General features: G+C 32.8%; 54 protein-coding genes (1 of these 54 running past the window's edge). 22 read left to right on the top strand and 32 right to left on the bottom strand.

All coding sequences use genetic code 11. From position 1 onward, the window contains the following. Positions 1 to 24, top strand: the 3' portion of a protein-coding gene (locus E0Y80_RS16805; RefSeq protein ID WP_156308840.1) for a glycoside hydrolase family 172 protein. Its footprint begins 1,932 nt before the window's first position; the window shows 24 of its 1,956 coding nt (coding positions 1,933–1,956); its start codon lies beyond the left edge, outside the window; its stop codon occupies positions 22 to 24. A gap of 19 nt (positions 25 to 43) precedes the next feature. Here E0Y80_RS16805 and E0Y80_RS16800 read toward each other — a convergent pair whose 3' ends face one another. The 7 genes from E0Y80_RS16800 to E0Y80_RS16775 form a co-directional block, all read right to left on the bottom strand. After that, positions 44 to 1,765 (bottom strand): hypothetical protein, encoded by a 1,722-nt coding sequence (locus E0Y80_RS16800; protein WP_156308839.1) that lies wholly within the window; start codon positions 1,763 to 1,765, stop codon positions 44 to 46. A 63-nt stretch (positions 1,766 to 1,828) separates the two neighbouring features. After that, positions 1,829 to 2,005, bottom strand: a complete 177-nt coding sequence (locus tag E0Y80_RS20655; RefSeq protein ID WP_197091639.1) for a hypothetical protein — start codon at positions 2,003 to 2,005, stop codon at positions 1,829 to 1,831. Positions 2,006 to 2,366: 361 nt separating this feature from the next. Then, on the bottom strand, positions 2,367 to 2,816 hold the full coding sequence (locus tag E0Y80_RS16795; protein ID WP_156308838.1) for a hypothetical protein: 450 nt from the start codon (positions 2,814 to 2,816) through the stop codon (positions 2,367 to 2,369). A gap of 70 nt (positions 2,817 to 2,886) precedes the next feature. Continuing rightward, positions 2,887 to 4,485 carry a Na+/H+ antiporter gene (locus tag E0Y80_RS16790; RefSeq protein WP_156308837.1) on the bottom strand — a complete coding sequence of 533 codons (1,599 nt, stop codon included), beginning with the start codon at positions 4,483 to 4,485 and terminating at the stop codon, positions 2,887 to 2,889. Between the two features lie 200 nt (positions 4,486 to 4,685). Then, positions 4,686 to 5,420: a bifunctional demethylmenaquinone methyltransferase/2-methoxy-6-polyprenyl-1,4-benzoquinol methylase UbiE gene (ubiE, locus tag E0Y80_RS16785; RefSeq protein ID WP_156308836.1), complete on the bottom strand. Its 735-nt coding sequence runs from the start codon at positions 5,418 to 5,420 to the stop codon at positions 4,686 to 4,688. 128 nt (positions 5,421 to 5,548) lie between these two features. Continuing rightward, the gene (locus E0Y80_RS16780; RefSeq protein WP_156308835.1) at positions 5,549 to 7,048 is read right to left on the bottom strand and encodes a SusD/RagB family nutrient-binding outer membrane lipoprotein; all 1,500 of its coding nucleotides are present in this window, start codon (positions 7,046 to 7,048) and stop codon (positions 5,549 to 5,551) included. 17 nt (positions 7,049 to 7,065) lie between these two features. Next, positions 7,066 to 10,197, bottom strand: a complete 3,132-nt coding sequence (locus E0Y80_RS16775; RefSeq protein ID WP_156308834.1) for a SusC/RagA family TonB-linked outer membrane protein — start codon at positions 10,195 to 10,197, stop codon at positions 7,066 to 7,068. Positions 10,198 to 10,896: 699 nt separating this feature from the next. Between E0Y80_RS16775 and E0Y80_RS16765 the strand changes: the two genes are divergently transcribed. Then, a complete protein-coding gene (locus E0Y80_RS16765) occupies positions 10,897 to 13,278 on the top strand; it encodes a PDZ domain-containing protein (RefSeq protein WP_156308833.1) in 2,382 nt (793 codons plus the stop codon). 76 nt (positions 13,279 to 13,354) lie between these two features. Further along, positions 13,355 to 14,419, top strand: coding sequence for a class I fructose-bisphosphate aldolase (locus tag E0Y80_RS16760; RefSeq protein ID WP_156308832.1), 1,065 nt, complete (start codon positions 13,355 to 13,357; stop codon positions 14,417 to 14,419). Between the two features lie 44 nt (positions 14,420 to 14,463). Here the strand turns inward: E0Y80_RS16760 and E0Y80_RS16755 are convergent, their stop codons facing one another. Together E0Y80_RS16755 and E0Y80_RS16750 are read right to left on the bottom strand one after the other, a co-directional pair. Next, the gene (locus E0Y80_RS16755; protein WP_156308831.1) at positions 14,464 to 15,384 is read right to left on the bottom strand and encodes a hypothetical protein; all 921 of its coding nucleotides are present in this window, start codon (positions 15,382 to 15,384) and stop codon (positions 14,464 to 14,466) included. A gap of 63 nt (positions 15,385 to 15,447) precedes the next feature. Beyond that, a complete protein-coding gene (locus E0Y80_RS16750; RefSeq protein WP_156308830.1) occupies positions 15,448 to 15,696 on the bottom strand; it encodes a hypothetical protein in 249 nt (82 codons plus the stop codon). Positions 15,697 to 15,746: 50 nt separating this feature from the next. Between E0Y80_RS16750 and E0Y80_RS16745 the strand changes: the two genes are divergently transcribed. The 7 genes from E0Y80_RS16745 (at position 15,747) to E0Y80_RS16715 (ending at position 22,731) form a co-directional block, all read left to right on the top strand. Beyond that, a complete protein-coding gene (locus tag E0Y80_RS16745; protein ID WP_156308829.1) occupies positions 15,747 to 15,899 on the top strand; it encodes a hypothetical protein in 153 nt (50 codons plus the stop codon). A 67-nt stretch (positions 15,900 to 15,966) separates the two neighbouring features. Beyond that, positions 15,967 to 16,674, top strand: coding sequence for an outer membrane beta-barrel protein (locus E0Y80_RS16740; protein WP_156308828.1), 708 nt, complete (start codon positions 15,967 to 15,969; stop codon positions 16,672 to 16,674). 116 nt (positions 16,675 to 16,790) lie between these two features. Continuing rightward, entirely contained in the window at positions 16,791 to 18,251 is a 1,461-nt protein-coding gene (locus E0Y80_RS16735) for a glycoside hydrolase family 76 protein (RefSeq protein ID WP_156308827.1), read from the top strand. A 135-nt stretch (positions 18,252 to 18,386) separates the two neighbouring features. Beyond that, a complete protein-coding gene (gene msrA / locus E0Y80_RS16730; RefSeq protein WP_156308826.1) occupies positions 18,387 to 19,028 on the top strand; it encodes a peptide-methionine (S)-S-oxide reductase MsrA in 642 nt (213 codons plus the stop codon). Positions 19,029 to 19,204: 176 nt separating this feature from the next. After that, a complete protein-coding gene (locus E0Y80_RS21020) occupies positions 19,205 to 19,948 on the top strand; it encodes a sterol desaturase family protein (RefSeq protein ID WP_156308825.1) in 744 nt (247 codons plus the stop codon). Further along, entirely contained in the window at positions 19,949 to 21,832 is a 1,884-nt protein-coding gene (locus E0Y80_RS16720; protein WP_156308824.1) for a beta-ketoacyl-ACP synthase III, read from the top strand. 8 nt (positions 21,833 to 21,840) lie between these two features. After that, entirely contained in the window at positions 21,841 to 22,731 is an 891-nt protein-coding gene (locus E0Y80_RS16715) for a DUF6999 family protein (RefSeq protein WP_156308823.1), read from the top strand. A 50-nt stretch (positions 22,732 to 22,781) separates the two neighbouring features. Here the strand turns inward: E0Y80_RS16715 and E0Y80_RS16710 are convergent, their stop codons facing one another. Both E0Y80_RS16710 and E0Y80_RS16705 read right to left on the bottom strand, forming a co-directional pair. Next, on the bottom strand, positions 22,782 to 23,762 hold the full coding sequence (locus tag E0Y80_RS16710) for an alpha/beta hydrolase (RefSeq protein WP_156308822.1): 981 nt from the start codon (positions 23,760 to 23,762) through the stop codon (positions 22,782 to 22,784). Positions 23,763 to 23,904: 142 nt separating this feature from the next. Beyond that, positions 23,905 to 25,536, bottom strand: a complete 1,632-nt coding sequence (locus E0Y80_RS16705) for an ABC-F family ATP-binding cassette domain-containing protein (RefSeq protein ID WP_156308821.1) — start codon at positions 25,534 to 25,536, stop codon at positions 23,905 to 23,907. 235 nt (positions 25,537 to 25,771) lie between these two features. Here E0Y80_RS16705 and E0Y80_RS16700 point away from each other — a divergent pair, with 235 nt between their 5' ends. Both E0Y80_RS16700 and E0Y80_RS16695 read left to right on the top strand, forming a co-directional pair. Continuing rightward, positions 25,772 to 27,421, top strand: coding sequence for a glycoside hydrolase family 32 protein (locus E0Y80_RS16700; protein WP_156308820.1), 1,650 nt, complete (start codon positions 25,772 to 25,774; stop codon positions 27,419 to 27,421). Between the two features lie 60 nt (positions 27,422 to 27,481). Then, positions 27,482 to 28,522, top strand: a complete 1,041-nt coding sequence (locus E0Y80_RS16695; protein WP_156308819.1) for an OmpA family protein — start codon at positions 27,482 to 27,484, stop codon at positions 28,520 to 28,522. Between the two features lie 100 nt (positions 28,523 to 28,622). Here E0Y80_RS16695 and E0Y80_RS16690 read toward each other — a convergent pair whose 3' ends face one another. Both E0Y80_RS16690 and E0Y80_RS16685 read right to left on the bottom strand, forming a co-directional pair. Further along, positions 28,623 to 29,150, bottom strand: a complete 528-nt coding sequence (locus tag E0Y80_RS16690; RefSeq protein ID WP_156308818.1) for a hypothetical protein — start codon at positions 29,148 to 29,150, stop codon at positions 28,623 to 28,625. 184 nt (positions 29,151 to 29,334) lie between these two features. Further along, a complete protein-coding gene (locus E0Y80_RS16685) occupies positions 29,335 to 29,649 on the bottom strand; it encodes a hypothetical protein (protein ID WP_156308817.1) in 315 nt (104 codons plus the stop codon). Positions 29,650 to 29,915: 266 nt separating this feature from the next. Between E0Y80_RS16685 and E0Y80_RS16680 the strand changes: the two genes are divergently transcribed. Together E0Y80_RS16680 and E0Y80_RS20800 are read left to right on the top strand one after the other, a co-directional pair. Then, on the top strand, positions 29,916 to 30,125 hold the full coding sequence (locus E0Y80_RS16680) for a hypothetical protein (protein WP_156308816.1): 210 nt from the start codon (positions 29,916 to 29,918) through the stop codon (positions 30,123 to 30,125). Between the two features lie 7 nt (positions 30,126 to 30,132). Next, entirely contained in the window at positions 30,133 to 30,309 is a 177-nt protein-coding gene (locus tag E0Y80_RS20800; protein WP_156308815.1) for a hypothetical protein, read from the top strand. A gap of 17 nt (positions 30,310 to 30,326) precedes the next feature. Here the strand turns inward: E0Y80_RS20800 and E0Y80_RS16670 are convergent, their stop codons facing one another. Continuing rightward, on the bottom strand, positions 30,327 to 31,928 hold the full coding sequence (locus E0Y80_RS16670; protein WP_156308814.1) for a TlpA family protein disulfide reductase: 1,602 nt from the start codon (positions 31,926 to 31,928) through the stop codon (positions 30,327 to 30,329). A gap of 127 nt (positions 31,929 to 32,055) precedes the next feature. Here E0Y80_RS16670 and E0Y80_RS16665 point away from each other — a divergent pair, with 127 nt between their 5' ends. Then, a complete protein-coding gene (locus tag E0Y80_RS16665) occupies positions 32,056 to 33,051 on the top strand; it encodes an SMP-30/gluconolactonase/LRE family protein (protein ID WP_156308813.1) in 996 nt (331 codons plus the stop codon). A gap of 126 nt (positions 33,052 to 33,177) precedes the next feature. Then, on the top strand, positions 33,178 to 33,549 hold the full coding sequence (locus E0Y80_RS16660; protein ID WP_156308812.1) for a DUF4440 domain-containing protein: 372 nt from the start codon (positions 33,178 to 33,180) through the stop codon (positions 33,547 to 33,549). Between the two features lie 660 nt (positions 33,550 to 34,209). On the opposite strand, the gene E0Y80_RS16655 is transcribed toward E0Y80_RS16660, so the two are convergent. Genes E0Y80_RS16655 through E0Y80_RS16645 form a run of 3 tightly spaced genes read right to left on the bottom strand, consistent with a single transcriptional unit; the run spans position 34,210 to position 36,831 of the window. Continuing rightward, positions 34,210 to 35,760, bottom strand: a complete 1,551-nt coding sequence (locus E0Y80_RS16655; RefSeq protein WP_197091636.1) for an ArnT family glycosyltransferase — start codon at positions 35,758 to 35,760, stop codon at positions 34,210 to 34,212. A 25-nt stretch (positions 35,761 to 35,785) separates the two neighbouring features. Next, positions 35,786 to 36,172, bottom strand: a complete 387-nt coding sequence (locus E0Y80_RS16650) for a GtrA family protein (protein ID WP_197091635.1) — start codon at positions 36,170 to 36,172, stop codon at positions 35,786 to 35,788. A gap of 2 nt (positions 36,173 to 36,174) precedes the next feature. Next, positions 36,175 to 36,831: a phosphatase PAP2 family protein gene (locus tag E0Y80_RS16645; protein WP_156308810.1), complete on the bottom strand. Its 657-nt coding sequence runs from the start codon at positions 36,829 to 36,831 to the stop codon at positions 36,175 to 36,177. A gap of 311 nt (positions 36,832 to 37,142) precedes the next feature. Here E0Y80_RS16645 and E0Y80_RS16640 point away from each other — a divergent pair, with 311 nt between their 5' ends. After that, positions 37,143 to 38,054, top strand: coding sequence for a hypothetical protein (locus E0Y80_RS16640; RefSeq protein WP_156308809.1), 912 nt, complete (start codon positions 37,143 to 37,145; stop codon positions 38,052 to 38,054). Position 38,055: 1 nt separating this feature from the next. On the opposite strand, the gene E0Y80_RS16635 is transcribed toward E0Y80_RS16640, so the two are convergent. The 5 genes from E0Y80_RS16635 to E0Y80_RS16615 are packed head-to-tail and all read right to left on the bottom strand — an operon-like array spanning position 38,056 to position 43,152. Then, positions 38,056 to 39,669 carry an NAD(P)/FAD-dependent oxidoreductase gene (locus E0Y80_RS16635; RefSeq protein WP_156308808.1) on the bottom strand — a complete coding sequence of 538 codons (1,614 nt, stop codon included), beginning with the start codon at positions 39,667 to 39,669 and terminating at the stop codon, positions 38,056 to 38,058. Beyond that, positions 39,647 to 41,161 carry a polyamine aminopropyltransferase gene (locus tag E0Y80_RS16630; protein ID WP_156308807.1) on the bottom strand — a complete coding sequence of 505 codons (1,515 nt, stop codon included), beginning with the start codon at positions 41,159 to 41,161 and terminating at the stop codon, positions 39,647 to 39,649. Before E0Y80_RS16630 ends, E0Y80_RS16635 begins: the two co-directional genes overlap by 23 nt. Further along, entirely contained in the window at positions 41,154 to 41,372 is a 219-nt protein-coding gene (locus E0Y80_RS16625; RefSeq protein ID WP_156308806.1) for a DUF350 domain-containing protein, read from the bottom strand. Before E0Y80_RS16625 ends, E0Y80_RS16630 begins: the two co-directional genes overlap by 8 nt. A gap of 7 nt (positions 41,373 to 41,379) precedes the next feature. After that, complete coding sequence (locus E0Y80_RS16620) at positions 41,380 to 42,789, bottom strand: hypothetical protein (RefSeq protein WP_156308805.1); 1,410 nt, start codon at positions 42,787 to 42,789, stop codon at positions 41,380 to 41,382. A gap of 3 nt (positions 42,790 to 42,792) precedes the next feature. Next, positions 42,793 to 43,152 (bottom strand): S-adenosylmethionine decarboxylase family protein, encoded by a 360-nt coding sequence (locus tag E0Y80_RS16615; RefSeq protein ID WP_156308804.1) that lies wholly within the window; start codon positions 43,150 to 43,152, stop codon positions 42,793 to 42,795. Positions 43,153 to 43,196: 44 nt separating this feature from the next. On the opposite strand from E0Y80_RS16615, the gene E0Y80_RS16610 reads away from it, so the two are divergent. Next, positions 43,197 to 43,730 carry a 5' nucleotidase, NT5C type gene (locus tag E0Y80_RS16610; protein WP_156308803.1) on the top strand — a complete coding sequence of 178 codons (534 nt, stop codon included), beginning with the start codon at positions 43,197 to 43,199 and terminating at the stop codon, positions 43,728 to 43,730. A gap of 23 nt (positions 43,731 to 43,753) precedes the next feature. Here the strand turns inward: E0Y80_RS16610 and E0Y80_RS16605 are convergent, their stop codons facing one another. The 7 genes from E0Y80_RS16605 to E0Y80_RS16575 form a co-directional block, all read right to left on the bottom strand. Beyond that, positions 43,754 to 44,152: a hypothetical protein gene (locus E0Y80_RS16605; RefSeq protein ID WP_156308802.1), complete on the bottom strand. Its 399-nt coding sequence runs from the start codon at positions 44,150 to 44,152 to the stop codon at positions 43,754 to 43,756. A 92-nt stretch (positions 44,153 to 44,244) separates the two neighbouring features. Beyond that, positions 44,245 to 44,682, bottom strand: a complete 438-nt coding sequence (locus E0Y80_RS16600) for an Hsp20/alpha crystallin family protein (protein ID WP_156308801.1) — start codon at positions 44,680 to 44,682, stop codon at positions 44,245 to 44,247. A gap of 18 nt (positions 44,683 to 44,700) precedes the next feature. Continuing rightward, the gene (locus E0Y80_RS16595; protein ID WP_156308800.1) at positions 44,701 to 44,991 is read right to left on the bottom strand and encodes a hypothetical protein; all 291 of its coding nucleotides are present in this window, start codon (positions 44,989 to 44,991) and stop codon (positions 44,701 to 44,703) included. A gap of 106 nt (positions 44,992 to 45,097) precedes the next feature. Continuing rightward, positions 45,098 to 45,436, bottom strand: coding sequence for a hypothetical protein (locus E0Y80_RS16590; RefSeq protein WP_156308799.1), 339 nt, complete (start codon positions 45,434 to 45,436; stop codon positions 45,098 to 45,100). A gap of 12 nt (positions 45,437 to 45,448) precedes the next feature. Then, positions 45,449 to 46,024 (bottom strand): RNA polymerase sigma factor, encoded by a 576-nt coding sequence (locus E0Y80_RS16585; RefSeq protein ID WP_231596081.1) that lies wholly within the window; start codon positions 46,022 to 46,024, stop codon positions 45,449 to 45,451. A gap of 71 nt (positions 46,025 to 46,095) precedes the next feature. Next, entirely contained in the window at positions 46,096 to 46,323 is a 228-nt protein-coding gene (locus tag E0Y80_RS16580) for a hypothetical protein (protein ID WP_156308798.1), read from the bottom strand. 112 nt (positions 46,324 to 46,435) lie between these two features. Then, positions 46,436 to 48,625 (bottom strand): sensor histidine kinase, encoded by a 2,190-nt coding sequence (locus tag E0Y80_RS16575; protein ID WP_156308797.1) that lies wholly within the window; start codon positions 48,623 to 48,625, stop codon positions 46,436 to 46,438. A gap of 246 nt (positions 48,626 to 48,871) precedes the next feature. Here E0Y80_RS16575 and E0Y80_RS16570 point away from each other — a divergent pair, with 246 nt between their 5' ends. Continuing rightward, positions 48,872 to 49,426 (top strand): lipocalin family protein, encoded by a 555-nt coding sequence (locus tag E0Y80_RS16570; RefSeq protein WP_156308796.1) that lies wholly within the window; start codon positions 48,872 to 48,874, stop codon positions 49,424 to 49,426. A 57-nt stretch (positions 49,427 to 49,483) separates the two neighbouring features. On the opposite strand, the gene E0Y80_RS16565 is transcribed toward E0Y80_RS16570, so the two are convergent. Beyond that, a complete protein-coding gene (locus E0Y80_RS16565; protein ID WP_156308795.1) occupies positions 49,484 to 49,990 on the bottom strand; it encodes a pyridoxamine 5'-phosphate oxidase family protein in 507 nt (168 codons plus the stop codon). Between the two features lie 153 nt (positions 49,991 to 50,143). Here E0Y80_RS16565 and E0Y80_RS16560 point away from each other — a divergent pair, with 153 nt between their 5' ends. Continuing rightward, the gene (locus E0Y80_RS16560) at positions 50,144 to 52,258 is read left to right on the top strand and encodes a catalase (RefSeq protein ID WP_156308794.1); all 2,115 of its coding nucleotides are present in this window, start codon (positions 50,144 to 50,146) and stop codon (positions 52,256 to 52,258) included. A 41-nt stretch (positions 52,259 to 52,299) separates the two neighbouring features. On the opposite strand, the gene E0Y80_RS16555 is transcribed toward E0Y80_RS16560, so the two are convergent. Further along, positions 52,300 to 53,883 (bottom strand): ATP-dependent DNA ligase, encoded by a 1,584-nt coding sequence (locus E0Y80_RS16555; protein ID WP_156308793.1) that lies wholly within the window; start codon positions 53,881 to 53,883, stop codon positions 52,300 to 52,302. Further along, on the bottom strand, positions 53,880 to 54,890 hold the full coding sequence (locus E0Y80_RS16550) for a ligase-associated DNA damage response exonuclease (protein ID WP_231596080.1): 1,011 nt from the start codon (positions 54,888 to 54,890) through the stop codon (positions 53,880 to 53,882). Before E0Y80_RS16550 ends, E0Y80_RS16555 begins: the two co-directional genes overlap by 4 nt. A 229-nt stretch (positions 54,891 to 55,119) precedes the next feature. Here E0Y80_RS16550 and E0Y80_RS16545 point away from each other — a divergent pair, with 229 nt between their 5' ends. After that, positions 55,120 to 56,373, top strand: a complete 1,254-nt coding sequence (locus E0Y80_RS16545) for a putative DNA modification/repair radical SAM protein (RefSeq protein WP_156308874.1) — start codon at positions 55,120 to 55,122, stop codon at positions 56,371 to 56,373. Then, positions 56,373 to 57,128 carry a TIGR03915 family putative DNA repair protein gene (locus E0Y80_RS16540; RefSeq protein WP_156308792.1) on the top strand — a complete coding sequence of 252 codons (756 nt, stop codon included), beginning with the start codon at positions 56,373 to 56,375 and terminating at the stop codon, positions 57,126 to 57,128. The genes E0Y80_RS16545 and E0Y80_RS16540 overlap by 1 nt, the downstream gene beginning before the upstream one ends. Positions 57,129 to 57,671: the final 543 nt, after the last annotated feature.

The raw sequence follows: 57,671 nt of genomic DNA, 5'->3' as shown, positions 1-57,671 counted from the left end.
TTGGAAAAAATTTCTGATTTGTAATAATTGATTTCCATAGCTGCTATATTTTTTTTCTGATGCAACGTATACAAGCATTTCGACTTGAAGGATAGGTTTGCATTTCAATCATGGTCCCTTGTGATCTGGAGAAATTGATTTGAGCAAATGTGGATTGGGCCTTAGTTCTCCAATACCCTTTTGTGGAACGATAGTTAGAGTTGTTGGGATAATATTCTAAGATAGCAGAATTAGGATTTAATTTATAGCCATTTGGAGCGAATACTAAGTAGGAATGTGGATAGGATGGAGCTCCAATAGGAGGAATTGGGGGAGTGATCCATAAACTCCAGCCATTGTTTTTGATAATGATACCCTTGTCTTTAAAATTATCTAATTGTTCAAAATCGGAAACGGTAGGCAGGTCCCATACACCTTCTGGGTAAATTCTTTCGTAAATATTTTTCCCATTTAAAACATAGATATCATTTTGGAAGAAATCCGTTTGACTGGGTACTGCAGACATCAATTCATAAACTGGATTATCATACCGAAATCTGTAATTCCAGAATCTATCGGAAGATAGCGGAGTATCGGAAACTCTGTAAACATTTGACCTTGCCCATTGTGTTCCTCCAATAGTTATAGCGGATTCTACTAGTTTTATTGAGATAAAATAGCTTTTTCCAGGTTCAGGGGAGAACTTAGGGATTGTAAAAGTTTTATTTAGGAATTCTCTATTTCTAAAATCTTTTGGTCCACCTCTTTCTTGAAGTCGTTCACTCATAATCCAAAGGGTATCAAGAGTAACCTGAAGTTGTGTTTCATTTTTTGTAGATGTGGTATAGAAGGTGTATCTTCTTTTCCAGTTCTCTTCAGGAACAGAATCAATTCCTACGGGAACAGAATAACCCGAATTATGTGAGTTAAATACATGATCGGTATTTGAAATAGGAGAGTAATTTTCAAAAGAGGCCGTTTTAATATTAAATTCTGCTTTATATAAACCAGATTTATCCTTGAATTTTGGGCTGGCATATTCAACAGCAGCAAACATTCCTATTGAATTGACTTCAACGATAATTCTAGAAGATTTTCTGGACATGACTATATTATTTATTGAATTTGTCCCTCCAATTTCATTAGAAGTCTTAATTAGCCCCGTTGCATAGGCAAAGTCTTGTCGGTTTAAATCATTGTTTCCTGATGGTAGTACAAAAATTTTAGATTCATTAGCATTCAGTTCCTTGATTCTGTTAGTGTTATTGAAAGTATATGCATACCATCTATAATTTGTATTTCTCAACGCAGAGAGGGCTATGGCATTATTCCCAATTATTCCTTCTTGTTGATCAACTAATTCAATTGGGTTTCCTGTTTGATCTGTTTTATAGAGGACAATTCTGTAGTGACTTCCATGATTTAGCGGATTAACCTGTTTTGTTTTATTTTCGGATTTGTTTATAGCATAACTTTCACGTTCAAATTTCCCATTAGAATAATGATGATTGGATAAGGTGTTCATTTCAGAAATGGATATTATTGCGTCCAATTCTTTTAAATCAATGATTTTACTTGAAATTTCAGTTGATTTGGAGTTTGTATTAATAGTTTTGGTATTTGCAACCATTTTACTCTCAACATTATCTTCAAGCCCTTTTATAAAGAAATGAATTTTATTATTCTTTAATGCATGGGGATTTTCAGGAATTACATTTGGTTTATTACAGGCAGTAAAGGTCAATAGAAAAAAGAGGAATACAAGATATTCAGTGAAATTTCTCATAGATTTATATAAAGAAGGAATTTACGATAATTAGAAGGATACTTTTGTTTTGGATTAGACAAGCTATAAGTCGAAATTATTATATTTATTATTAGCTGAATTCTCCCATTCCTCTATTTTTGGTTCATTATTTACACCTCCAGTTTTCAATATGTAGGAACTAGCTGAAATACCATCTTCCATATCGATATTGAGTAATTTAATAGTAGGACTGATGTAAACTTTTTTCTTCTTTTTCATCTTCCTAATCTGATTTTGATTTGGAAGAAAATTAAAAGCTGTGTGAAATAGCATATTAATTAAATATTTATACAAAAGTAATTATAGAGTATAAATATTTACAATAAAATTGTTTTAACTTATTTTTTTATTTAAATAAATTAATCCACATAAGTTAAAATTTAATTGATTAAAAAGGTTTTAATGTGGTATTGTGTAAATTTAGGTGGGATTGAAAAAAAATAATTAATAATCAGATTTGTAACAATCCTCAATTTTTTCTGTATATCAGGTAATATTATTATTGAAATTTTTTTGACAATAATGGGAACCTCAAAACAGCAATAAATATTTTAGGAGGAAACTATTTCTGATTTAATAATTACTTTAATAACCAAATTTCGCTTTTGCCTTCCAATGCTTCGTAAGGCTTTGAATTTCCATTTAGTAAATCAGATTCATGTCCCTCCAAATGCCAATTTAAATCCTCTTCATTTATTTTTTTCATTTGAAAGATTGCATCAGGGTCTTTGTAACTGATATCACTTTTAAGCATATTTATTTTATTGTCGGCAAACAATTGTTCAGCCTCCTCTTTGCTCACTTGTACCAGAGTATTCGCTTTATTGTCAAAATCTCTCATTTCCCTTTCCATTTCCCTAGGATAATTATCAGCAAGGTATTCATTGTATAGGTCCCTGTTTTTAGTTCTTAGAGCTTCATTTTTATAGGCGATTCGTTCTGGATTTAGTTCAAAGTTAAAATCTTCAGGATTTTCTTTAAATCCAAATTGTCTATTTAATTCGTCTATTCTTTGTTCCAATGTTGGCATAATATTTTCTTTTGGTATTACTAATAAACGGATGAGGATATTTTTTGTTGTTAAAAAAAGTAATGTGCTATTAATGTTTTCCAAATACTAAAAGGATTCTTTCTTCCTCAAGGTCAATTTGATAGATCTGTTTACGGATTAATTCTTCATCAAATTCTTCATCTTTGTTTAATGTAGTTAAATAAATTCTTTGTTCAGCGAAGATATCTAGTAATATCTGTTTGCTTACCCCATTCATCCAACTATTGTCCTGAACTTTTGTTTGATCTTCCCAATATTTTAGGATACGTTCCATTGCTTCATCAGCAGAGGATTGCGTTTCATATCTTCCTTTAACATAGTTGTAGACATGAGATTTTAAACCTAGTTTCATTTTCAATTTTGTGTTGTTGTGGATTTCATCTTCGTTTTCAAGACCTCTAAACCAATTTGTTTTTTCTATCAAATAGGGTAGAGTAAGGCCTTGAATGACTAATGTTAATAGGATTGCGATGAAAGTAATAAATAAGATAAGATTTCTATGCGGGAATACTTCTCCATTAGGTAAGGTTAAAGGGATGGCTAAAGCTGCGGCCAACGAAACCACTCCACGCATTCCGGTCCAACCCATTAAGAGTGGGGTGTACCATCTTCTACTGCTGAGTTGTTGTTGATGTGCAACTTGAGGTCGAAAAATGATTGTTGCAAACATTGCAGCATATGCAGAAATCATTCTCGCAGCAATTAGAACCAATGTAATAATTACACCATATCCAATTGCTGTACTTAGTGGTGTACCATGTGCTCTTATGCCATCAACGATCACAGGTAGGTCTAATCCAATTAATAGGAAAACCATTCCATTGAGGAGAAAGACGAAGCTCTCCCAAACGGATGCACCTTTTAATCGACTTGTAGCTGCAAGAAATGTCAGCCTTTTATTGGACATATAAAGCCCTCCAGCAACTACAGCTAAGACACCCGAACAATGTATCTGCTCTGCAATAAAATACATAAAATACGGAGTGATCAAAGTAAGGGCGATATCAGAAGCAGGTTCAGTAGGCAGATGTCGATGTATCCATATAAAGATTTGACCAATTAACAGGCCTAATCCTACACCGCCAAAGAGCATCCAAAGAAAATCAAGACCAGCCTCATACCAAATAAATTGTCCTGTACCCACTGCGACCAACGCAAATCGAAAGATTATAAGTGAAGAAGCGTCATTCAATAAACTTTCACCTTCTAAGATTGCAGAGGTTGATTTAGGGATTTTCACAAATTTTGTAATTGCTCCAGTACTTACTGCGTCAGGAGGAGAGACAATTCCGCCAAGCACAAATCCTAGTGCTATACTAAAACCTGGGATAATTTGATTGGATATAATAGCTACTAAGAAAGCCGTAAAAAACACGACAAGAAATGCAAAACTTCCAATAATGCGCCACCACTTTTTCATTTCCTTGAAAGAGACTCCCCAAGCAGCTTCAAAAAGCAATGGAGGAAGGAAGATAAGAAATATTAAATCTGGATCGATTTCTATTACAGGTAATCCAGGAATAAAACTAATACCTAAACCTGCAAGAACCAATAAGATTGGGTAGGCAATTTTAAGTTGATTTGCCCAAATGGTCAAAAATACAATCAACAAGACCAATACCAGAATAAACGGCAATAAAGTGTGCATAGTCGTGGGTATATATCAGAATGTGATTAAGTTAGTTGTGATTTTATTGTATAGAAACAACATTTTTAAAATATTGTTTTATAGCAAAATCAGGATATAATTATACGAAAAACATAAATATGTTCTTTATAGAAAATGTTTGTAGGGTTATTTACATTTCTATAAATAGGAGGGCTTAAGCTTATGGGTTAAGGGATTGCTTATTTAATAGCTTGATATATGGTCGAAGCGCCAAAGAATTGGGGCATAATCTTTACATCTTTAAATCCTGCAAGTTCAAAACGTTTTTTTAACGCTTCCCCATAAGGAAAATTAAGAGCCGATTCAGAAAGGTATTTATAAGCAGATTTATCATCACTAAATAATCTGCTTAATGCTGGCATTACCCATTTTGTGTACATCCAGTGCCCTGATTTAAGCAGGAAGTTCGTAGGTACAGAAGTTTCTAGAACGATAAATTGACCACCTGGAGCGGTAACTCGATAAATTTCTTCTAAACATTTATCTAGATTTTCGAAATTACGGATTCCATAGGTAATGCTAATTGCATCGTAGTGGTTGTCTGGAAGACTTAGGTTTTCTGCGTCCTGTTGGTCTAATTTGATACGGTCATTCAAACCTAATTCTTTAACTTTTTCTTCCGCCACTGCTAGCATTCCTTCAGAAATATCTGTTCCTAATATTTCGGTTGCATTAGAATTTGCGAATAGGATAAGCATATCACCCGTACCGGTAGCAATATCTAGGATTCGATTTGGATTTTTTGAAGCAATAAGATTAAAAACATTTTTTTTCCAACCTTTTTCCATTCCAAAAGTGATGACCTTATTTAACTTATCATAGTTTCCGGAGATAGAATTAAACATTTTTCTAACTTGAACATGCTTTTGTTCTTGGGATTTTTGATTAGGAAGGATTACTTTGTTCTCGCTCATTTTGCCTTATTGTTCTCTGCCAAAGGTAAGGTAAATCAAGGATAATTAAAATCATAAAAAAACAGTAACACTCGTTTTGAGTGTTACTGTCTTAAATTGTATTATTCCTGAGTAATCAGGAGTATTTATTAATTAACATCCCAGAAGATTCTGCTAGTTTGAGCATTGATTTCTCCCTGAGCCATTACATTGTCATTGTTGTAACTGTATTCATTTTGAGGATACAATAAACGCAATGGAATTTTTCGGCTTCCAATGTTAGGATTCTTTGAAAGAGGAACATCTTTAGGAAATCCAAGTCTTCTATAATCTACGTAGGCTTCAAAGTTATTGATACTAGGAAGAGCTAAGTATTTTTGGTTGATAATCAATTCTAATTTATTAGCAGCAGTTTCCCAGCTTGCAGAAGCTGCCAATAATTTACCTGCTTCAGTTGCAGCTGAAGGTACACCTAACCATTCGAAAGATTCCTTAACAGCATTTTCATAAACTGTTTTTGCATCACCAGTCAACCAGCCACGTTGTGTAGCCTCTGCTTGTAAAAACAGACTTTCCATGGAAGTGAAGAACCATAAAGGTTGAGTTCCATCTTTTAATATTCCTGTACCAACAACAATTGATTCATTGGAAGAAGAATTTCCTAATACGTTTGGAGCCCCGAAATCTTTACCCACCCATCTTACATTTGGATCTTTAGGATTAATTGCAGGTAAGAAAAGATACTGATAACGGATATCATCATTTGCAACATAACGATTCAATAAATACTTGCTCACACGGTTAAATCCGTCAGTCAATATTCCACTTTGATCAGCAACATAGGTACTGTAAACAGGGTTGACCTGATCCACATTATTTGAAAAAGTAAGCGATAAAGTAGCTGATTCTCCAGCTTCAATAAATCCACTACCATCCGCTTTAATTTTAGCAATTTCAGCAGTAGGGTTTTTAACAAATTCTGATTGATGGATTAATAATTTTAAAGCTTGAGTATTCGCTAATTTTCTCCATTGGGTCATATCCCCACCGAATAATACATCTGATGAAGCAACTTCTTCAGAAATTGATGGATTTGATTTAAAGATTAACCTCGCTGAATCTAATTGTAATAAAAGATCTTTGTAGATATCCTCACCTTTATCATAAGCAGGCGCTACATTGTCAGATCCTTTTAGAGCTTCTTTGTAAGGAACATTATTATACATATCCACCAAGTACATAAATCCAATCGCTTTGACAACTTTTGACACTCCAATAAAGAATTTCTCATCCGTTTCAGCGGCTTTTTTAGCCATTAAATCTGCATCGGTCAATACATCGTACCAACTTGTTGTACTATTAGCCCATTGTCCTTGTTGATAAGTTGGGGTAATGTTATAGTTTTCTAAAGGTAAACTTTGTCCGAAATCGGAACCACGTCCATAATATCCAGACCAAGATGCTGCCCAAGAATATTGAGTTCCCATTCTGGTAGCCGTTTGTTTCAATACCATTGGTAAGAGATATTGCGGTTTTACCAATGGATTGGTCGGTTGATTGGGGTTCGTGTTTATATCGAAGAAGCTGTCTTTACAGCCTGACAGTACTAAAGTAACTGCTAGTATTGCCAATAATATTTTGTGTTTCATTTTTTCTCGCTTTTAAATTAGAACTTAGCATTTATTGTAAAACCAAAATTCCTTACTGGAGGGTTTGCAGTGGAGTTAATATTACCAAATGCATTGTCATTATCTGTAGACATACTGTCAAAATCAGGATCCATGAATTTATTTTCTTTTGGTAACCATAATGCAAGATTACGTCCTACAAAAGCAATAGAAAGACCTTTAAAAGCTTTTTGTCTAGAAGTTAACCATTCTTGAGGAACGTCGTATGATAAAGACAATTCTCTAAGTCTCCATTGATTAGCACTCACTACGAAATTAGATGCAGCATCACCAAATTCACCTGTATAATAGTTGTAAATGGATTCATTTGCACCGATTTTTGCATCCGTGTTAGGGATGTATTTTCCTGGATTATTAGGGTCTTCAATAACAGAATTTGGAAGGATAAAAGGCTGTCTATCATTATAAGCAGTTGCGATTGAAACACCTGTCCAAGCCATATCACCACCTAGTCCAAAGAATGAAGCAACGTGTCCTCCTTTGTATTCAAATAAAGCGGATAAGTTGAAGTTTTTATAATTTACTGAAGGGTTTAATCCGATAATCCATTTTGGTAAGGTTCTACCCAAATTTACTGGAGTACCCGAAACTGAAGGGCGACCATCTTCAGCACTTACAATAACACGTCCCTGATCATCTCTTGCATAATCCGTACCACGCATAATAAAAGCTGGTTGACCAACAATTGCATAGTTACCAGCAGCTACATAGCCACCTAAAGAAAGTTCTTTTAATTTTTGTGCTTCATAGATACTTGTTACTTCCGAATCATTCCATAAGAAATTACCTCTGAAATTAATACCGCCATCATTGAACTTGATTAAAGGTGACAAGTTGAAATCAAAGTCAACACCTTTACTGTTGAAGGAAGCAGCATTTCTATAACTTCTTGAGAAGCCAGATGCTTCGGAGATGTTTACACTAATGATCTGATCTGTGTTTTTAGAGAAGAAATAAGTAGCTTCAACAGTTAATCGATTGTTCCAGAATCCCGCTTCAAAACCAGCCTCAGTTGTATTAATACGTTCTGGTTTCAAGTTATAGTCATAAGTTGTATTATTAGCAGTTAAACCAGTAACAGCACCTAAAGGAAACCCATTTGCTTGAGAATAAGTAGCTTCTAAGAAATACGGGCTAATATCAGAGTTTGCTGTTTTAGTCCATGCACCTCTAACTTTTAAATAGTTAAAAAAATCGGATGACATATCTAATGCGTCGCTCAATACAATTGCACCATTTACACCAGGATAGAAATAGGAGTTATTTCCAGGAGCAAGGGTAGATGATTTGTCCCAACGGCCAGTGAATTCTACGTTTGCCCAGTTCTTATAATTAAATCCTGCACTTCCGTACACAGAAAATAATCTGGTTTTATATCCATTTGATTCTCCTGTAAGATTTCCTACACGTATGCCGATATTTTGTAGTTCAGGAATAACTAAGTTGCCGGCACCTACGCTTGTATTTCTGTATTCATTTTGTCTTACGAAAGTTCCTAAGATACCGCTGAATTTTAAATCGTCGTTGATTTGTTTGTTTACACTACCAAATAATTCAGAAGTTAAAATTGTTTGGTTGTAATTGTATTCTTCAAGAGCTGGAGTGATACTAGTTTTACCGCGGTTTTCTCCCCATTGAGAAGTTTTAACACCTTCAGTAATATACCTTTCAGCAATATTTCTTGAATTGATACTAGCACGGTAAGTGAAATCTAACCAATCGGCAGGTTTTAATCCTAATTCGATATTACTAATCAAATCTTGTTTCTTGCCATTTTTTCTCCAATTTCCTACCGAGAAATAAGGATTTAATCCATAGTTCGTAAACCAATTTTCATAAGTTGAAAATTTGTCAGTTTTGTAATTTTTATATTTTGTTAAGAGGATGTGTGCAGGAGTATTGATTAATTGGTTGAATAAACCATCATTACCACCAGTTCCTTGTGCAGTGAAATAATCTTGTTGGCCAATTTGATCATACACATTGTAATTCTGCTGAGAGTAATTGAAGTTTGCACCAGCTCTTAGCATACCGAATTCTCGTTGTGAATTTAAGCGGATGCTATTTCTTCTGTTTTTATCACCCGGTACAATACCTTTGATATCGGCATTTTCCAAGCTTAAGAAGAAATCTTTCGCATTTAAAGAAACGTTTGTTTGGTTAGTGACACCGGTGTTATAGAATTTTTGACGTTCATCCGTTCCGGTGTATGGTGTGGTTTGTTGTGAGCCATCCGGAAGTTTTGGGCCAATGTCTACTATTTTTCCGTCATAAGCTGGTCCCCATGACCAGTTTTCAATTGGATCAATTTGGTCATCATAACCCTGTCCGAATTGTTTTTGTAGTTCCGGGAAGAAGGAGATGTTTTGCCATTGTGTTGAGTGGCTTACATTGATGCTAGTTACATCAGAACCTTTTTTAGTCGTTACTAAGATAACCCCGTTACGAGCATCAGGTCCATAGATGGCAGCTGCTGCTGCACCTTTCAAAACCGATACATTTTCAACATCATTAGGATTTAAGGAAGATAGATATTTAATATCCATCTGCACACCATCTAATACTAATAGGGGGTTGTTGTTACCGGTAAGAGATCGGATACCACGCAGGTTGATTTTAACATCTTCGAAAACTCCTGAATTGTTGGTTGTTACGTTTAAGCCGGAGACTTTACCTTGTAAACCATTCGCGATGTTTACGGCGCTTGCTTTGTTTACGGTTTTGCTGTCGACTTGGTCTGCGGAATAACCTAATTCTCTTTTTTCCCTTTTGACCCCAAGAGCAGTAACAATAACTTCTTCAAGTTCATTGTCAGATGAGGTAAGTTGGACATTAACGGTGGACTGCGTTCCTACTGCGGTCCTTTGGGTTGCGTATCCAATGTAAGAAAATACAAGGGTTGCATTTTGGTTGGATACTGAAATGGTGTAGTTACCACTTCCATCGGTCTGGGTAGCTGTATTGGTGCCATCAACACGAACGGACACTCCACCTAAAGAGGATCCATCTGCTGCCGAAGTCACTTTACCGCTTACCTGCCTTTCTTGTGCATTTGCTACTCCTATGAATAGCACACACAGCAGAATAACGCTGAGTAATCTTTGTTTCATAATACTTCGTTGTTCGTAAATAAATGTTAGTAAATACTATTGTTAAACAAGTTCAATAAGTGAAGGCTTATTGAATCATAATTAATTATTGTTGAGTCAAATATAGAAAAACTTTAACATTAAATAACACTTCGCTAAATTTTTGAGAAAAAGTTTATGTCTTTTTTAAATAACTGAATTATCTAGAAATTAATGTTGACAATATTGGTATAGTAAAATAAAATCAATGTTTAAACTGGTTAAATCATTATCTTATGGAGAATAATCTGTTTTGAGAGAAAATTTTTGATTATTTGGGGGGCATATTGAAATCAATCGGAATTAAAAGGATAATTTGATTTAATTTACTGAAATACAATATATTATATGGTGGTTATCTTTTTTTTGTAACAAGTTTGTATAATCAAGTTGTTATTGTATGTAATAATCTAGTTTATTAAAAATTTATTTAATTGCTAATACTATGGTTCCAGCGATTATTAGTATTGCTCCAATAGCAGTTTTTAATGTTAGAGTCTCTTTTCAATAATTAGAATTTTCATCGCTTATTATTATTTAGCAAAGTTAAATATATAAATTAGAAGAAATTTTGAAGGAATTTATTTAGAAAAGCACTCTTTATTTGAATTACTTTAATTTTTTATAAACCTAAGAAAACTATCTTATAGTTTTTATCAACTCTAAACCCAAATTATTCATATGTATATGTTTTATCGGCATTATTCAATCTTTTCATTAGGCTTCTTCTTGTATATTCTAATGATCAATTTCTCAGTAGCACAACAGCATACAATAAGGCTTTATGTTTCAAAAAATGGTAATCAAAAGAACCCTGGAACTAAATCACAGCCTTATTCATCTCCTGAATTTGCCTTAAAGAGGATTAAAGAAATACAAAGAGAAACTGCCAAAAATAGTTATGAACTTATTTTTGAAAAGGGTATCTATTATTTTGATTCAACATTATTAATAGACCAATTGTTTCTGTCAGATAATCAACGATTGACTATAAAATCTGAGGATGGATCCGGGGTTACCTTTAGTGCAGCAAAACCCTTGAAATTAAATTGGGTAAAGAATAAAAGTGGAATTTGGACTTCCAAAATACCTTCTCAAATTATTTTTCAGCAATTATATGCAGATGGCAAGCATTTAATACGAGCTCGGTATCCAAATTTTGATCCTAATATTCTTCCCTTTAATGGATATGCTGAAGATGCAATAAGTCCAGAACGTGTTATGAAATGGAAAGATCCTCAGGGAGCAATTGTACATGCATTACATATAGGCAGATGGGGAGGTTTTCATTATAGAGTGCTTGGTAAAAATGAGAGTTCTGAATTGCAACTCGAAGGAGGGCTTCAAAATAATCGGCCAAGTAAAATGCATGAGACTTACCGTTTTGTAGAAAACGTTTTTGAAGAATTGGATGCTGAGAATGAATGGTATCTTGATGAGAAAGGTTTGACACTCTTTTTAAAAATGGATAGTCAGGATCCAAATAAGTTAAATTTTGAAGCTCCAGTTTTAGAATCGTTGATTTCAATTAAAGGTAGTTTAGATAAACCAGTAAAAAACATTGATGTAGAAGGAATTAAATTTGTTCATACTTCAGCTACCTTTATGAAAACTGATGAGCCCTTACTGAGGAGTGATTGGACGATTTACCGTCAAGGTGCTGTTCGAATTGAGGGAGCTGAAAATTGTACGGTAACTAATTCTGATTTTATTGATTTGGGTGGAAATGCCATATTTGTCAGTAATTATAATAGGGGGATTAAAATAGCAGGGAACTTAATTGAACGGGTAGGAGCGGGAGGAATTAATTTTGTCGGGGATCCAGATGCTGTTCGCAGTCCGTCTTTTCGATATGAAGAATTTGTAAAAGAAGATGAGATTGATATTGCTCCAGGTCCCAAGACTGAAAATTTTCCATCCGAATGTGAGGCATCAGATAATTTAATCCGTCAGATTGGATTAATTGAAAAACAGGTGGCAGGAGTTCAGATTTCAATGTCATCAAAGATTTCGGTCTTGCACAATACCATATATAATGTACCCCGTTCAGGAATTAATGTTGGAGATGGAACCTGGGGTGGTCATGTTATTTCCTTTAATGATGTATTTAAAACTGTTTTAGAGACTAGTGATCATGGAGCTTTTAATTCTTGGGGGAGGGACAGGTTTTGGCATCCAGACCGAAAAGAGATGGACCGTATTACGGAATTACATCCTGAATGGGTTAAATTGGATGCAATTTATCCTACTATAATTTCTGATAATCGATTTAGATGTGATCATGGTTGGGATATTGATTTGGATGACGGTTCAAGTAATTATAATATTTTTAATAACCTGTGCTTAAGTGGAGGGTTAAAACTTAGGGAAGGATTCTATCGAACAGTAAGTAATAATCTGATAATCAATAATGGCTTCCATCCCCACGTTTGGTTTAAAGATAGCCATGATGTCTTTAAAAATAATATTGTGATGCATGCCCATCAGGATATTCAAGTTAAATATTGGGGAGATGAGGTTGATTATAATTTTTATACCAATAAAAATGATTTATTAACAGACCAAGCTAAAGGCGTGGATCAAAATTCCAAGGTTATTGTAATTGATTTTGAGGATGTTGGAACTGGTAAGTTTAATTTGATTTCAGGTTCTTTGAATGGATACAAGCCAGTTGATTTTCAAAATGTTGGTGTCACAAGTATCAGATTGAAAGAACGAAAGGAATTGCCTGAGATACCGGTTATTCAAACAAACGCTACAGATAAGATTGGGGAAACATTTAACTGGAAAGGAGCGGTATTGAAATCTATTGAAACCCTCGGGGAGCAATCTGCAGCCGGTTTACCTAAAATGGAGGGGGTTCTAATTATGGAGTTGACAGAACCTTCGGCATTATTGAAAGCAGGTATTCAGAAGTCGGATGTAATTATTTCTTGTCAAGGTGAAGTAGTCAAGGATCTGAATGATTTGAAAAGAATCATTAAAAGGGATCAGTACATGTCTAGTTTTAGTATTGAATACTTTCGAAATCAAGAAAGAAAGACCGTTAATGTGACTATGTAAATAGATTAAAACATTTAAAGTTTGATACTGTTGATAATTATGAAAATAGAGTTCTATTCAAATAATTTCAACTAAAATGAAAGTAGATCAATTAGTGAGTTTATTGGGGAGTGAAGATTTATTAAAATTTAAATCGGAAACTGTTTCAAAAGATTTGTTACATATCCCATCCCCAAATTTTATTGATGAAATATATGGCATATCAGATCGAAACCCGCAGGTATTGAGAAGTATTGGTAGTTTATTTGGAACTGGCAGATTAAAGGGTTCGGGTTACCTATCTATTTTGCCTGTTGATCAAGGGATTGAGCATAGTGCAGGTGCTTCATTTGCGGCAAATCCAATTTATTTTGATCCGGAGAATATTGTAAAATTGGCAATTGAAGGAGGCTGTAATGCTGTAGCATCTACCTTTGGGGTATTAGGAGCAGTCTCTAGAAAGTATGCACATAAAATCCCATTGATTGTTAAATTTAACCACAATGAATTACTCACTTATCCAAATAAAAGTGATCAAATTTTATACGGTACAGTTCGAGAAGCGTGGAATATGGGAGCAGCAGCAGTTGGAGCAACGATTTATTTTGGTTCATCCGAATCTGGCAGGCAAATCATTGAAGTGAGCAAAGCATTTCAGGAAGCACATTCCTTAGGTATGGCTACAATTTTATGGTGTTATTTAAGGAATGATGCTTTTGTCAAAGAAAAAGTTGATTATCATCTAGCTGCAGATCTGACAGGTCAGGCTAATCATTTAGGAGTTACGATTGAAGCAGATATCATTAAACAAAAATTACCGGAGCGAAATGGCGGTTATAAGGCTTTAAATCTAGGGAATAGTAGCTACGGAAAATTAGATGAAAGGATGTATTCGGAACTTGCATCAGAACATCCAATTGATCTTTGTAGATATCAGGTATTGAATTGTTTTTCTGGACGAGCTGGCTTAATTAATTCAGGGGGAGCATCGGGAAAGAATGATTTAAAAGATGCAGTAACGACTGCTGTAATCAATAAAAGGGCAGGAGGAACAGGTTTAATTAGTGGTAGAAAAGCATTTCAGAAATCAATGAAAGATGGTGTCGAACTGTTAAATGCTATTCAAGATGTATATCTAATGAATGAAGTTACTATTGTCTAATTTAGGATTTGATTAAAGAATTTAATCATATAAAATGCCCGATTTTATTCGGGCATTTCTGTATTGTTAAGGTCTTGATCTTCTTCTTGAATATCACCTATAGCATATTTTTGAATGATATGAGAGGTTGCTAATTTTAATCCTCTTTCACTGTGTTCGGGGTGAATTCCAGAACTGGTAAAAAATTCAACTTCGTTATTCACTTTTGAGTACCAGATTTTATTGACATCTTTTAAAGTTAGTGTATCTAAACGTGTTATCTTTCTAAAATTCTCAAACTTACTTTTGTCCATTGGGATAACCTGATTATTTCTCAAGGTATTATCCATACAGTCTACACTGATATATCGATCTTTAAACCAAACCATACATTCTTTTTTTTCTTTTAGATTTATGTAGCCAATACTTCCTAGCAATAGTGCAAAGGATCCGATTACCAAAATAGTTGGAATATTGAATCGAGTTTTTGTTTTGCTATTATTATTTGCTGAAGGATGTACATGACTTGAAGCTTCTATTTCGGAAGAATGAGCAGGTTGAATAGTTTCTCCAAAAGGAATTTTATTGAAAGTTTTTATTTTTTGTTTATGATCTTCTTCGATTTCTAACCAATCATCGAGACGAAAAGGTCTTGGATGAAAATCAATTAATACAGCCAAAAGTTTAACAATTGTTTCATCTGGATTAGTAGTCTTCCCATTAATAAAATATTTTATGGGTTTTAATTTATCAATATCAATCCCGGATATTGTTTTTTCTAAATCTGCAAGATCGTCTTTGGATGCATAAAAATCTCTGATTGTTTTTTTGTCATCGGCAGATAACTCCCCATTTATAAGAAATAAGGAATAGTCTCTAATATTAGCAGGTGTTGGATTAGCTAACTTATCATGTAATTCATTGTTACTAAGCTTCTTCCTGTAAGAATTTAATACTTCTTCTTTAAATTTATTGAATGCTGACATTCTTATAAAATAATTTTCCTCCCCAATTTTTTCATCGATTTCCGTAGATAATAATTCAATTTTCTATTCTACAAAAATCATAATACCTCCAAATGCATGGAATTTCCGGAATTCCAATGGAATTAACGGAAATGCCGGAAATGGTTGATTATAAGCTGTTTTAGTTGCTTTAAGTTTGCTTTTGAAATCAGCGGTTAATACTGTTTGTACTTTCGAGGAAAGATACAAAAAGATTTCAAAATTGGGGAATTCATGGACCTCAATTCCAAAAAATTCAGAAGGCCTTCTGGAAAATAATTCTAGCAATCCCACACATGGAGTGTGCGGACCTAGCAGGCTTTTACATTTTAATTTTTTGAGAAATGTGGTACATTATTTTTTCGTATCTATTGAATTCGGGCAATCCTACATTGCCCATTGAACCAACTAACCCAGATATCGTGATTGTACAATCTGTTGATGATGGTGAAATCGGAGATAACGGTCATGTTCGACCGCCAAGACCTAAGAAATAGTAGTTTAGAAAAGGAAGCTTGATCACCTTCCTTTTTTATTTACATGGTTCTGAGGAATAAATTTTAATTGAAAAAAAAATGTTCTTTCATAATTGTAGCATTTTTTTGCCGCCTTGCGTATATTATGAACATGATTAACCAATTCAAAATGAAAACGAATACAAGCCAATTTCTTTTATTTCTAATTTTAGGGTTATTTTTATTTCCTGGTAATTTAAAATCTCAAGAGCGTAAATTTGAGAAAGTAAGAATAGGTGTTTCAGTTATACCACTAGCGGCCAATTCAGTTGGCCCTTATGAGCGTCTAGATGGAGCAGGGAGTTTGACAAGTAGTAAGTTTTTTTCAGGAATGCTTTCTTTGGACTATCCAATTAATCAAAGATTTTTTATCACTTCGGCTGTTGGTTATTCCAGACAGCAAATAATTTCAGAGGGGGCACCAAATCCTCCCAATAAACCTTCAAAAGATACTCTTTCATTAAAAATATTTGAGGTTCCTGTTTTGGCTGGCTTCCATTTGGGGAGATTTTTTTATGCTAATTTGGGTCCCATGGTTCACTTTGACTTATCAAAGAAACAGCAAATTATGGATAAACAAAACGGTCTTGGATTGCAATTTGGGATTGGCTTTGATTGGGATATTTCATCTTCATTTTCGTTGCAATTAGAACCTGGCCTAAAAGCATATTCTTTGATTCCATTTGAATCAGGAAATTACCCTGATCGCATTCTGTCAGCTGGAATTAAGATAGGTGCAAAATATGTCATTTGGTAACAAACATTTTAGATTTGAGTAAATGCTAAAACCTTTTTAATCTTTATATTGCTTATTCATTAGACTTAAGAATTTAAAAATATTTCTAGGTTATAAGTCTATATTAATAAGTAATTATGCAATCTAAAAATCCTTTCCTATTATTCTTTCTGATTCTATTAATTATGGTCATTCAATGTACGTCAAATAATTTGTTTGGTTTTGAACGTAGGCACGATTCTTTTCCAGAAAGCGCAGCTTTGTCAGAATCAAATTTAAGGCGATCAATGGCTTTAATCGATCTAAGCATTTTGCATTTTTTTGACCCTGAAACATTTGAAATGCGTAGGTACTACAATCCATTTACCAATCAAAAATCAGATGAAAAGGCAAGTGTATGGATGTATACTTCTGGAATTGAAGCGGTAAACTCTGTACTGCATGCATTGCAAGTCAATATGAAAAAATCAAATTCGGCGTCCTTAAAAAAGGATTATTTGAAATACACAAAGATTTTAGAAAAATTTTATAATAATCTAGACTATTATTTAGGCACGTTTGAGTTGACTTCTTATACTCAAACTAAAATGTGGTCGGTTTATGCTGTGGATCGAGTTGGAGAAAAGGGAATGGCAAATGTTACTGGGGTGTTAAATGTTTATGATGATCAAATGTGGCTTGTTCGTGAATTATTAGACTCTTATAAAATTACTGGTAAGAAAGAATATTTAGAAAAGGCTGAATACTTGACATCATATATATTAGATGGTTGGGATACGACCTTAGATGGAAATGGAAATGAAAACGGTGGGATTCCTTGGGGACCTGGATATACAACAAAACATGCTTGTAGCAATTCTCCAATGATCACGCCATTGGTTTGGCTTTCAGAGATTTATAAAGGCAAAAGGGATGAAATAGAACATAGGTTTATAGATAGACAGGATTTAAAATCTCGTCGTTCAAAATTGGTAAATAAAGAAAAGTATTATTTAGGATTTGCAAAGTCAATTTATGATTGGCAGAAAAGGAATTTGCTAAATCAAGAGGGTATTTATTCAGATATGCTAGGAGGATGTTCGCCAGATTGTAGTATTAAATATGATTTAATAAATGGTATAAAATATAGATCAAATACAAAATTAACAAAAGCTGTTGGTGAATCTTTCTCATACAATACAGGGACTATGATTTCAGGAGCTGTAGAATTATATATGGTTTCGAAGGAAAAGGAATATTTTGACGATGCAGAACGATTAGGGAAAAACAGTTTTTCATATTTTGGCACCTTGAATAAGGAAGTTCCTAGTTATGTTAGTTTTGAAACAAATGGTTTTAAGAACTGGTTTAATGGAATACTTATGCGTAGTTATAGAGATTTACTTAAACTGGACAAAAATGCTTCTAATTATTTACAGGCTTATCAAAAAAATCTTGATTATGGCTATGATCACTTTAACTATGAAGGATTCTTACCAACGAATCTTTTGAAGGGCTGGAGTTCTGATAACAATGAAAATTTTGTAGAAGGGATGTTTATGTTTACCTATGCTGCAGAATATGCTATCTTATCTGAATATTATACAATTCTAAAATAATTAACATCCATGAATGATTATGTACTTGAAGAATATGCTTTTCGTATTTAAGTCAATTTAATATCAAATAAGAGGTTTATATAAAATGTTAACTTTCAAATTTCTTAACTTTATACTTATTATAAAAAGTTGAATATGAAAAATGTAATAATTATAGGAACGGTAATCCTCACCGGGATAATTATCCTTAGTATGGGATTTTCATTTCAAAAGAATAAAGAAACAGAATCAAAAGAAATAGGGAAAACAATGAATACTACAGGAAAAGAGAAGGAAATATATTTTGCAGGCGGATGTTTTTGGGGAACTGAGCATTTTTTTAAACTTGTTAGGGGCGTGGTAGGTACCGAGGTAGGTTATGCTAATGCAACGAAAGAGAATCCTACCTATGAAGAGGTTTGTACCGGTAATACAGGTGCAACAGAAACAGTTAAGGTTATTTATGATCCAGAAGTAATCGATTTAAGTCTTTTAATAGATCTTTATATTCAATCAATTGATCCTACAAGTTTAAATAAACAAGGAAATGACCGTGGTACTCAGTACCGCACGGGTATCTATTACACTGATAATCAAGATGCACCTTTAGTTACTCAAAAATTACATGAATTGTCTTTGAGTATTAATTCTCCAGTAGTTGTTGAAAATGAACCTTTAAAAAATTTTTTTGATGCAGAAACTTATCATCAAGATTATTTAGATAAAAACCCAGGTGGATATTGTCATATCGGTCCTGGCTTATTTGAGATTGCAAAGAAAGCAAATCCAGCTAAGTAAATATTATTCAGCAAAATATAAAGGAGAGTGAATTGGTTTACTCTCCTTTTTTTTGACTTTTTATTAGATTATTATAGTGCTTTTAAATTATTTGCTTCTAATTGTTTAGTTTTATAGTAAACATCAATCTATTGAATGGTATTGAAAATATTATTTTTTGAAAGCAAAAAACCGTAATGCTTATGAACGAATATGTTGAATATATTTTCAATTTTATGCTTTCAAAATGGTATTATACCAGTGTATTCTTCTTTCTTTTTTTTAGCATTCTTTATTTCTTAGGAACCTTCGTTACTGAGAAGGTTATCCATTTAAAACTTAAAAAATCGAGAATTCGACAAATTGTTTTTGCTAAAAAACCTGGACAAACGAATCAAGAGATCAAGAATTCTTTGTTATCGATTTTTGTTTTTTCTATCCAAGCAATATTGTTTCAATATCTTTTTTCCATAGGAGTGTTTAAAATTGGATTTGACAATCCATGGAATTGCTTATGGGAGATTCCAATTCTTTTTTTATGGAATGAACTTCATTTTTATTGTATGCATTGGTTATTGCACAGGAGATGGTTTTTTAAAAATGTTCATAAGGTTCATCATTGGTCCAAGGAACCTACATCCTATTCTATATTTAGTTTTCATTGGATTGAGGCATTTTTATTAGGTACTGTTATTTTTTTTCCACTCTTTATTCATGCTTTTCAAGTATATTCATTATTAAGTCTTCCGATTATGAGTTTAGTTATCAATTTACTTGGACATTGTAATCATGAAGTACCGATAGCTCGAGCAAATAGTTCTTTTAGGAAATATATTTTTAGGCATAGCATGCACCATAAATGGAGTACCGGAAATTTCGGATTTATGCTTAATATTTTTGATAGGATTTTTAAAACACAAGTTTCTGATAATAAGAATTAAATGAAAGAATTCAATAAAGTATATATAAATTCCATTGGGAAGCACCTTCCTAATTCTCCGGTTACGAATGATGAAATGGAAGAATATTTAGGTGAAATTGCTGGAAAGCCTTCTCGTACCAAAGAGCGCATGCTGAAGCAGAATGGTATTCTTACTAGGTATTATGCTTTGGACAAGGCCCAAAATTCCACTGATTCTGTTTCAGGGATGGCCAGTAAAGCGATTCAGGACTGCTTGATAAAAGCTAAAGTAAATCCTGATGAAATTGAATTATTAGCTGCAGGAACGACTCAGGGAGATTTACCTGTACCTGGATTTGCTAGTATGGTCCATGCTGAATCTGATCTGCCAATATGTAATTTAGTGTCGCACCAAAGTGTATGTGCATCTGGAATTATGGCACTTAAGAGTGCGTTTTTACATGTTCAGTCAAATGAAAATCAAAATGCAATCGCTTGTGCGTCGGATATGCCTAGTCGAATGTTTAAAGCTTCAAGGTTTGCGAAGCAACCTAAAATTCAGGAGAAAGGTTTACCTCTGGATACTGACTTTCTAAGATGGATGTTATCAGATGGAGCAGGAGCTATCTATATTTCTAATAAACCTAATCAAAATGGATTAAGCCTTGAAATCGAATGGATAGATGTAAAATCATATGCGAATAGCTTTGATGTATGCATGTATGCTGGAACAAATAAAAAAAGGGATGGTTCAATAGAAAAATATTGGCTTGATTATGAGGATTTTTCAAGTGCAGATGCTGATTCAGCCATTAATTTAAAACAAGATATTAAATTAGTAAACCATACTGTGAACCTTGGGGTTCAACATTTGTTCAAATTGATTGATGCTGGAAAGATCAATCCAAAAAGTATGGATTGGTTGGTCTGCCATTATTCATCTGAATATTTCAAACAACCAATTGTAGATTTACTGCAAAAAGGAGGCTTGACGATTTCAGAAGATAAATGGTTTACAAATTTACATAATAAAGGGAATACGGGTTCAGCATCAATTTATATTATGTTGGAGGAATTGTTATATAGTAAGCAATTGAAACCCAATCAGGAAATAATATGTATGGTTCCTGAAAGCGGAAGGTTTATTACTACATTTATGAAATTGAAAGTGATTGGTTCAAGTGAAGAAATTAAAGTTCCATTGATATCAAAACAAGATGAAATATTGGCCCCTGAAATACATATTGACCATAAGCCAATCCAGGAAAAGTTGGTTAGAGACCTAACGCAAATATGGGTAGATTTTGAACTTTCATTACGGAATACTCCAATTATTGAAAGAATCTATAATGGAACAATTAGTTTAGCGGATTATAAGTTATTATTATTAAATCTGAGACAACAAGTTATTGATGGTTCTCAGTGGATTGCAAGGGCAGCATCGAATGTAAGTATGGATTATTTCGACATTCGATCTTCATTTATTTCACATTCCAGGGATGAACATAAAGATTATCAGATTCTAGAAAAAAACTATATTAATTGTGGTGGGAGTAAAGAAGATCTTTACCAAGGGGAAAAAAATATAGGTTCAGAGGCATTGAGTGCTTACATGTTTCATAAAGCTAGTCAACCGAACCCTTTTGATCTACTTGGTGGAATGTTTATCATTGAGGGATTAGGAAACAGATTAGCGGGAAAATGGGGTAGGGCAATTCAACATCAATTAGATCTCAAAGAAGATCAAGTATCATTTTTCATTTATCATGAGACTTCAGATTCTAATGATAATCACTTTGAAAGGTTTGAAAATGCCTTGAACTCAGAATTATTAACGGAAGATATGGCAAAAAGAGTTTCAAAAACTGCTAAGGTAGTCGCAAAACTTTATCAATTACAATTGGCGGAAATCGGTAATTACTAACTATTCTTATGCTACATACAAGTGAATATTTTGAACACAAAAAAAACAATCCAAGAGATCCAAGCCATTGGCATGCCCTCTTTCTAGATAATAGTGTTCCATTTAATAAAGATGCTAAAGCAGCATTTCTGTTCGATTCAAATAGGAAGAGCAAGCAATTCTTACTACCATTTCTAAGAGTATTCGGAAGATTAACTATTATTTTGCTTCAGGTATTTAAAGCAATTGCTCCAAATGTAATCAATGCTCCAAAGACGTTGCACCGATTTTTATATTGGGGGATGAAATACTGGGTTTCGCCAGAGGCTAATTTTCTGATTTTAAGGCATTTTTATTTAGGTTCTGAAGTTCTGCGATTTATCAAAGACAATGTTAAAGGGGCAGAGGAGATTCCGATGAATCCTTTAAAACCTTTAAACTTAGATGCGGTTAAGGACAATTTATTTTTAGAGCATGACCTTAATCTTTATAACTTTATTATAAACTTGAATACAGCTATTCAAGAAAAAGGATTGAAAATAGAGCCTATTTCCACTCCAGATTTCACTGCAATATCGGCTTCAGCAATTCCATTTGAAGATTTTCCTAATCGATGGTCAAATGTTATGGATCTTTCGTCTGCTATAGAGGTTTTTACTCCGGTTTATCAGTTTTTTCTTACAGATAATGATTTTTGGAGAGCATCAAATTCTTTACAGCTAGATGAAGTAATTGGTGTATATGCTGCTACTATTATGAGTTGTCCGGAGAAGTTAATTGCATTGAATAATAAACATCCAATGATTCCTTTACCGACTTATGGAGCGGGATTTAGATTGACTTTACATGGTTTATCAACAGAGGTATTACACCATCTCATTTCCCAACAGAAGCTGAAAGTAAATCAAGAAATTGCTTAGAAAGTTTAAAAAGGAAATGGATCAATATAGGATCCATTTCCTTTTTAGTATTATTTATTTAATGCTTCTTTGAGAGCAAATGCAGCTTGATTTACGGATTCCTTTACTGCTGGAATATGGTTTAATGGATTCAATAAACCAAAGTCATGAATAAATCCATTATATGTTTGGATCGTTGTTGGTACTCCAGCCGTATCTAATTTTCTAGCATAAGCTAAACCTTCATCATATAATATATCATTTTCTGCTAACTGTACTAAAGCTGGGGGAAGTCCTTTTAGCTCCTGCAATGTTGCCTGAAGGGGAGAGGCATATTTTTCTTTGCGTATAGATTTTTCTGGAGCATATAAATCCCACATCCATTTCATCATTTCTGTTGTTAGGAATCTTCCCTCGGCATAATTTTTATAAGACTCACGTGAGAAGTCAGCATCAGTAACTGGCCATAAAAGTAGCTGAAATTTTATTTTTGGTCCTTTTTTATCTTTAGCCATTAAACTAACCGCAGCTGCCATATTTCCACCTACTGAATTACCTGCAATAGCCAGATTCTTACCATCAACTCCAATTTCATCTCCATTTTCAGCTACCCATTTTGTAGCAGCATAAATCTGGTTTATGGCAACTGGATAGTGGGTTTCAGGAGAAGGGGAATAATCAACGAAAATAGCAGCAGCAGAACTTCCTATCACCAAGTCTCTTAACAATCTTTTATGCGTAGGATAATCACCGAGAACCCATCCGCCTCCATGGATGAAGATAAAAACAGGCAGCTTGTTGTCTTTTAAATCTTTGGGCTTTATAATGTGGATATTTACCTTTTCTCCATCTTGGGTAATTTCTTTTTGTGATTCAACTATTCCTGATGTATCAACTTTAACAGAACTTTGAGCTCCTTCCAAGACCTTTCGGGCTTCTTCAGGTTTCATGGTCTCCATTGGTTTTCCTCCACTGTTATTTAATTCATCTAAAAACTCTCTTATCTGAACGATAATATTTGGGTCTTTTTCACCTGCAATTTGCTTTGACATAGTATTTTGTTTTTGATTCATCTACTTTTAATAACAGATAAGGTTAGTAATCGTTTGAATTAAGAATTATGAAGTAAATACCAATAAAAAAGGTTAGGGATTTTCCCTAACCTTTAATACACATTAAATAATATTTTAAGCTCTATTTTTCAATTTCTTTAAGACTATTCATTTTTTTATATTCTAGGAATCCTTTAATATCTTCAAAATGTTCTCGGACACGTTTATTTCCAAATTCAAATACTTTGGTCGCCAATCCATCTAAGAAATCACGGTCGTGAGAAACTAATATTAAAGTCCCATCAAAGTCCTGTAGAGCGTCTTTTATGATATCCTTGGTTTTCATGTCCAAATGGTTGGTCGGTTCATCCAAGATTAGGACATTTACAGGTTCTAGCAGTAATTTTATCATGGCCAAACGAGTTTTCTCACCTCCTGATAATACTTTTACTTTTTTAGTTGTATCATCTCCGCTAAACATAAAAGCGCCTAAAAGGTCTTTAATTTTAACTCGTACATCACCAATTGCTATTTGATCAATGGTTTCAAATACTGTTAATTCCTCATCCAATAAGGCAGCCTGATTTTGTGCAAAATAACCGATTTTGGCATTGTGTCCTACTTTGAGAGTACCTTCAAAATCTATTTCACCCATTATAGCTTTAATCATAGTGGATTTACCTTCACCATTTTTACCAACAAATGCAACTTTTTGCCCCCTTTCAATGACCATATTTGCTTTCTGAAAGACTAAATGATCACCATATGATTTTGTTAGATCCTCAACAATTACTGGATAGGTTCCTGAACGAGGTGAAGGTGGAAATTTTAATCGTAATGCGGAATTATCCACTTCATCGATTTCAATAATTTCCAGTTTTTCAAGCATTTTTACTCTAGATTGAACTTGTAGAGTTTTGGAGTAAGTACCTTTAAATCGGTCGATAAATTCTTGGTTATCAGCAATAAATCTTTGTTGTTCTTCGTATGCTTTTAACTGGTGTAAGCGTCTATCTTTTCGTAATTCTAAATAATGACTATACTTAGCTTTATAATCATAAATCTTACCCATTGTAACTTCAATGGTTCTATTTGTAATATTATCAACAAAGGCTCGGTCATGGGAAATTACAATTACAGCTTTTGCTTGATTTATTAAAAAATCTTCTAACCATTCGATACTTTCAATATCCATATGGTTTGTGGGCTCATCTAGTAGGATTAAGTCAGGCTTTTTTAATAAGATTTTTGCTAATTCAATTCGCATTCTCCAACCTCCAGAGAATTCTGAAGTTTGGCGGTTAAAATCAGAGCGTTCAAACCCTAAGCCTTTTAATACTTTTTCGACTTCTGCATCATAATTGGTTTCTTCAATCGAATAAAATTTCTCACTTAATTCTGAAACTCGTTCGATTAATTTCATATAGTCATCAGATTCGTAATCCGTACGAATATTGAGCTGTTCATTTAATCCTTCCAGCTCATCGCGCATATTATAGACTTCTTCAAATGCTTTAGAAGTTTCCTCAAAAACAGTCATATTGTCTTTGGTCAATAAATGCTGAGGTAAATATGCAATAACTGCATCTTTGGGTCCAGAAACATTTCCAGTAGTTGGCTTACCAACACCAGCGATAATTTTTAATAAAGTAGATTTACCGGCTCCGTTTTTACCCATTAAAGCGATTTTGTCATTTTCATTTATAGAAAATGTTACGTCGGAAAAAAGAGTAGTCCCTCCAAAGGAAACTGAAATGTTATTTACATTAATCACAATGTGCTTGATTTTATATGAGTTGCAAAAATAGGATTTAGTAACAAGTATTTAGAATGTAAATTCTACAATTTATAATTATCTGGAATAATTGTTTTTTTATATTCATATAAGCAATAGATATAGTATTAATTTAGCATGTTTTGTCTTAATTTTCGCTTCTATTTCTTAACTTAAGTATCACAAATCAAGATTCTTATAAAGAGATTAATTTTATCAATCTATTAAACCAGCTATGAAAAAAATATTATTTGTCATTTTGTTATTGTCGACCTATTTGAATTTATTATCTGCAGAAATCACCATGCTGATAAATAAGGACTATCTCAATTTTCCAATATCAAATACGCAAGAAAGAGAAAAGATGGATTTTTTTCCAGCGGAAGATCAACCATGGTCTGTTGTTATTCGATTAGCAAAAGAGAAAGCAGATTATTGGGTATTTTATAATGTCTCTCATTTAAAAGGGAAAAAAATTACTATTAAATATGATGGTGATGATTCCGCGTTGAAGCAGATATACCAATCAGATGAACCCAAGGAATCAGAATCCTTTTATAAAGAATCAAATCGGCCTCAATTTCATTTTACGACAAAAAGAGGGTGGATTAATGATCCAAATGGACTAATATATTATGATGGAGAATACCACTTATTCTACCAGCACAATCCTATGGAAAGGGAATGGGAAAATATGCATTGGGGACATGCTGTAAGTAAAGATTTAATTCATTGGGATGAATTACCCACGGCATTATTTCCAGATAGTTTGGGAACTATGTTCTCTGGTTCTGCGATAATTGATTATAATAATTCGGCAGGTTACAATAAAGGTAAAAAACCGGCAATGCTTGCCTTTTATACTGCAGCAAGTTCGGATAGGCAGGTTCAGTGTATGGCATATAGCTTAGATAAGGGGAGAACTTGGACAAAATATGATAAGAATCCATTAATCGATTCAAAGGAAAAATGGATTAGTCAGGATACAAGAGACCCAAAGGTAATTTGGTATGAACCATCAAAACATTGGGTTATGGTATTAAATGAACGCGATGGGCATTCAATTTACACCTCAAATAATTTAAAAGACTGGCAATATCAAAGTCATGTGTCTGGATTTTGGGAATGTCCAGAGTTATTTGAACTTGCTGTAGATGGGGATCAGAATAATAAAAAATGGGTGATGTATGGAGCTACAGGAACATACATGATTGGATCTTTCGATGGTAAGAAATTCTCTCCAGAAGCGGGGAAATACTTTTACAATTCGGGACATCTTTATGCAGCACAAACTTTTAGTAATATTCCGCAAAATGACGGTCGGAGAATTCAAATTGGTTGGGGGAGAATTCCTCAAGGTGATATGCCGTTTAATGGAATGATGATGCTTCCAACTGAATTAACTTTGAGAACAACGAAAGATGGACCGAGGCTTTTTAGTCAACCAGTTGAGGAGACTAATATTTTGTTTGAAAAGAAAGATAGTTGGGAAAACTTGAGTTCTTCAAAAGCAAATGAATTGCTTCAGAAATATAAGGATAAGGACCGATTGAGAATAAGAACCAAAATAAAATTATCTCATGCTACTGATGCTGGTTTCAATCTGTTTGGTCAGAGGATGATAAGTTATGATATGAACGGTAACATGCTAAATAATATGTTTTATTCACCTCAAAATCCAACGAGTATGGAATTAAGTGCAGATCTTTTTATTGATCGTACATCAATTGAAGTGTTTTTTGATGAAGGAATATATACCAGTTATTTGGGAAGAAATCCTGATAAAAATAATTCAGAGGGATTTCACTTTTGGGGAAATAATATTGAAGTGTTAAAACTAGAAGTATATGAGGTGAAGTCAATTTGGATTGATAAAATACCCTAATTATTGGAGGTAATTACTTTTACATTTATTCATATTTTTACATACACTAATTTTATTAATATGAACAAAGGGATCATTTTATTTGGGATTGTGCCAGCATTTTTATTCACTGTTTCGTGCAATAACGCAGAAAAAAAAATTGATTCGACTGCTAAAGACAGTTTAAATACTTCGGTTACAGATTCTAACTCAAATATTGTCAAAACGGAATCATCATCTACATTTAATCCAGAAAGTTTGCCAGAGGCATCTTCTGAAATTGGACAATTTCCATATTTTTCTGTTCCTGATTGGGTAAATGCAAAAAATGGATACGGATTTGATAGGGAGTCAGATTTCGGAAAAATTGAATTTTATACAGGGAATAACTTTTATCCATTAGAAGGCAAAGTGTTTGTTAAAGGCTATGGTATGTCGGATCCAAATGATGCTGGGAAAGGTGTTTGGGATGAATATAAATTTGTTCAATCTTACGCCAGGCATTTTGAAAGTTTAGGAGCCAAGAAAATTTTTGAGGGACAAATTCCAAAAGAAAAGATCGATGAGCTTAATAAGTCAAAAAATAAAGACAACTATTTTTATGATTTTGGCACATCTAGTATGGAAAATGTTCTCACATATGGTATGAAAAACGGAGGGAAACTCATATTATTTTCAATTGTTTCAAATTCAGCTTACGGAGCATTATACGTAGGAGAAAGCGAAGCATTTAAACAAACTGTAGGAATAATAAAAGCGGATCAAATTGAAAAGGATTTGAAAGAAAAAGGAAAATCAATTCTTCAAATAAATTTCGATACAGATAAAGCATCATTGAAGCCGGATGGGAGAGAGGTAGTTTTAGAGATTGCTAAAGTATTAAAATCTGATGCTAACTTAAAATTAGATATTAATGGTTATACTGATAATGTTGGAAATTCTGATCATAATTTGCAATTGTCAAAAGATAGGGCAAACACTGTTTTAAGCACATTATTAGATGAGGGTATCGATAAATCAAGGTTAGTAGCAAATGGGTTTGGTGCTACTAATTTTATTGCAGATAATAGTACGGTATCAGGAAAAGAATTAAATCGCAGAGTAGAATTAATAAAAAAATAAGTAACCCCAGCTTCGAATAAATTGAATTGTCGATCACAATTCAGATAAAAAAAAGCGGAATTCATTTACGAATTCCGCTTTTAATATTAAGCAATTCTGCTTATTTCAATACGAATTTAAATCCTAAAGAGAATCTAGAAGGTTCGAAATGAGATCCATGAGATAGGTTCCACCAAGGTTTCCAATCAAAATGCATTGCTAATGGAGTAGAAGGGATTCTGAATTCCAATCCTACAGCTGGACGAATTGCAAAATCAGTATGGGTATCTCCGTCTTTCCAATGATCATCGTCATCGTCCCAATCATAATGCCATTTTCCATGGTCAATAAAGGATAATTGAGGACCTACTCCAATATACCAAGATAGTCCATTAGTTCCTGAAATCCTTTGGTTGTGAGACCAATCTGCACCAATTACAGTGATATTGTCACCAAATAATACTTGGGCATTTCCAGCATTCGTTCCTCCAAAACTATGCTTAATTTGAGGGCCGAATAATGTTTGGCCATCGCCTAGATCAATTCCTAAACCAATAGCTGTACGGTAAGGAGTTTGTGCGCTTGCATGCTCATTTGCTGCAATTAATAAAATAAAAAGGGTTAGAATAGGTAAAAATACTTTCTTCATGATAATAAATAAATTGTTTCATTATTAAACTTCCGGAATAGAAGTTTCCCGTGTTATAACAAATATATTGCCAAACATCTTAATGAAATTTATCCAAATCCTTAGATTGCAGAAAATGAGTTAAGTATAATTACTGTTTTATTCTCTTTGTATCGACCATAATGTTTTAAAACAATTCTTGATCTCAATTGTCTGAATTATTTAATTCATCATCATCAAACATATCATCGTATTCCTCTTCCTCTTCTTCTTCTCCATCTATTAAAGGATAATCTTCTCCAATCGGTTCATTGTCATCTTTTCTTGGATCTTCTTTTTCATTATATTCTTGCCCCCCTTGATCAGAATCAGGATCATAAAATGGATTTTGATAATTTGGAGAATTATCATTTTTATTTTTGTTGTCTTCAGGATCACTTTCTGATAATTTATCCTGGATAATAGTTAAAACAAGTAAAAAGCCTGGTTTATTCTTTGTTTTATTTACAAAATTTTTCATAACCATCAATTTTCTAATAGAACAATTTTCCTTTGAAATAGTTGAGCGTAAATTATTTATGATTCATGGAATTACTACCTCAAAAATATTAATTGTTTAATATCCATTTTACAAAGAACAGGATTTCATTGATTTGAAAATCTGTGAAACCTGGTTTATTTATTCAAGGGGATAAATGTTAGGTAGGTTTCTAATATGCAATTCAACTAATTCATAAAATATTGAACGAGTTCTTCTTTAGAGTGTTCTATTAAAAAGATGGAATTATGGCAACTAAAAATGAAAGCAAAACAGAAGGTCTAAATAATGATGAAAAGGCTAATAAGAAAAGAGACCTGATGTCCATAATGCAACGAAAAGAAAAAAATCAAGATGGTTCCGGTGAAGCAGGAGTGGATCCACAAGTGGATCAATTAAATACGATGCCTAAACCAAATGTTCATCCAACAGAACCAATAAAGACAAAAAATAAATAATCTTATCATGAAAAAGATACTATTCATAATTTCAATATTTACTTATTTAGTTATGTATTCTTGTACGAATTCAAATAAGGAAATAAAGGAAAATCAAATGGATGATCCAATAGATACAAGTGTGAAAGATAGTACTAAGTTAGATAGTGTGATGGAAAATCAAACTTTGAATCCAATAGACTAAATTTCTTCTTTCTTGTTTTAATGTTTCATTGCGACCGAGGAATCGAATGTATCTTTTTTATTTATCTCAAAGTCTTCTAATTTAATTTTTTCTGGATAATATTTATTGAGAAGATACTGAGAGTTGTGCATGGCAAAGTTGTCATCTTTAATTATTCCATCTGGATCTACAATAACATACCTAGGAATGGCATTAAAACGAAACAATTCTCTGAATGCTAAATAATCATCTTCGGAAACCAAAAAACTATTTGTCATATAGTTTTTCTCAATATATTCCTTGTAAAATGTATCAGATGTGTTGCCCTTATCTGTAATGAATACAAATTCTAAGTGGGGATGATCTATTAAATGTTTTCTTAGTTCCAATGTAGCTTCTATATTTGCTCTACATGGACCGCAATTTTCTGCCCAAAAATCAACCACAACAATCTTTCCTTTATATGGTTCTAATAATTTTTTAAATATTTCAGTAGATTGTGTCTTTGGCAAATCATAACCATCAGCAGAGTTTTTAACTATATTAATTTTCCTTTCTAATTCAGATAGTAGAAAAGGGTGTTTAAGATTTAACTTTATATCCTGAATGTTTTTTTCCGTTCTATCAGAAAAATAAATTGGTTTACTTAATTCACTTGAAATTGCACGTAGATTGGCAATTGAATAAAATAATGATAATTCTTTATTTTTATATCGTGTAAAACCAACTGAATCAATCTTTTGATATAGGTTTGGGCCATTTATGTACTTCATCCTAGGATAGAATGGTGAATATTCTATGCGATTTATTGTAAAAGTGAACTCTCGATTGATTAAATAAGTGTAATCATTATTATCAATTTCTTGAATAAAATTGAAGTATTCTGCAGTGGTTGGAGTTTGTAGAAGTTTATTTTCTTTGTCTTGGCCAGCGTAATATTCTTTATACATGTTATAATTGAAAAGCCTATACATAAAATTCAGATCTACTTCATTTAACATGATAGTTTGAGCTTTTTTAGAGGTTTTATTTTTTTTCAGCAATTGACTAACTCTTTCTTTCTCATTTTTCCATTCAGTTTTCGTTAATTTCAAGAATTCTTCTTCTTTCATGGACTTGATTTGTCCCTCCAAGGTTTCATGATCAGGACGATTGGTTTTAATTGAATTTAATTCATCATTTATTTCTTTTGTGATACCAAGATATTTCACCGGTTCTTTATCTTCTTTTGGGTTGATTATCATTGCTACTGTATTTCCAGGCTCAGCGTAAAATTTAACATCTTGACCTAAAAGATTTAAGTATGAGTAAATTGGAAAGTTTATTTCAATTTTGGTTTCAAATCTACCATCAGATTTAATACGGATTAAGGTTGGAAAATCTTCCTTGGTTAATAGGTTTTCATTGTATATCATTCCATTTTTAGATCCATTGTTATCATAGCCTTTAATAAATCCTATAATTTTCACACTATCCTTTCTGAAAAATGTGTCTTTTTGGAATTCCTTTAATTCTTTGACGTTTCCTTTTTTTAATTCTTGCGCAAGCCAGTTTTCAACCTCTTTAGGTATGGAGGCATCTTGAGCACAGGTAAATTGTGCAATAAGGATAGAGATTAATAAAAATGCGAAGGTTTTCATAATCAATTACAATTGGTTAATATAAATATAACTAATTGGAGGAGAAATTGTTGCAATGATTAAATTATTTCATATTCTGCCTTTTTGATTTAAATCCTTATTTTAGGGAAACAATAAACCTATCACTATGTTAAAGTTCACTTTTCATTTTATTTTATTAGCATTTGTATTTACATCTTGTGCACAAACCCAAAAAGAATATCCAAAAATGGGGAAAATTGAAATAATTGATCCTGCCATGGAAAAACTTATTGATCCAACTGTACAGGTTGAAAAACTTGCTGATGGGATGGTTTGGGCTGAAGGACCTGTGTGGGTAAAGCAAGGAAATTATCTATTGTATTCAGATACTCGTCAAAATATAATTTATCAATGGTCTGAAAAAGAAGGTCTAAAGGAATTTATTAAACCTGCAGGATTCGAAGGTCCTGGAGTATATAGTGAAGAAGAAGGGACGAATGGATTAATAATTAATTCGGAAGGGATGTTAGTTGCTTGTGATCATGGAAATCGGCGGATTGCAAAAATTTCTCTTCAAACAAAGAAAAGAGAAACCTTAGTTGATAATTGGGAAGGCAAAAAATTTAATTCTCCAAACGATATTTGTCAACATCCAAATGGAGATTATTATTTTACCGATCCCCCATATGGTTTACCATGGAGAGAAAATGACACCGCTACACGTGAAATTGCAGAAAATGGAGTTTACAAAGTAAGTCCGAATGGAAAAGCTGTTCAAGTCGTTTCTAACCTTTCAAGACCTAATGGAATTGCATTGTCAACTGATGCTAAAAAGTTATATGTAGCACTTTCTGACGGGAATAATCCATATATTATGGTTTATGATATAAAATCTGATGGATTATTATCTGAAGGTCGTATCTTTTTTGATTTCAAAAAAGAATTTCCTTCAGAATCAATGGCGGCTGATGGTATAAAAGTAGATAAGGAAGGAAATATTTTTGCAGCAGCAGGCGATGGGGTAGTGGTAATAAATTCTTCAGGGAAACCTATTGGAAGAATCAGGTCTACTGTACACACCGCTAATTGTGCTTTCGGTGGAGATGGTTATCTATATCTTACTTCTACAGATCAATTATTGCGGGTTAAATTGAAAGAATAGATAAATCTTCAATAAAGGAGATAAATTTAAAAGCTAGATGATTTCGTCTAGCTTTTTTGTTTTCATTTTTTAAAACTATAAGTTTTTCAATCTGTTCCTTTATTATCATAGTTTAATTTGATTATTATGAAAGAGCAAACTTTAGATTTAGAGAAAAAGTATTGGGAAGGAATGGAAAATCATAATTATGATATCGTAAAAAACCTTACCTATTTCCCATGTACCGTTGTTAGTAAAAAAGGCATTAAAAGTATAGATGAACCCACCTTTAAAGAGTTATTTGATTCTGGTAAGGATATGAAAATGACGATTAAAAGTATTTCCGAAGCTGTTGTGCAATCTTTTAGCAATAGTTTTGCAACTATTGCTTATATCATAGAAATGGAAGCCGATAATAATGGGCAAAAAACATTGCATAAATGTGTTTGCAGCTCTTCTTGGATCATGGAAAATGCTGTTTGGAAATGCGCGGCACATTCAGAAAGTGAATTGGCCTAAATTTCATATTAAGTGTAGCATGTTGTAGAAATTTAAATACTCAACATTTCAATACTGGATAATTCAATAGAGTCAGTAAAATTCTTATGACTTATTATTTTTTACGGGTTACCGTAATGTTATTTCATTTATTTGTGATATATTTGCTATTAACCAAATCGTTAAATTATTAACATATAATTATTAAACATGCTCAACAAGTGTTTCTATTGTGGATTTAGGGCTTTAAGTAAAAAGCATCTTAAAGAAAGACCCTGTCCTAAAAAACCTTTTATTCTAGCTATTTTTACAAAAAATTGCTGTTCTGGAATAATTTAGTAAGAAGCCATTAGTACTAATGGCTTCTTACTTGCATGATTGAAGTATTAATGTTAAATAAATAATAAATACTGACTAAGTAATTTATTGTTTATTATTTTAATTTGATTTTGTAAAAATTATAAAAAATTGATTGTGACTTTTAAGTTATAATATTTAATTTATGAATATTATTTTTCAAAAAGAGTGAAAGATAACATAGGGGATGTTTTATCTTTTCCAAAGTTTTAGCCTATCGAAAAATGAACTTAACTTATTATACTCACTTGTTATTTTCTGAAATCCTGGTAAACAATTAAATCTTTATATTTACCTGTAGGTCATTTCCTGAAATGACCTACTTTATTCCGAATAATTTAGGGGGTGTTTATTACCGATAACCTGTTTCGCTTTCTTCAAATGATAAATGTACCAAAGTCGAACTTCTTTTCCGCTTCTTTCTTGAACAAGTACTTTTCTTAATTCTATTTTTTCAAAATATTTACCATAAATTTCTTCCGGTTCATTTAACATGTTAGATGCAGAAATATAATATGCATTTTCTCCTTTTTGAATAGGATTAATAGATAAGTTAATCCATGCAAATTTATGGATATCAACTAACCTTCCTTCTGCAATCAATCTCATTCCTAAGGGTTTTGCAACATAATAGTATAAATGTCCTGCTGGAAACCAATTATTAACTAATAAAGCGTCTTCAGGATGCATTAAATTATTTTTGATGTCTTCTGCTCTAATTTCCTTGAATTGTTTTTCTAAATCTTTCCAACCAATAAGATCTAAGGTTATATCACCTTTACCTAACTCTTTTTTATTAGATGATCCAACTAGATTTCCTGGATACCATTTTATAGTAGTAAAAGTCAAGATTGCTACAGACAATGTAAATCCCAATTGTAGGTTTAAGATTTTTCTGCATTTTGGGATTAGGTTTAAATCTAATTTTGAATCAAGCCATAAGGCAGAGATAATCATTAAACCAAAGAAACCTGCACCGCTCCAATGAGGTAATGTCTGTCGAAAAAGCGAAAGCCCTGTTGAAGCAAGTATAATTGGAAATGAACAAAATAACAGTAGATAGATTATATTCCTTGAAATTCCATTTATTTTTATTTTGTCTTTAACTAAGTAAACCAAGACAACAGAATATAAATAAATTAAGAATGGATTGTTATAAAAAATTTGTCCAAAGAATGTTTGTAAAAAATAATCAAATCTAATTCCTGAACCTAATATGCTAATTCTATTTCCATGGAATTTCCAAGTGATATAATTATACTCCTCATTCCATAGCCAAATTGGTAAAAAGAAAATTATACTTATTAAGATGGAGAGATACAGAGCTTTACATGCAAATATTTTTTTTTGAAAAAAGAATATAAAACCAAGAAACCCAAACCATAAAAAAATAGAATGTACTTTACATAGCAGGGCTATTCCTATGAACAATCCTAATAATAAAAATTGATTAGTCCTTACCTTTGAGTTTTCGGATTTAATTATAATAACTATACTGTATAATGAAGCTAACCAAAAAGTGTTTGCAATTGAATCAGGGAGTATAAATAAACCTGAAATTATACTTGAGTAAATTGAAGCTGTATATAAAATTGCTACAATTAATCCTGCTCTTTCGCTCATCAAGTATTTGACTAAACTTGCAATCAGCCAAGTGTTAAATGTAGCTAAAAATATGGCTCCTAGACGAACGGAGAAATCAGAAACCCAATGTAGATTAAGTGTAAAGAACCTTATTAATAGTCCTACCATGGGTGGATGATCAAAATGATTCCAGTCGAGAAATTCTGCGTAGGTAAAATAATATACTTCATCATTCCCTAATTCCAGAAAATAAGCAAAAACACAACGTATAATTGTTGCTAGTACAATCAACCATCTCAATTTTAGTCTGTAATCACTAACCATTTTTAAAAGTAAAAATCAGATTTGCCGAAAAATTCCATATGAATACCATTCCTATAGCCAAAAATTTACTCAGATAGAAATTAAGATTTAGTTTTTCATGAAAGAAGTATAAGAATAAGGTGTTCAAACCTAAACCAATTGCACTTATTCCTAAAAAGGAAATAAATTGTTTAAAAATTTGAGGATTTTGACTTGAAAAAGTCCAAATTCTGTTTAGGAGGTAGTTGTTAAATACAGCTATAATAAAGCCAATTGAATTGGCAATAAATTTATTGATATGAAGTTTTTCTTTAAAAATCCAAGTGAAAAGAAAATCTATTCCCATTCCAAAAAATCCAACTAATGCAAATTTAAACGCTCGGAATACTATTTCGACCATGGTTAAATTTTAAAGTTTGGAGGGAAAAATGTTAAATTAAATCTATTCTCCTTGAAATAGTTAAGAAGCATGGCGTATAGACAAGAGAATCCGGTGCCCAACATGCTTCCGAACCAAACATCGTCCATATAGTGTTGACTTAAATAAACCCTTGAATACCCTGTCAAGCATGCTATACAAAGTGCTATTATGCCCAATTTTTTATTTTTGGAGAATAATGCCAGGGTTGTTGCGAGTGCGAAAGCAGATGTTGTATGGCCAGAAGGAAACGAATTATGATTTGCCATTGGTAGCCAAGACAATGAATGAAAGGAAGGATCATCGTATAAATGAAATCCAGGTCTGTATAATTTAAAGGTTTTCTTAAGTAAAATACAAATTAATCCGGAGCCTATATAGGTAGCAATAACGGCTACGCCTAATCGCTTTGACCAAATAAAAAAGCATAAAAGACCAAGGAAAATAATTAATATACCGTCTCCAAATTGAGTAATTACAGTAAAGAAATAATCGAAAAACAATGAATGCTGAGAATTTACGAGAATAAAGCCTTCATTTTTTGGAAGAGAAAAAATAAAAATACTAACTACAAAATACCAGAGTAGGAAACAGATGAAAAAGACTCTGTTTTCTTTGAAAAGATTATGTAAAAGTTGCATTCGGTTAATCTTATTATTATTTACCGATAAAAATAAAATTCAAATATTATGTTACTGTTAGGAGATAAAGTGTTGATTGTTAAATATTTGTTATTAAATTTTAAATACTTAAACAAAAATTAATATTTCTATATTCAATCATATGAGAAAATTAGTTAACTTCCATAACCAATTCAGTTATTATGAAATTTTGTGTTAAACCTGCTTTGCGCAGTTATTTCCATGCAATTGTTATAATTGCATTTTCATTTATTTCATTCTTAAATAATATAACAGTTGCTCAAGAAAACAAATTATTGGGAACTTGGATTTTGGATTATGCATTAGATTCTGAAGGGGGATTTTCTACTGTTCATAGTAACATGTTTTCTGCCGAAGTCATCTATACGATTAGCAAAGGAAATATTAAAATCAATGACAGTTCACAAAAAGCAAATTATGATAGTTTTAATAACATCAATCTCCTAAATCGAACTCTTTATTATCGTCTTGACGGTGATTATCTGATCCTACAGGAAAGAGGTAGTCCTGATCAAGTATTCTACTTGTTAAAAGACAGTGTTTTTTTAAAGACTTATCCTGAATTTGCTTCTAAATATGAAGAAAGGAACGGAGAAAAATTACTGCTTCAAGATGCATTTAATAAAGCCCAGTTTACTTCTTCATTAGGTTTTGCCGAAACTATGAGTTATTTCTCCCCAGAATTGAAAAAGAAAGCTAAAGGTGAATTTTATTGTGAAGTTGAATTTGTTTTAGACACAAATAACAAAATTAGAGATGTAAAATTTATTCCAACTTTGGATAAAAAAATGGAAGAGGAATTTTTAAAAGCAATTCCAAAAATTAATGATTATTACTTTAATTATACTGGTGAAAATATGCTTATTAAAGAGACCATTAATTATTTGAGTTATACAAACAAAAAGAGAAATCCTGAGATAGAAAAGTTAAAAGATAATTTTTTCGAAGGAGAAGAATTATATAGGAATAATAAACCAGAAGAAGCTTTAAAACTATTTGAAGAAGTAAAGGATATTGAAATTAACAGAAATCAGTATGGAGGTCTTTTCTATGATGACTATTTAAAATCAATGGGAATATGTTATTTGCTGGTGAATAAGCAAGAAGAAGCCTGTGTTGCATTCTATAAATTAGGAACTCTATCAGATTTTAAAGCAAGAAATTTCTTAAGGTTTTTTTGTAGTAAGAATCAAGATAAATAACTTATATTGAATCAATCACTTCCTTAGCGGCCATAATTCCTCTGTAGAAGGACTCTTCAAAAATCGAAATTCCTGAAAGATCAGAATGAGCAAAAAATATCTTTTTATCGATAGGTTTTTCTAATTCTTTCCTCTCATTTGAACTAAGGTATCCAACTACAGGGCTTATCATTCCATGTCCTAGTCTAAAGATCTCAATGGATTCAATTTCTTTTTCGATTTCGAAGTGAGCTGTAGAAAGATCTTCAATGATAAAATCACGCCATTCCTTGTCACTATAATCATAAAGTTGCTGTCGTTCCACCCTTAAATCGGGACCGTCCATACTATGATAATAAGTTAATACAAAAGGATTTTGGAATTGTCCTAATCCTTGATGCTGATCATATATATATCCTAATCCTTTGCCAGCATGAATAACATTATCCCAAGAAAGGGGAGCACCTACTGTTGGAGGAAACTTTTTAAGTACAATTGTAGCCGTAATCCAAGGTGCATATTGACATACTTTGGTCATAGTTTTTCTTTGAGGCAGTAGGTACTGATTTACAAATTGAGGACTGGATATGATAAGCTTATCAACTATGTAAATAATTGATTTATCATTTTTTGAGTCATATAAATAAACCTTTACTTTATCCTGCTCTATTTCTATTTTGTATGCCAAAAGATTGGTTTTAATTTTGCCTTCTACATAAGTTTTGAGATGTTGAACCAATCTTGAATTACCTTCTTGCCATGTTAAAACATGGTCATCGTCAGGATAATAGTCATGTTTCCTACTACTGAAATAATGTATTCCTGCAAAAGCTGAGGTATGTTTAATTCCTGTTCCAAAATCATCCCTACAGCAATAATTGACATATTCAAATAAATCAACTGATTGATAACCTTGAGACTGCATCCACTTTTCCATTGTAATTTTATCCAAAGAATAGAAATCATGTTCCTTGGAGGCAAACATGGTCGGGATATCAAAGATGTACTTCCCATCATTTCCCCTAGATTTGCTAAAGATTTTCATTTGTTCAAAAAATCTTATAAAATCTGCTTTTTCTTCTTCAGTCAAACTATATTCAGGAATAGTTCCTTCTTGCCAATAATTTTTAATAAAAAGACGACTTTGTGGAGAAAATGTCAGTTGTTCTTCATCAAATATGGGTTTTTGATCTGCTGTCCAACCGGTAACTATTTTTGATTTTTCTAAGAAATTATAAATTTCCTTATTAGAGGCATTAGGAATAGGCAGGTAATGGGCTCCAAGAGGAAATTTTGAGTATTTATTTTGACCTGACCTTGAGTTACCACCAACACTATTTTCCATTTCCACCAAAATAAAATGTTCAAAACCAGTTTCATTGAATTGATATGCTGCTGATAAGCCAGCAATACCTCCGCCTAATATCATAGTAGGCATATGGAATTCCTGCGCTGGAATCGGAAAATCTGGAAACCTCAAACGATGCCCTAAAACATGTTTAGTACCTGTTAATTTGAGGAAAATTCGATTTGCTTGTTGCTTGCATGAATGTAAAAATTGGGAAGATATTCCTAAAATAAAAGTAGACTTTAGGAAATTTCGTCTTGACCAATTAGATTTTTCCCCATTCTTCATCAAAGTACCTCACTAAAATCTGGTTGTCCAATCTATTAATTTCTACTTCACGTTTTTTCATGTCATCTGCAAAATCCATCATTTTTGAAAAATTGTAATCATAAAATTTCAAGCCTGCAACTTTAAAGTTTACCTGGTTAAAATCAATATTACTGTTCGGAGAGAAAAGACAATATCCCCATTCTCCAAATGATGGAACATACGCATGATATGCCTGTGGATTTGGAAAAATTGAAGCAATAGTTTCATATATGCACCAATAAGATTTAGGTGCATAATAAGGTGATGTTGTCTGGACTGCAATAATACAATCTTGATTCATTATTGATTTTAAACGTTTGTAAAATGCAGTAGAATATAGTTTCCCAAGACTATAATTTGAAGGATCTGGGAAATCAACAATAATAACATCATAAAGATCATGGTGCTCCTGTAGCCAAATAAAAGCATCCATATTGATAATGCTTAATTTTGGATTGTTCAAACTATTGGAATTATGTTTTCTCAATATTTCATTGGTTTGAAACAATTTCGTCATACCTTCATCAAGGTCCACTAGAGTAATCTTCTCAACACTTGGATATTTTAATATTTCTCTTGCTGCCAAACCATCACCGCCACCTAAAACCAAAATATGTTTAGGATTTTTAGCAATAGACATGGCTGGATGGACCAAGCTTTCATGATATCTGTATTCATCCTTTGTGTTGAACTGGAGGTTATTGTTCAGGAACAATTGGTAATCATCCCCGGTTGTTGTCAAAACAATCCTTTGATATGGAGTTGTGTGTTTATATATTATATTATTCCCGTAAAGTTGATTTTCAGAGTAATTTAAAAGTTTGTCCGAATAAATAAATACCACTGTTAATACCAAGAAGCAAACAATTGCCTTGATCTTTATAAAGGTAGAACGTTTTAAAAAATCGCTTAAATAAAATGCCAAGAATACACCGACAAGAATATTAATCATTCCAAAGAAAAGGGAAGTACCCATTACTCCAAGCTTTGGAATTAACAAAATGGGGAATAATACAGAGGCAATAAGTGCTCCGATATAGTCAAATGCAAAGACATTAGATACGAGATCCTTAAATTGTACTCTATCTTTTAAGATATTCATTAATAGTGGAATTTCCATACCACATAAACATCCTGTCAAAAAGACTACAAAATAAAGGATAAATTGAAAATGTTCTACCTGTTGAAATAGGAGAAACAATAAAACGGAGCTTAATCCTCCAATCATCCCAATCAAGAGTTCTATTTCAATAAATTTATCAAAAAGATTCTTTTGAATAAACTTGGCGAGATAGGAACCAACACCCATAGAAAATAAATAGGTGCCAATAATAAATGAAAATTGCTTTACCGAATCTCCTAAAAGATAGCTTGCTAATGCCCCCGCAACTAGTTCATACACCAATCCACAGATTGAAATGATGAATACTGCTATCAAAAGAAAAATGGAAAGATTTTTCTTTCTATCCATGTATGGAAGCAGCTATAATAATCGAAATCCCTAATATAAAACTTGCAAAAACGATAGCTAAAGCAACATTTTTATTTTGAACAATTTCTTGCCATGATTTCTCTGGGGTCAATTTTTCTATTAACAAATAAGCAAGCAATAGGATAATAATTCCTATTAAAGAATAGATAACGGAGGCTGCTATGCCTTTGAAAAAATAATCGTAATTCATATTATGTTTATTTATGACTTCCTGTAATAAGTGATCTTCTAAAATATGTTCTGGAACTTCCAGTTCCCGTATGGTCTACTTGATTGTCTATATTAATCCTCGATTCACAGCTTTTTCTTTCATTGAAATATTGTAATCCAAACATCAATAAAAACATGGCTGGATAATAAATGATGAAACCTGATTTACTTATGAGTTTAATGGAACTTGGAGGATTCTCATGGCTATATTTTTTAAGATTATCTATTGATACAATTCCTGCACCTACAACTAAAACCCCTATAATTAAAGCAATATAGGTAACAATCAAAGGCATATAACTAAGCCCACCATACATTAATTTGATTCTTTCTTCCAATTTTAAGGGAGAATTGTCTGTCGAACTTCCTGAAGTTTCATAGATTAAATGGTATTTCCCTGGAGCTACTCTACAAAAGTCAATGTCGATGGCGTTTGCATAAGCTCCCTCCTTATTTTGGTCTGGAATGTTATGTTGATGGAGTATTGGACGTAAATTTATGACTTCATTGGTGCGTTCGTTCACCAAGCTCATTTTAAGTTGTATGCTGGATTGGTTGGGAATTGAAAATCCTTCATATTTCAGCGTTTTGTTAACATTTCCCTTTAGTTCAAAAGCTGTTGAAACAAAGCTATTATTGATGCTAGGACCAGAAAATGTTTCATTGAACTCTATAGTTTGAATTATCCTATGAGGTTTGTTGTAAAAAAAAAATACTAATGCAGGAAGAATAATTAAGGGGATGAAAATCATAAGAAGCTTGGTGCCCAATTTCCCAGATAAATCCTTATGAGATCTATATTTATCAAATAAACTTAAATATTGATCCCTGCTCCAATACGTTCCTAAGTAGTATTCCTTTTCGCCGTTAATAATCTCTTCAGAAATAAAACGATCATCACTTGATTGATCTATATAGGAACTAGCTAATGATTTTTCTTCTAAATCTTCAAATATAAAGCCTTCAGCATAAACCACCGTTTGTTCAATAGTTTCTTCTAAAACATATTTCCTTTGATTATAAGTAAGTGTATTTCTATCAATTCTCCTTTCATTAAAAGGAATACTGGCGAGGATGCAATAGTAATCTTCACCATCGCTGAAAAATACATCTTTGTCTTCTTTAGTTAATCCTACATATTCATTGCTGATTCCTGAACTACTCTTTCGTTGGATTTTTGTAATGATACATGGGTGATTATTGCCCACCAAAATAAATTCTGAAAGGGAAGGCCATTGTGGCGTTTTCAAGGGTTCAAATGTTTTCCTATAAACCCAATAATCAGGGTGTGATCCTGCATAATACGCATGACAGGATGGGCAGACATAACCTAAATAGTCGTAAACTTCTAATGGAAATTTTTGTTTATGAGAACAATTAAGACATATTATTTCCATAGGTTATCGATTTACTAATGTTTCGTTTAATACATTGGATGAAAAATATGCTTTATAAGCATTTCCTAGTTCTATTACTTTTTTAGAATTGTCTTTCAAGTAATTACAGAGATAGATATCTAATGTTAACTGATTGTATTCCGGCCATGTATGGATACAGATATGAGACTCCATTAAACAAACTGCTGCAGTAAAACCATTTCCTTCAAAAATATGTGAAGATTGACCAACCATTTTCAAATCGAATTTTTCCAAATTGACTGATGTAAATAGCATAAAGGATTCTAAATCACATAGTAAATTTTGATCCGAAACTTGAAGGGTAAGCAACAAATGTTTCCCTGGCCTATAATTATCCTCCATTAAATTAATAATTGATAGCCCGAATATAATTCATATCTTTCAATATGTCAACTCGAAAAACAATTGCTATTGATATGGATGGCGTCCTTGCCAACAATATGGCGCATTATCTGGCATATCATTTTATCGAAACAGGAATATCAATAACTGAGGAAGAAATTCAAGGAAAACCAGAAGCTGAATGTTTTGAAGATCCTAAAGCTGTATATCGCTACCTTGAAAAACCTGATTTCTTTAGAACTTTACCTCTAAATTCCTCGGCGCAAGATGTGGTAAAGCGATTGAATGATAATTTTAATATTTATATAGTCTCTGCAGCGATGGAATTCCCTTGGAGTTTAGTTGAAAAGTTTGAATGGTTAAAGGAGTATTTTCCATTTATAACTTGGCAGCAGGTCGTATTTTGTGGTGATAAAAGTATAATTAAGGCCGATTATATGATTGATGATCATATCTATAACTTGCGTTCATTTTCAGGTAAAGGACTATTATTTAATGCTTACCATAATATTAATGAGCTAGGATTTGAAAGAATGAATGATTGGAAGGCTGTAGAAAAGTACTTCTTTGGAAATTAAATCTTTGGAAATTAAATAATTTCCTATTCAATTGGTTTTAAACAACATTTATGAATAAAAAACAGCTGAACTACTGCTAATAAACTGCCAAATATTCCATAATAGGCATCTACCTTATCAATTGTATTTAATATTGGAATCCAAAATTCATAAATTATATTAATGGTAATAATGAGTAATGAAAAGTAAATTATTATACGAAAAGGTATCCCAATTAAAAGCCAAAGAAAACCTACTCCTGAAATGATAATATAGGAAATTGAGAAATTTGATACATGTGTATGAAAATCTGGAAGCCGTTGATAAATAAAATCAAATCTCAGTGATTCTTTTTTTCTTGTAAAAAATAAAACATAGGCAAGACCTAACATGCCTATTTGAATTAAGAGACCAATAGGATTGACTTTATATTTAAACTTCATCGTATTAAAATAGTAAAATTCTGCGACGTTCGTTTAAAAGTAAAAGAGCAATCCTAAGACTGCTCTTTATAAAAATATTCTTAACTGATTTTTTAAGATACAACAACTTCCTGAGCTGGTTTAATCTTTGTAGGATCTTTTTGAAGAATGACGGTGAGCACACCGTCTTCAAAACTTGCATGTACATTGTCCAAAAATACTTCATCCTGTAATTGGAATGCTCTTTCAAAAGCACTCAGTTGCTGTTCCTGATAAATATATTTCATTCCTGGCTCAAGTTCTGCTTCCTTACAGCTGATGGTCAAAATTTGATCGTTTATATTGACTTGAAATTGTTCTTTGCTTCTTCCCGCTGCATATACCTGAACTTGGTAGAATTCTTCATTCTCTGCAATGTTGACCGGAATATAAGCTTTATTGTTTCTTCCAAATGAACCTGATTCATTCATAAAGCGGTCAAATTTTCTTCTTAAATTATGACGACACTGATTGTCTTGTGCTGTGCGATTATATTGTTCTCTTCTAAACATTTTCTTTTTTTTAATGAATTAATAAATAGGGATTATCGTAGGTTTACTCGTTCTTTTAGCATATTGTACTGGTATTACAGCATGCTTTTTATATGATAAATAATAGTCATCATTTCTGTCAATTGCTGAAAGATAATTTTCTTCCATTTTGTGTTTTCTAATTTTGGAATAAATTAAAGCTCCGACTGAAAATAAGATGGTAGCTAAAAGAAGGATTTTAAAAATCGCTCCAATAATTAAGCTTACTATACCGACGACAGCTGTTATAACTAAAAGTCTCGGGATTATAAATCGAATTTTATTTTTCATGTTTTTAATTTTTTAATTATTTAAAGGCCTTTGATGTAGTAGACGCCTATACCCGGCCTTTTACTTTAAAAAATTTGATTTTTTTTCAATTTATATTCTCAGCACCTTAAAATCTACATTTGGAATCAAATCTCCGTCTCCATTCTTCACGTAACTTTTCCTTATCCTCTTCACTTATATCAGAGCTGTCCAATGTTCTATCCCTTCTAAATTTTCTGCGAAAACCTCCACCTGGCCGACCAAATCCTCCCCCAAAAAGAATCTTCGATAAAACAAGCAACCCTAAAGATTGACAATAACTAATTGTTCTTAGACCAAAGATTTCAGGCATCAAATTATTCCATAGAACCTGGAATAAGGCAACTACCAAAAAGAACAAGGCAACAATCACCAATCCAATAAAAATTTTCTTTCCTTTTCTTCTATTTTTCAATTCTGTGTTCATCACTAATTTTTTTTAAGACTTTAATTCATCATATAACCCTCTCAACCTTAATCGCAGATGTTTAACTGCATAACTTTTTCGGCTGATAATAGTCTTTATATTTTCATTTTCAATATCCGCTATCTGTTGTAAGGTTAATTCCTCTATTTCATTCAAGATAAATACCTTACGTTGTTTTTCAGGTAACTCTTCTAAGGCTTTCATCAATTCATCCCAAAAAATATCCTTAAACATTTTAAGTTCTGCATTGTCGCTTTCTTCTGCTACCAAGAGATGAGCAATAGGGAAGGAGTCCTCATCACCGAATTCGGTAAGCTCATCTAATGACTCATTCTTCTTTTTTCTATAACTGTCCGTAATTTTATTCCGGGTTACTGCATATAGCCAAGCACCAGCATTTCCCAAATCATCAATATTTGTAACTCTTGAAAATTGAAACCATACCTCTTGTAAAATATCCTCCGCATCGGCAGTCTTTTGCACCCTCGCTTTTACAAAACGCAGTAATTGTCCGCCATTCTCTTTGACAATGGCCGAAAAAGATTTAGAATCCCGATCCGACATGTTTTCTAGCTGTGCTTCGTCCATAAGGCCATAGACGATTTAAAAATGATTTTACTTTAAATATTTTAAAATAATTAAAATTAATAGCTTCTATTTTATTCTTCCACTATAAATGTTGCTGAATAATAGACTTTTAAATAATTTATAGGTTCTTCAAAATGAGTCTGAACAGGTCCAGTTAATTTTAAATTCATCCCATCGTATTCTTTTAAACGCTCTTCAAGTTCGATATTTAATTTTTTACTCATATCAATATCAACCTGTTTGGTGAGTTTGTTCCTGTCTTCAACGTAAAGTTGTCCAGTTATAACAATTATCTTCATTAGTTAGATTTATTTTGTGGATAATATAAATAAAAATAGCTCCTTAAGGAGCTAATATATATTCGTTTATTTGAAAACGGAGTGAATGATGATAATCCATTCTCAATTTCTTTTATAATGGGAACATCAATTTAACTGTAGTTCCTTCATTGATTTTACTTTTAATTGAAATATCTATCCCTAATTTGTCAGATATCCTTTTTACGATAGCCATACCAACACCTGATCCTTCATATCCTGAGGAGTTCGACATTCTCTTGAACATTTCATAGATAGATGCTAATTCATCCTCAGCTATACCAATACCATTATCACTAATTATGTAGATAATACCATTATCAGTAAGGGCAGAATTTATTTCAACTTTAGCATATTCTGTTTTACCAGAGTATTTTACTGCATTTCCTATGATATTTAAAAAAAGTTGATATAATAAAGTTTTCTCTCCCTGAACAGCCATTAATTTGCCAACTTTGACTTCAACATTATTAGATCCAAATCTATGTTTGCTCATTTCAATAATCTCATTAATAAAATTATCAGGTTCAACCATTTCTCTTTCAAAATTAAATGAGCTAGCTTTTGAGAACTGGTGAATTTTATCTAACATATTAAGAATGATATGTACTGAGTCTAAAATATTTGTGGTCATTTTTTTTAATAGCTCAGGTTTGACATCCTGTCTATATTGTAGAAATTCAGTAGAAACTTTTATAGCAGATAGTGGATTTTTCAAGTCATGACTTATAGTATAAGCATAGGTATCCAATGAATTGTTCATCTCAATGAGTTGTTTATTGAGATTGTCAATTTCAACAGCCTTATTGATTAAAGAATCCCTTAAAAGTTCTCGAATTCTAGTGACAAAATACAATTGCTTTTTAGTCCATATTCTCGAAGTTCCAGCAACTTGCTCTCGCCAAGCTGTAAAAGACGTTCGAGGAGAAGGTTTTAACTTACCTTCTAATTTATCCTCTTCATAGATTTTTTCGGGCTTCCCCGCCCAACTTCTATCAAGTACAATTTCTTTTCTAAACCAGGCAATAAAGAAATCCTTTTTACGATCAATTTCCGCTATTGCTATACCAGCAATATCGTGTTGATAACTCTTGAAAAGATCAGGAAATTTGGAAAGATGATGACTTATAAATAAATGCTCGGTAGATAATGAACTAACCAAAGGTAATGATGATCTTAATGATTCCTTTTCCGGTGTAATCCCTTCTAAATAAATAGAATCCTCAAATCCAATTGCAATACCATCGGCATCTAAGACATCCATTAGTTCCTTTGCATACAACTTCAATTCGGGAAATATATTGCTTTTCAATAGAAGCTTTTCCTTTAAGGTCAATTCTAATTCTTGAACTTCCCTAAAGTATTCCAGCCTTTCTTTATCCTCTAATTGCTGGAATTTATTTGCAGCAAAGTTGGTTGCCATCAAGGAAAAATTTCGAACTGCTAAGTCGATATGTTTAGGTTCAATATTTTGGCAACATACTAATCCCCATAATTCGCCCTGAATGATTATCGAAAAACTAATGCTTGATTGAAACCCAGCATTTTTGAGATATTGTAAATGTATAGGAGATAGACGTCTCAAGGATATGTTTTGCAGGTTTATCTCCTGATTATCTTTACTGATTATTCTCGATGGTTTTGCATCTACGTCAGTTATAAATCTGCAATGCACTGTTTTATATAATTCTCTGGCTTGACGCGGAATGTCAAATTCAGGATAATTTAATCCTAAGTAGGAATCTAATCCTGAATGTTTTAAAGCCTCAGCAATGACAATTCCACTATTATCTTCATTGAATTGGTAGACCATCAATCGGTCAACATTCAAATTTTCTGATAAAATATCTGAAAGCACTTTCCAAACATCTTGTTCTTCATTCTGAAGAGCAATCAATCTGTTGTTAAATAAGTTCCTGTTATTTTGTTCGTGAATTATACATCTTTCAAATTCAACATAGATTAAATTGTTAAAATTTGAAATTGTAATATAAAATTCTTGATCTGCAAGGTCAACTTTTTCAGTAATCTTCTTGAAATCATTAATCTTACTAATTTCTGCAACTGTATTCTTTATAAATTCGTCGAGTTGGAAATCAGATATCGTTAATTCTGAAATATGCTTACCAATAAGATTGTCTGCTGTTTGTAATGGTAGATATTGATCAATTTGATCACTTACTGCAATTAAAAACCCCTGTTGGTCAAAAATGATTAAAAATCCGAGGTCTTGAAGTAATCCAAGGTATTGAATTCTCTCATCTTCACATTTAATTTGTTGCATTATATTGGTAGCGTTCGTGTTTTCTTTTAAAAAATTTTAAAACCAATTGAAAATTTTTTAAAGCAATGCAAAGTAAGAAGAATTAATTTAACAAATGTGTTAATATTTGTTTAAAACATGTAATTAATAGATTGGATAGGTGTTTTGATACTCTATTCATTATAATGTTACAAAATTGAAACTTATTTTCAAAATTATCGGTGGAGAACTATTCTCAATAGAAATTGTTTAATTAAAAAACATAAAATGAAATATTCAAAATATTTAAAAATAGCATTGGGTTCTGCAATTGTATTATCCCCATTTTTATTTCAAGCTTGCAAATCAGTCAAAGTGCCAGTAGGAGTTAAAGTGGTTGATAATTTTGATATTAAATCCTATGCTGGAAAATGGTATGAAATCGCAAGATTTGATTTCAAACATGAGAAGGATATGGATCAGGTAACTGCTGAATATACTTTAAATGACGACGGCTCTGTGAAAGTTCTTAATCGTGGATTCGATACTATAAAAAATGAGTGGAAGGAATCAGAAGGTAAAGCTAAGTTTATTGGGGAATCAGATAAAGGAGCATTAAAGGTTTCATTCTTTGGCCCATTTTATTCGGGTTACAATATAGTAGCTATGGATCCAAATTATGAAAATGCCCTTGTTTTTGGTGAAAGTAAAGATTATATCTGGTTCCTTTCAAGAAATAAAACTATGCCTGAAAGTGTTCAACAAAAGTTTATTAAAATTGCTTTAGATGCAGGTTATAATTTAGATAAATTGGTTTGGACCAAACAGACAGATAAAAAATAAAAATATATGCCTTTATAAAAAAATCCAGGTTCAATGAAACCTGGATTTTTTTGAACCTTAAAGATTCAAGTCTCCTTCTTTTCCGATATCTTCATTACTCCCAGTAATGGAGTTTCTTACCATTTTGAAGATTGTTGCAATCATATTTGAATCTGAATCCCAATAATGAGCATCTTGAGGATCTACTTGAATTAATCTTATATTAGGATCTTCCTTACCTTTTTCAAACCAGCCTTCCATCATCTTTTTCCAGTAACGATCAATCCTTTGCTGATCTCTAGTCAAACTGGCAGTGCCAGCTATACTTAGAAAGGTATAGTTCTTCGGCTCTGCATAAAATATGGAAACTTTTGGATTGGACTCTATATTTTTAAAAGTCTCGCTTTCTGCAGAACATATGTACCATATATAGCCTTCTTCATCTACCTCTTGTCTACTCATAGGAACCCCATGAGGATAATCTGAATTAGTATTGAATGAACAGACCATTCCTATATCAATTTGATCTACTATTGATTTAAGTTTTTCTCTAGCTTCTTTATCATTTAAATTTTTCTCTGCCATAATATTTCTTTTTCTATTCAACACTTAAAACGAAGAAATTGTTCTTTTCAAAATATTGCGAACTAATAGCAAAATACTTTGTTAATAATAATGTGCAATATCCAAGAATTGATTTGGAAAACTACACACACATAAAATTCAAGATCTATTACTATGAAAAAAAAGAAAAATTCTGATGCCCCTCACATCGATGAACATGTAGTCGATAATATGGGAAAAGTTATGACCACCAATGATGGCGTACCTGTTTTCGATAATAATAATACCTTGAAGGTCGGAGACCGCGGTCCGTCGTTACAACAAGATCATATCTTTTTTGATAAATTAATTCATTTTGATCGGGAACGGATTCCCGAACGTGTTGTGCATGCCCGTGGGTCTGGTGCTCATGGTGTTTTCGAAGCATCAGAAGATCTTTCCTCTATTACAACAGCAGATTTTCTAAAGAAAGGAACTAAAACTCCTGTATTCGTAAGATTTTCAACAGTTGCCGGATTTAAAGGATCAACAGATCTTGCTCGTGATGTTCGGGGATTCTCAGTAAAATTCTATACCCAAGAAGGAAATTATGACCTGGTAGGTAATAATATCCCAGTCTTTTTCATTCAGGACGCCATGAATTTCCCCGATGTTGTTCATGCTGTTAAACCGGAACCAAATAATGAAATTCCACAAGCAGCTTCTGCTCATGATACCTTCTGGGATTTTATTTCATTGATGCCCGAAGCTGCTCATATGTCATTATGGGTAATGTCTGATCGGGCAATCCCTAGAAGTTTACGCATGATCGAAGGGTTTGGTGTTCATACCTTTAAATTCATTAATGCTGAAGGAAAATCTACTTTCGTGAAATTCCACTGGAAGCCAAAATTGGGCGTGCATTCAGTAGCATGGAATGAAGCCCAGAAAATTTCTGGTTTCGATGCCGATTTTCATCGTCGGGATCTTTGGGATGCTATCGAAAACGGACAATTTCCGCAGTGGGATTTAGGGGTTCAATTAATTCCAGAGGAAGATGAAATGAAATTCTCATTCGATATTTTGGATCCAACAAAAATTATCCCAGAGGAATTAGTTCCCGTGAAAATAATTGGAACAATGACCTTGAATAGAAATCCGGAAAACTTCTTTGCTGAAACCGAACAAGCGGCTTTTGATCCTGGTAGGCTTGTACCTGGTATTGACTTCTCCGATGATCCTCTTTTGCAGGGACGAATCTTCTCCTATATGGATACGCAAAACTATAGATTAGGAGGTCCTAATTTTCATGAATTGCCAATCAATAGACCCATCAATGGAAAACATAATAACCAAAAGGACGGATTTTCTAGAATAGATATCTTGAAAGGTAATACTAGTTATTTTCCTAATAGTCAGTCAAATGGTTGTCCTTATCAGGCAATGCTCAAAGGAGAAGTAGGCTATCAGACCGGCAAGCAACAGGTAGATGGTAAAAAGGTGAGAGCAAGGTCGAATTCTTTTGCTGATCATTTTACCCAAGCAAGATTATTTTTTAACTCTCTGTCTGCTGAGGAACAAGCACATGTTATTAATGCTTTCAGTTTCGAGCTATCTAAAGTAAATACAGAGGATATTAGAAAAAGGGAATTGGCGATTTTAAATCAGGTTGATCCAAAGCTGGCGAATGCTATAGGTAAGAACTTAGGATTAAAGCCAGCTAAAAGTTTAGATCCTCTAACACTGCAATTCGCAAGACAGAATCATCCCAATTATCCAATTCAACCAAATAAACCGGAAGTCGAAAAGTCCGCATTTCTAAGTATGAAAGTAAAGGATAATGATGGAAGTATTAAAAGTAGAAAAATTGCCTTTTTTGTAGATGACGGTGTAAGTAAAGCTTCGGTAGATAAATTGAAAAAGAATTTAGAAAAGGAGGGGGCAATGGTGGTTCTTATCTCCTCACATGTTGGTAAATTAAAATATAAAGAGGGGGGTGAAGAACCTATTCAACATACTTATTTAACAGATGCTTCTGTTCTTTATGATGGATTCTATACACCTGATGGGGATTCAGTAGCTAAGTTAGCTCAAAACCCAGATTACCTACAATTTATTAATGAAGGTTATCGACATTGTAAAGCTCTTGCATTTGCAAAATCTGCTGAACAGCTTGCTGCAAAATCATTTATTGAAAAGGATCAAGGGGTTATCTTCGAATCTGACCCAAATTGGATTAATAATTTCATTATGGCCCTTAAAAAACATAGAGTGTGGGAGAGGGAAAATTCAAGAAAAGTACCTTCCTAGAGAAAAAAGAGAATCGGTCGTTAAAAGACCGATTCTCTTTTTTATCCTGTAATCATTTTTTTAATTTCTTCTATATCATCAATTTCATTCGGGAGTTTGTCTTTTCTCCAACGCAATATTCTTGGAAAACGCAATGCCACCCCAGATTTATGTCTATTACTGAATGAAATCCCTTCAAAAGCAATTTCAAAAACCAACTCAGGCTTAACGGTCCTAACGGGGCCAAATTTTTCCAATGAATTTGCGCGAACAAATTTGCTTACCTCGGCAATTTCGGAATTTGTTAACCCTGAATAGGCTTTTGCTATCGTTACCAGCTTATCTCCATCCTTAACAGCAAAAGTATAGTCTGTGTAATGACCACTACGTCGACCGCTCCCTCTTTGAGCATAAATTAATACTGCGTCGATGGTCATAGGGTCAACTTTCCATTTCCACCAAAACCCCTTTTTCCGACCAACAGGATAACTAGATTGCGTTCCTTTGAGCATTAATCCTTCAGCATTGATATTTCCTGAGCTTATTCTAATTTCTCCCAATTCACTCCATTCCTTGAATTCTATTATTTGAGAAAGCATGAAATTTTCCGAACCAATCTCAAGTATTAATTCTTCCAGCATTTTTCTCCTTTCCTTCAATGGAAATTCTCGTAAATCTTGCCGATCAAATTCCAAAATATCAAAAGCTATAAATCGAATTGGAATTTCAGCCATCATTTTTTTCGATATGTTCTTTCTGTTCAACCTTCTTTGTAATTGATTGAATTTCATGACCCCTTCATGGTCATAGGGAACTATTTCTCCATCAATGACAAAATCCTTATTTATATTCTCAAGTGCAATCAGCAATTCTGGAAACTGTTCGTTCACCATTTCTTCTCCACGTGACCAAATAAATGTCTCGCCTTCTCGATGTATAATTTGACCTCGAATGCCATCCCATTTATATTCAACTTGCCAATCTTCTGAACTACCTAAATCTTCCAATTCCTGATCTAGTGAATTGGCTAAACTAAACGGGAATGGGGAAGAGAGATTTGCATTGATATGTTCACCTTTAATATAATCCTCAAATGATAGATTTTCATGATCCCAATCAGACATTAAACTATGGGAAACCAAGTTCGAATCTGTGTGATAATATTTCGCAAAAGCATTTATCAATGTTTTGGATGAAACTCCAATCCTAAAACTGCTTCCCAATAATTTGTTGAAGACGAACCTTTCTGTTTGTCCTAATTGATTCCAGGAAGTTGTAATGTAGGATTTGATGTCTTCTTCAGTCATTGCAGGAAGCGCCATAATTTCCTGCATCCATTGATCCAAACTTTTTTCAATAGTATCTTTTGAAGGTGGAATAATGAGGGAAATAGTTTCAGCGAGATCTCCAACTGCCAAATAGCTTTCTTGAAATAGCCATTCTGGAACCTGGCTAATTTGGGTAGCCCATTGTCGTAATAAATTAGTCTTTACAGATCTTTTTGGCCGTTTGCCTGTAAATAATCGTAAAAACCAATATTTATCCAATTCAGTGGATTCTGAAAGAAAGGTTTCAATTGCCTTGATCTTGCTGCTAGTCTTATTCGTACTATCCAATGCATTAATTAAATCTGCCAATACTCTCATGACTTCTCCTCATTGATCACTTCATCAATTTCCTCTTCAACGCCGAATTGGGTTGTAATCTCATGAGATTCAATACCTATTTCATTTAAATATCTAGACAATTCTGATTTGAATCCATGAGTAACATATACTCGTTCAGCATTCGACTCTTTAACTGCTTTTAGAAGTCCTGTCCAATCGGCATGGTCGCTGATAGCAAATCCAGCATCAGCACTTCGCCAGCGGCGTGCTCCTCGAACTTGCATCCAGCCTGAACAAATTGCCGTAAATGATCGAGGAATTCCTTTCAACATAGTGCTACCAAAGAGGGAAGGAGGTACTATGATAACTTCTCCTTGCATATCTTTCGGTTTATTTTGAAAATCAATAGTTTGATATGCCGGTAATTGAATTCCAATTTCTAGAAAAGAATTATTAATTTTTGAAATTGCATAGTGTACATAGGGCACAGAAATATCCTTAACTGCATTCATAATTCTTTGAGCCTTACCCAATGCATAGCCAATAATAATTGAATTAATGCCTTTCTCTTTGTTATTTAGAACCCATTCAACCAAATTCTGATTAATTTGATTGACCTCCAACCAATTATAAATGGGAAGTCCAAAGGTGCTTTCAGTAATAAAATCATGACATTTTATAGGTTCAAATGGGGTACTTAATCCATCGTCTTGGATTTTAAAATCTCCAGAAACTACCGTTACCTTACCTTTATATTCTATGCGAACTTGAGCAGAACCTATGATATGTCCTGCGGGATGTAAGGAAACTTTGACTGCATTTATTGATAGCTCCTCATTATAATTGACAGTTTGTACCTTGATATCTGCACCTAATCTTAACCTTAAAATCGGTTCAGTGAATTTATGGCACAGATATTTTTTCATCCCTATACGCGCATGATCTGAATGTGCATGCGTTATTATTGCATAATCAACGGGTAACCATGGATCTATGTAAAATTGACCAGGTACACAATAAATTCCCTCCCTACGAAATTCTAACATATTTATATAACTATAGATATTGACCTCATTATATAACAAGCATTTCTTTAATAAGTTCTTTTAATCATAACTGCAGCATCTATAATCGTGGTATTTTAGCATTTTTGAGAATCCTAAAATATTTATATCCCTATCTACTTGGATTTTAATATATAAAATTCTTTAATTAACACACTTTAATTTGCTAAAAAAATTAGTAAATTTGATTCTCAATACTAAGGAATTAAGCATGTTTGGATTTGATGATAAGTTGAAAATATTAGCTGATGCCGCAAAATATGATGTTAGCTGTAGTTCCAGCGGAGGAAAGAGAAAAAATTTAGGGGGAATTGGGGACTCCTCTGCAAGTGGAATCTGTCATACCTATACTGAGGATGGCCGATGTGTTTCCCTCCTAAAAATACTAATGACTAACTATTGCATTTATGACTGTTCATTTTGTGTAAGTCGTCGTAGTAATGATGTTCAGAGAGCAGCCTTTTCAGTCAAGGAGGTCGTTGACTTAACTATGAACTTCTACCGTAGAAATTATATCGAAGGTTTATTTCTAAGTTCTGGAATCTTTAAATCCGCAGATTATACGATGGAAAGATTAATGCTCGTAGTGAAAAAGTTAAGGACTGAAGAAAGATTTCATGGTTATATTCATTTAAAGGCAATTCCTGGGGCAAGCGAAGCCCTGCTTAAGGAAGCTGGTCTTTATGTAGATAGAATGAGTGTAAACCTTGAAATCCCAACTGAAGAGGGGCTAAAATTGGTTGCGCCAGAAAAAGATCATCAATCAGTAAAACAGCCACTAGATATCATTAAGAATGAAATCAAAACCATTCAACAAGATAAAAAATCATTTAAAAAAGTGCCGCTTTTTGTACCTGCAGGTCAAAGCACTCAAATGGTAATTGGCGCAACTGGTGAAAGTGATCTTGATATTATGCAAACGGCTAATGAATTCTATAAAAGCTATAATTTAAAGCGTGTGTACTATTCGGGTTATATACCCATTAATTCAAGTAACAGCTTACTTCCAAAAATTGGAACTCCTCCGCCTCTCATCCGTGAAAATCGACTCTATCAAACGGATTGGTTGCTGAGATTCTATGGGTTTTCCTTAAATGAAATCCTTAATTCTAAGCATCAAGATTTAGAATTGGAAATAGATCCTAAACTTGCATGGGCCCTCAGAAACCCCCAGTTTTTCCCCATTGATATAAATAAAGCATCATATAACTGGATTATTCGTGTTCCTGGAATTGGAAGGCAATCAGCAAATAAAATAGTGCAAGCCCGAAAATTTGGCCGATTGAAAGAATATCAATTGAAAAAATTAGGTATTGCTTTTAATCGAGCAAAATACTTCATGGTTTGCCAGGACTCCATAATCAACAAAGGTTTTAATTACCCTGAAATTGTGAAGAAGTCGATTCTTGAAAAAAATCCGAATCCCGATCTTGTTAATCCTTCTACTCAATTAAGTCTATTTTAATGAATTATATTTTTGATGGTAGTTATCCAGGTTATTTGTGCTGCATATTTGAAGCTTTTGAAAGAAAAGAGTTTGATGCAATTCCATTGACTGCTATCCATATTGAGCATAATATTTTTTCCACTGAACGTGAAATCATATCAGATACCAATAAATCAAATCGAATTCTACAAGGCATGGAAAAGATCCTTTCAAGAAATGATATTACAATTTTTTATCATAATTTTTTGTCGGATAGTCCTTCAGAATGGTTAAACGGTTTCAAAATAATGATTGACTTATTTAAGTTTGGTAAGATCGATCTACGGAATTTTGGGAATTCCAATATTTTGAGAATGCATCAAACCATCAAAAAAGTAAGTAGAGAGCGGCATCGCATGAAAGCTTTTATCCGATTTGTTAAATCAGATGATGAATTATATACCGCTATTATTGAGCCCGATTTTAATGTTTTGCCCTTAATTACTCAGTTCTTTAAAAATCGCTACGCTGACCAACGCTGGTTAATATTTGATGTTCGCAGAAATTATGGATATCATTATAATTTAAAAGAATTAATAGAAGTATCTAATGGAAGCGAAGGTCAGGTTCAGAATCCATATGATTTAGAAATTGATATTGATCCTAAGGAATTGGAATATCAACATCTTTGGAAGACTTATTTTAATAGCACCAATATTGAAGCTCGAAAAAATTTGAAACTTCACTTAAGACATGTACCTAAAAGATATTGGAAGTATTTAGTAGAAAAATGAAACTATAAAAATATTTACAACTAATTACATTCCCAAGTGTTACGTCTATATATATATTACTATTAATTGGACTCGCAAAGGCAGATAGTATTAGTATTTCAGTATTTACCTTAAGGCAGAAATAGGTAAATAACTAAATAAAAGACAGCTCTAATTTTTTTAGAGCTGTTGTTTTTTAAATTGAGCTTTTTGTCGCAATGTTTCTACTCCATCAATGTTTTTAGAATCATATTAAATGCTTCTTTTTCAACTAATATATTCGCAAATGCTTCAGTAGTATATTACGTTGCAACTAATCTCTACCTGGAAAAATTGGCTAGACAAAAACCCCAAAATGCTGCTGAACAAGTATTGCTAATTCATTAACAGGAATGCTTGGCATTGGATCTTCAGTCGTCGTCCAGCTTTTTGTGGCAGGATTATAATTTAAAATAAAGTTTCAGTAAAAATACATCAAAGATTAATAACAGGGAAAACGGTTGTAAATAAAGGCTTTACAATCGTTTTTTGATTTTTTGGTAATGAGGTAAAAAGCAGGAAAAA

Origin of the sequence: Sphingobacterium endophyticum, assembly GCF_009733535.1 — a bacterium.
GTDB lineage: Bacteria > Bacteroidota > Bacteroidia > Sphingobacteriales > Sphingobacteriaceae > Sphingobacterium > Sphingobacterium endophyticum.
This window is presented reverse-complemented; position numbering and strand designations above follow the sequence as displayed.

Coding starts and splice junctions, on each gene's coding strand:
- E0Y80_RS16800 (WP_156308839.1), bottom strand. CDS start 1,765: ATGAGAAATTTCACTGAATATCTTGTATTCCTCTTTTTTCTATTGACC.
- E0Y80_RS20655 (WP_197091639.1), bottom strand. CDS start 2,005: ATGAAAAAGAAGAAAAAAGTTTACATCAGTCCTACTATTAAATTACTC.
- E0Y80_RS16795 (WP_156308838.1), bottom strand. CDS start 2,816: ATGCCAACATTGGAACAAAGAATAGACGAATTAAATAGACAATTTGGA.
- E0Y80_RS16790 (WP_156308837.1), bottom strand. CDS start 4,485: ATGCACACTTTATTGCCGTTTATTCTGGTATTGGTCTTGTTGATTGTA.
- ubiE (WP_156308836.1), bottom strand. CDS start 5,420: ATGAGCGAGAACAAAGTAATCCTTCCTAATCAAAAATCCCAAGAACAA.
- E0Y80_RS16780 (WP_156308835.1), bottom strand. CDS start 7,048: ATGAAACACAAAATATTATTGGCAATACTAGCAGTTACTTTAGTACTG.
- E0Y80_RS16775 (WP_156308834.1), bottom strand. CDS start 10,197: ATGAAACAAAGATTACTCAGCGTTATTCTGCTGTGTGTGCTATTCATA.
- E0Y80_RS16765 (WP_156308833.1), top strand. CDS start 10,897: ATGTATATGTTTTATCGGCATTATTCAATCTTTTCATTAGGCTTCTTC.
- E0Y80_RS16760 (WP_156308832.1), top strand. CDS start 13,355: ATGAAAGTAGATCAATTAGTGAGTTTATTGGGGAGTGAAGATTTATTA.
- E0Y80_RS16755 (WP_156308831.1), bottom strand. CDS start 15,384: ATGTCAGCATTCAATAAATTTAAAGAAGAAGTATTAAATTCTTACAGG.
- E0Y80_RS16745 (WP_156308829.1), top strand. CDS start 15,747: ATGTGGTACATTATTTTTTCGTATCTATTGAATTCGGGCAATCCTACA.
- E0Y80_RS16735 (WP_156308827.1), top strand. CDS start 16,791: ATGCAATCTAAAAATCCTTTCCTATTATTCTTTCTGATTCTATTAATT.
- msrA (WP_156308826.1), top strand. CDS start 18,387: ATGAAAAATGTAATAATTATAGGAACGGTAATCCTCACCGGGATAATT.
- E0Y80_RS21020 (WP_156308825.1), top strand. CDS start 19,205: ATGCTTATGAACGAATATGTTGAATATATTTTCAATTTTATGCTTTCA.
- E0Y80_RS16720 (WP_156308824.1), top strand. CDS start 19,949: ATGAAAGAATTCAATAAAGTATATATAAATTCCATTGGGAAGCACCTT.
- E0Y80_RS16715 (WP_156308823.1), top strand. CDS start 21,841: ATGCTACATACAAGTGAATATTTTGAACACAAAAAAAACAATCCAAGA.
- E0Y80_RS16710 (WP_156308822.1), bottom strand. CDS start 23,762: ATGTCAAAGCAAATTGCAGGTGAAAAAGACCCAAATATTATCGTTCAG.
- E0Y80_RS16700 (WP_156308820.1), top strand. CDS start 25,772: ATGAAAAAAATATTATTTGTCATTTTGTTATTGTCGACCTATTTGAAT.
- E0Y80_RS16695 (WP_156308819.1), top strand. CDS start 27,482: ATGAACAAAGGGATCATTTTATTTGGGATTGTGCCAGCATTTTTATTC.
- E0Y80_RS16690 (WP_156308818.1), bottom strand. CDS start 29,150: ATGAAGAAAGTATTTTTACCTATTCTAACCCTTTTTATTTTATTAATT.
- E0Y80_RS16685 (WP_156308817.1), bottom strand. CDS start 29,649: ATGAAAAATTTTGTAAATAAAACAAAGAATAAACCAGGCTTTTTACTT.
- E0Y80_RS16680 (WP_156308816.1), top strand. CDS start 29,916: ATGGCAACTAAAAATGAAAGCAAAACAGAAGGTCTAAATAATGATGAA.
- E0Y80_RS20800 (WP_156308815.1), top strand. CDS start 30,133: ATGAAAAAGATACTATTCATAATTTCAATATTTACTTATTTAGTTATG.
- E0Y80_RS16670 (WP_156308814.1), bottom strand. CDS start 31,928: ATGAAAACCTTCGCATTTTTATTAATCTCTATCCTTATTGCACAATTT.
- E0Y80_RS16665 (WP_156308813.1), top strand. CDS start 32,056: ATGTTAAAGTTCACTTTTCATTTTATTTTATTAGCATTTGTATTTACA.
- E0Y80_RS16660 (WP_156308812.1), top strand. CDS start 33,178: ATGAAAGAGCAAACTTTAGATTTAGAGAAAAAGTATTGGGAAGGAATG.
- E0Y80_RS16650 (WP_197091635.1), bottom strand. CDS start 36,172: ATGGTCGAAATAGTATTCCGAGCGTTTAAATTTGCATTAGTTGGATTT.
- E0Y80_RS16645 (WP_156308810.1), bottom strand. CDS start 36,831: ATGCAACTTTTACATAATCTTTTCAAAGAAAACAGAGTCTTTTTCATC.
- E0Y80_RS16635 (WP_156308808.1), bottom strand. CDS start 39,669: ATGAAGAATGGGGAAAAATCTAATTGGTCAAGACGAAATTTCCTAAAG.
- E0Y80_RS16630 (WP_156308807.1), bottom strand. CDS start 41,161: ATGGATAGAAAGAAAAATCTTTCCATTTTTCTTTTGATAGCAGTATTC.
- E0Y80_RS16625 (WP_156308806.1), bottom strand. CDS start 41,372: ATGAATTACGATTATTTTTTCAAAGGCATAGCAGCCTCCGTTATCTAT.
- E0Y80_RS16620 (WP_156308805.1), bottom strand. CDS start 42,789: ATGGAAATAATATGTCTTAATTGTTCTCATAAACAAAAATTTCCATTA.
- E0Y80_RS16615 (WP_156308804.1), bottom strand. CDS start 43,152: ATGGAGGATAATTATAGGCCAGGGAAACATTTGTTGCTTACCCTTCAA.
- E0Y80_RS16610 (WP_156308803.1), top strand. CDS start 43,197: ATGTCAACTCGAAAAACAATTGCTATTGATATGGATGGCGTCCTTGCC.
- E0Y80_RS16605 (WP_156308802.1), bottom strand. CDS start 44,152: ATGAAGTTTAAATATAAAGTCAATCCTATTGGTCTCTTAATTCAAATA.
- E0Y80_RS16600 (WP_156308801.1), bottom strand. CDS start 44,682: ATGTTTAGAAGAGAACAATATAATCGCACAGCACAAGACAATCAGTGT.
- E0Y80_RS16595 (WP_156308800.1), bottom strand. CDS start 44,991: ATGAAAAATAAAATTCGATTTATAATCCCGAGACTTTTAGTTATAACA.
- E0Y80_RS16590 (WP_156308799.1), bottom strand. CDS start 45,436: ATGAACACAGAATTGAAAAATAGAAGAAAAGGAAAGAAAATTTTTATT.
- E0Y80_RS16585 (WP_231596081.1), bottom strand. CDS start 46,024: ATGGACGAAGCACAGCTAGAAAACATGTCGGATCGGGATTCTAAATCT.
- E0Y80_RS16580 (WP_156308798.1), bottom strand. CDS start 46,323: ATGAAGATAATTGTTATAACTGGACAACTTTACGTTGAAGACAGGAAC.
- E0Y80_RS16575 (WP_156308797.1), bottom strand. CDS start 48,625: ATGCAACAAATTAAATGTGAAGATGAGAGAATTCAATACCTTGGATTA.
- E0Y80_RS16570 (WP_156308796.1), top strand. CDS start 48,872: ATGAAATATTCAAAATATTTAAAAATAGCATTGGGTTCTGCAATTGTA.
- E0Y80_RS16565 (WP_156308795.1), bottom strand. CDS start 49,990: ATGGCAGAGAAAAATTTAAATGATAAAGAAGCTAGAGAAAAACTTAAA.
- E0Y80_RS16560 (WP_156308794.1), top strand. CDS start 50,144: ATGAAAAAAAAGAAAAATTCTGATGCCCCTCACATCGATGAACATGTA.
- E0Y80_RS16555 (WP_156308793.1), bottom strand. CDS start 53,883: ATGAGAGTATTGGCAGATTTAATTAATGCATTGGATAGTACGAATAAG.
- E0Y80_RS16550 (WP_231596080.1), bottom strand. CDS start 54,890: ATGTTAGAATTTCGTAGGGAGGGAATTTATTGTGTACCTGGTCAATTT.
- E0Y80_RS16545 (WP_156308874.1), top strand. CDS start 55,120: ATGTTTGGATTTGATGATAAGTTGAAAATATTAGCTGATGCCGCAAAA.
- E0Y80_RS16540 (WP_156308792.1), top strand. CDS start 56,373: ATGAATTATATTTTTGATGGTAGTTATCCAGGTTATTTGTGCTGCATA.